The sequence below is a fragment of the Embleya sp. L77 genome (assembly GCF_055557415.1).
The window spans coordinates 4,851,913-4,909,583 of sequence record NZ_CM145709.1 but is presented as its reverse complement, the minus strand read 5'-3'; the positions used below and the strand labels follow the sequence as shown (position 1 = coordinate 4,909,583).

Annotated in this window: 41 protein-coding genes; 12 read left to right on the top strand and 29 right to left on the bottom strand. The window is 71.0% G+C overall.

Features of this window, described 5'->3' with window-relative positions; all coding sequences use genetic code 11:
• Positions 1 to 75: 75 nt before the first annotated feature.
• Positions 76 to 756: a TetR/AcrR family transcriptional regulator gene (locus ACZOOI_RS21025; RefSeq protein ID WP_396005529.1), complete on the bottom strand. Its 681-nt coding sequence runs from the start codon at positions 754 to 756 to the stop codon at positions 76 to 78.
• Position 757: 1 nt separating this feature from the next.
• Positions 758 to 2,383, bottom strand: a complete 1,626-nt coding sequence (locus ACZOOI_RS21020; RefSeq protein WP_465277287.1) for an MFS transporter — start codon at positions 2,381 to 2,383, stop codon at positions 758 to 760.
• Positions 2,384 to 2,590: 207 nt separating this feature from the next.
• On the opposite strand from ACZOOI_RS21020, the gene panB reads away from it, so the two are divergent.
• Both panB and ACZOOI_RS21010 read left to right on the top strand, forming a co-directional pair.
• Positions 2,591 to 3,472 carry a 3-methyl-2-oxobutanoate hydroxymethyltransferase gene (gene panB / locus ACZOOI_RS21015; protein ID WP_465277286.1) on the top strand — a complete coding sequence of 294 codons (882 nt, stop codon included), beginning with the start codon at positions 2,591 to 2,593 and terminating at the stop codon, positions 3,470 to 3,472.
• A gap of 76 nt (positions 3,473 to 3,548) precedes the next feature.
• Positions 3,549 to 4,355, top strand: coding sequence for a site-2 protease family protein (locus tag ACZOOI_RS21010; protein WP_465277285.1), 807 nt, complete (start codon positions 3,549 to 3,551; stop codon positions 4,353 to 4,355).
• Here ACZOOI_RS21010 and ACZOOI_RS21005 read toward each other — a convergent pair.
• Positions 4,328 to 5,533: an AI-2E family transporter gene (locus ACZOOI_RS21005; RefSeq protein ID WP_465277284.1), complete on the bottom strand. Its 1,206-nt coding sequence runs from the start codon at positions 5,531 to 5,533 to the stop codon at positions 4,328 to 4,330. The genes ACZOOI_RS21010 and ACZOOI_RS21005 overlap by 28 nt on opposite strands.
• Before the next feature lie 147 nt (positions 5,534 to 5,680).
• The gene (locus ACZOOI_RS21000; protein ID WP_360304842.1) at positions 5,681 to 5,878 is read right to left on the bottom strand and encodes a DUF3046 domain-containing protein; all 198 of its coding nucleotides are present in this window, start codon (positions 5,876 to 5,878) and stop codon (positions 5,681 to 5,683) included.
• A gap of 89 nt (positions 5,879 to 5,967) precedes the next feature.
• Here ACZOOI_RS21000 and ACZOOI_RS20995 point away from each other — a divergent pair, with 89 nt between their 5' ends.
• The 4 genes from ACZOOI_RS20995 (at position 5,968) to ACZOOI_RS20980 (ending at position 13,144) form a co-directional block, all read left to right on the top strand.
• Entirely contained in the window at positions 5,968 to 10,572 is a 4,605-nt protein-coding gene (locus tag ACZOOI_RS20995) for an ATP-dependent helicase (protein ID WP_465277283.1), read from the top strand.
• 341 nt (positions 10,573 to 10,913) lie between these two features.
• Positions 10,914 to 11,747 carry a DNA-formamidopyrimidine glycosylase family protein gene (locus tag ACZOOI_RS20990; RefSeq protein WP_465277282.1) on the top strand — a complete coding sequence of 278 codons (834 nt, stop codon included), beginning with the start codon at positions 10,914 to 10,916 and terminating at the stop codon, positions 11,745 to 11,747.
• Positions 11,744 to 12,253 (top strand): hypothetical protein, encoded by a 510-nt coding sequence (locus ACZOOI_RS20985; RefSeq protein WP_465277281.1) that lies wholly within the window; start codon positions 11,744 to 11,746, stop codon positions 12,251 to 12,253. The genes ACZOOI_RS20990 and ACZOOI_RS20985 overlap by 4 nt, the downstream gene beginning before the upstream one ends.
• 93 nt (positions 12,254 to 12,346) lie before the next feature.
• Positions 12,347 to 13,144 carry an SDR family NAD(P)-dependent oxidoreductase gene (locus ACZOOI_RS20980; RefSeq protein WP_465277280.1) on the top strand — a complete coding sequence of 266 codons (798 nt, stop codon included), beginning with the start codon at positions 12,347 to 12,349 and terminating at the stop codon, positions 13,142 to 13,144.
• A gap of 66 nt (positions 13,145 to 13,210) precedes the next feature.
• On the opposite strand, the gene ACZOOI_RS20975 is transcribed toward ACZOOI_RS20980, so the two are convergent.
• The 9 genes from ACZOOI_RS20975 to ACZOOI_RS20935 all read right to left on the bottom strand — a co-directional run bounded on the left by ACZOOI_RS20975 (position 13,211) and on the right by ACZOOI_RS20935 (position 28,306).
• The gene (locus ACZOOI_RS20975; RefSeq protein WP_391582741.1) at positions 13,211 to 13,684 is read right to left on the bottom strand and encodes a Dps family protein; all 474 of its coding nucleotides are present in this window, start codon (positions 13,682 to 13,684) and stop codon (positions 13,211 to 13,213) included.
• Between the two features lie 133 nt (positions 13,685 to 13,817).
• A complete protein-coding gene (locus tag ACZOOI_RS20970) occupies positions 13,818 to 14,210 on the bottom strand; it encodes a helix-turn-helix domain-containing protein (RefSeq protein WP_465277279.1) in 393 nt (130 codons plus the stop codon).
• A gap of 247 nt (positions 14,211 to 14,457) precedes the next feature.
• Positions 14,458 to 15,735 (bottom strand): CinA family nicotinamide mononucleotide deamidase-related protein, encoded by a 1,278-nt coding sequence (locus ACZOOI_RS20965; protein WP_465277278.1) that lies wholly within the window; start codon positions 15,733 to 15,735, stop codon positions 14,458 to 14,460.
• 37 nt (positions 15,736 to 15,772) lie between these two features.
• Positions 15,773 to 16,447, bottom strand: a complete 675-nt coding sequence (pgsA, locus tag ACZOOI_RS20960) for a CDP-diacylglycerol--glycerol-3-phosphate 3-phosphatidyltransferase (protein WP_391582744.1) — start codon at positions 16,445 to 16,447, stop codon at positions 15,773 to 15,775.
• On the bottom strand, positions 16,444 to 17,943 hold the full coding sequence (gene rimO, locus ACZOOI_RS20955; protein ID WP_465277277.1) for a 30S ribosomal protein S12 methylthiotransferase RimO: 1,500 nt from the start codon (positions 17,941 to 17,943) through the stop codon (positions 16,444 to 16,446). The genes pgsA and rimO overlap by 4 nt, the downstream gene beginning before the upstream one ends.
• Before the next feature lie 81 nt (positions 17,944 to 18,024).
• Positions 18,025 to 18,819: a helix-turn-helix domain-containing protein gene (locus tag ACZOOI_RS20950; protein ID WP_465277276.1), complete on the bottom strand. Its 795-nt coding sequence runs from the start codon at positions 18,817 to 18,819 to the stop codon at positions 18,025 to 18,027.
• Between the two features lie 57 nt (positions 18,820 to 18,876).
• Positions 18,877 to 21,381: a DNA translocase FtsK gene (locus ACZOOI_RS20945; protein ID WP_465277275.1), complete on the bottom strand. Its 2,505-nt coding sequence runs from the start codon at positions 21,379 to 21,381 to the stop codon at positions 18,877 to 18,879.
• A 167-nt stretch (positions 21,382 to 21,548) separates the two neighbouring features.
• A complete protein-coding gene (locus ACZOOI_RS20940; RefSeq protein WP_465277274.1) occupies positions 21,549 to 22,241 on the bottom strand; it encodes a response regulator in 693 nt (230 codons plus the stop codon).
• A 374-nt stretch (positions 22,242 to 22,615) separates the two neighbouring features.
• Entirely contained in the window at positions 22,616 to 28,306 is a 5,691-nt protein-coding gene (locus ACZOOI_RS20935) for a HAMP domain-containing protein (RefSeq protein WP_465277273.1), read from the bottom strand.
• Between the two features lie 318 nt (positions 28,307 to 28,624).
• Here ACZOOI_RS20935 and ACZOOI_RS20930 point away from each other — a divergent pair, with 318 nt between their 5' ends.
• Positions 28,625 to 31,147, top strand: a complete 2,523-nt coding sequence (locus ACZOOI_RS20930; RefSeq protein ID WP_465277272.1) for a SpoIIE family protein phosphatase — start codon at positions 28,625 to 28,627, stop codon at positions 31,145 to 31,147.
• 373 nt (positions 31,148 to 31,520) lie between these two features.
• On the opposite strand, the gene ACZOOI_RS20925 is transcribed toward ACZOOI_RS20930, so the two are convergent.
• From ACZOOI_RS20925 to ACZOOI_RS20895, 7 genes are all read right to left on the bottom strand, one after another.
• The gene (locus tag ACZOOI_RS20925; protein ID WP_465277271.1) at positions 31,521 to 32,042 is read right to left on the bottom strand and encodes a GNAT family N-acetyltransferase; all 522 of its coding nucleotides are present in this window, start codon (positions 32,040 to 32,042) and stop codon (positions 31,521 to 31,523) included.
• Positions 32,043 to 32,061: 19 nt separating this feature from the next.
• Complete coding sequence (locus ACZOOI_RS20920) at positions 32,062 to 32,982, bottom strand: type IV toxin-antitoxin system AbiEi family antitoxin domain-containing protein (protein ID WP_465277270.1); 921 nt, start codon at positions 32,980 to 32,982, stop codon at positions 32,062 to 32,064.
• A 179-nt stretch (positions 32,983 to 33,161) separates the two neighbouring features.
• Positions 33,162 to 33,434 (bottom strand): peptidoglycan-binding domain-containing protein, encoded by a 273-nt coding sequence (locus tag ACZOOI_RS20915; protein ID WP_465277269.1) that lies wholly within the window; start codon positions 33,432 to 33,434, stop codon positions 33,162 to 33,164.
• Positions 33,435 to 34,182: 748 nt separating this feature from the next.
• Positions 34,183 to 35,871 (bottom strand): ribonuclease J, encoded by a 1,689-nt coding sequence (locus tag ACZOOI_RS20910; protein WP_391582754.1) that lies wholly within the window; start codon positions 35,869 to 35,871, stop codon positions 34,183 to 34,185.
• 125 nt (positions 35,872 to 35,996) lie between these two features.
• A complete protein-coding gene (gene dapA, locus ACZOOI_RS20905) occupies positions 35,997 to 36,896 on the bottom strand; it encodes a 4-hydroxy-tetrahydrodipicolinate synthase (RefSeq protein ID WP_465277268.1) in 900 nt (299 codons plus the stop codon).
• Positions 36,897 to 37,227: 331 nt separating this feature from the next.
• Positions 37,228 to 37,971 carry an FAD-dependent thymidylate synthase gene (gene thyX / locus ACZOOI_RS20900; protein WP_465277267.1) on the bottom strand — a complete coding sequence of 248 codons (744 nt, stop codon included), beginning with the start codon at positions 37,969 to 37,971 and terminating at the stop codon, positions 37,228 to 37,230.
• 49 nt (positions 37,972 to 38,020) lie between these two features.
• A complete protein-coding gene (locus ACZOOI_RS20895) occupies positions 38,021 to 38,752 on the bottom strand; it encodes a hypothetical protein (RefSeq protein ID WP_465277266.1) in 732 nt (243 codons plus the stop codon).
• A gap of 174 nt (positions 38,753 to 38,926) precedes the next feature.
• Between ACZOOI_RS20895 and ACZOOI_RS20890 the strand changes: the two genes are divergently transcribed.
• Both ACZOOI_RS20890 and ACZOOI_RS20885 read left to right on the top strand, forming a co-directional pair.
• Complete coding sequence (locus ACZOOI_RS20890; RefSeq protein ID WP_465277265.1) at positions 38,927 to 39,472, top strand: GNAT family N-acetyltransferase; 546 nt, start codon at positions 38,927 to 38,929, stop codon at positions 39,470 to 39,472.
• A gap of 112 nt (positions 39,473 to 39,584) precedes the next feature.
• Positions 39,585 to 40,259 carry a TetR/AcrR family transcriptional regulator gene (locus tag ACZOOI_RS20885; protein ID WP_391582759.1) on the top strand — a complete coding sequence of 225 codons (675 nt, stop codon included), beginning with the start codon at positions 39,585 to 39,587 and terminating at the stop codon, positions 40,257 to 40,259.
• On the opposite strand, the gene ACZOOI_RS20880 is transcribed toward ACZOOI_RS20885, so the two are convergent.
• From ACZOOI_RS20880 to eccD, 6 genes are all read right to left on the bottom strand, one after another.
• Positions 40,256 to 40,741: a hypothetical protein gene (locus tag ACZOOI_RS20880; RefSeq protein ID WP_465277264.1), complete on the bottom strand. Its 486-nt coding sequence runs from the start codon at positions 40,739 to 40,741 to the stop codon at positions 40,256 to 40,258. The two genes, ACZOOI_RS20885 and ACZOOI_RS20880, sit on opposite strands and share 4 nt — an antisense overlap.
• A 5-nt stretch (positions 40,742 to 40,746) precedes the next feature.
• Entirely contained in the window at positions 40,747 to 41,499 is a 753-nt protein-coding gene (dapB, locus tag ACZOOI_RS20875) for a 4-hydroxy-tetrahydrodipicolinate reductase (protein ID WP_465277263.1), read from the bottom strand.
• A gap of 51 nt (positions 41,500 to 41,550) precedes the next feature.
• On the bottom strand, positions 41,551 to 42,912 hold the full coding sequence (locus tag ACZOOI_RS20870; protein ID WP_465277262.1) for a M16 family metallopeptidase: 1,362 nt from the start codon (positions 42,910 to 42,912) through the stop codon (positions 41,551 to 41,553).
• On the bottom strand, positions 42,909 to 45,131 hold the full coding sequence (locus ACZOOI_RS20865) for a polyribonucleotide nucleotidyltransferase (protein ID WP_391582763.1): 2,223 nt from the start codon (positions 45,129 to 45,131) through the stop codon (positions 42,909 to 42,911). Before ACZOOI_RS20865 ends, ACZOOI_RS20870 begins: the two co-directional genes overlap by 4 nt.
• A gap of 321 nt (positions 45,132 to 45,452) precedes the next feature.
• Positions 45,453 to 45,740, bottom strand: a complete 288-nt coding sequence (gene rpsO / locus ACZOOI_RS20860) for a 30S ribosomal protein S15 (RefSeq protein WP_020553079.1) — start codon at positions 45,738 to 45,740, stop codon at positions 45,453 to 45,455.
• A gap of 144 nt (positions 45,741 to 45,884) precedes the next feature.
• Positions 45,885 to 47,285: a type VII secretion integral membrane protein EccD gene (gene eccD / locus ACZOOI_RS20855; RefSeq protein ID WP_465277261.1), complete on the bottom strand. Its 1,401-nt coding sequence runs from the start codon at positions 47,283 to 47,285 to the stop codon at positions 45,885 to 45,887.
• 277 nt (positions 47,286 to 47,562) lie between these two features.
• On the opposite strand from eccD, the gene eccCa reads away from it, so the two are divergent.
• The 3 genes from eccCa (at position 47,563) to ACZOOI_RS20840 (ending at position 55,127) form a co-directional block, all read left to right on the top strand.
• Positions 47,563 to 51,513, top strand: a complete 3,951-nt coding sequence (gene eccCa, locus ACZOOI_RS20850) for a type VII secretion protein EccCa (RefSeq protein ID WP_465277260.1) — start codon at positions 47,563 to 47,565, stop codon at positions 51,511 to 51,513.
• A 224-nt stretch (positions 51,514 to 51,737) separates the two neighbouring features.
• Positions 51,738 to 52,184, top strand: coding sequence for a hypothetical protein (locus ACZOOI_RS20845; protein WP_391582766.1), 447 nt, complete (start codon positions 51,738 to 51,740; stop codon positions 52,182 to 52,184).
• 1,644 nt (positions 52,185 to 53,828) lie between these two features.
• A complete protein-coding gene (locus tag ACZOOI_RS20840) occupies positions 53,829 to 55,127 on the top strand; it encodes a S8 family serine peptidase (protein WP_465277259.1) in 1,299 nt (432 codons plus the stop codon).
• A gap of 129 nt (positions 55,128 to 55,256) precedes the next feature.
• Here ACZOOI_RS20840 and mycP read toward each other — a convergent pair whose 3' ends face one another.
• The 3 genes from mycP to ACZOOI_RS20825 form a co-directional block, all read right to left on the bottom strand.
• The gene (mycP, locus tag ACZOOI_RS20835; protein ID WP_465277258.1) at positions 55,257 to 56,489 is read right to left on the bottom strand and encodes a type VII secretion-associated serine protease mycosin; all 1,233 of its coding nucleotides are present in this window, start codon (positions 56,487 to 56,489) and stop codon (positions 55,257 to 55,259) included.
• Positions 56,490 to 56,779: 290 nt separating this feature from the next.
• Complete coding sequence (locus ACZOOI_RS20830) at positions 56,780 to 57,067, bottom strand: WXG100 family type VII secretion target (RefSeq protein WP_355536648.1); 288 nt, start codon at positions 57,065 to 57,067, stop codon at positions 56,780 to 56,782.
• A 100-nt stretch (positions 57,068 to 57,167) separates the two neighbouring features.
• Positions 57,168 to 57,473, bottom strand: coding sequence for a WXG100 family type VII secretion target (locus ACZOOI_RS20825; RefSeq protein ID WP_020553087.1), 306 nt, complete (start codon positions 57,471 to 57,473; stop codon positions 57,168 to 57,170).
• Between the last annotated feature and the right edge of the window lie 198 nt (positions 57,474 to 57,671).

Sequence of the window (57,671 nt, the reverse complement as noted above, 5' to 3'; positions counted from 1 at the left end):
CCGCGCCAACGTACGAACAAAACGTCGCCTACGTCGAAACGGACGCCGGAAAGCGTCCGATAGGTTCCCTATGGCTCAGGAGCGAGCACGAATCCCGCCGAGCAGCGCATCCGCGATCTGCCCCGGCAGCTCCGGCTCCAGACTTGCGTTCTCCCGTACGAGCTTGCGTACCAGTATGGGGCCGGTGACCAGGTCCATCAGGACCTCCATCGGCAGGTCGGCACGCAGTTCGCCGGAATCCACCCCACGCTGCAACAGACCGCGCAGAATCGCCCGGCGCTTCTCCACGACCACCTCGTGATAGCGCCGGTGCAGTTCGGGATGGCTGCGCATCTCGCCCGTGAGCATCCCCATCAGCCCGTCGCCGCGCTTGTCGACGGCCTGCAGGCGCATGTGCTCCAGGACCAGGACCAGATCCTCGCGCAGCGACCGGCCCTTGAGCACCGCCGGCATCGCCTCGGCCGCCTCCACGGCCGCGACGATCAGCGCCTCCTTGCCGGGCCAGCGGCGGTAGATGGTGGCCTTGCCCACCCCCGCCTCCTGGGCCACCGCCTCGACGGAGATGGCGGCGATGCTGCGGTGTTCGTCGAGCAGGCGCAGCGTCGCGTCCAGGATCGCCCGTTCGGCCTCCTCGCTGCGCGGCCGACCCCGGCGCGGCTTGTCCACCGCGCCGGGGTCGGCCACCGGGTCGACCGGGGGTTCGGCCGTGGGGTCGACCGGGGGTACGGCCGCTGATGCGGATGTCGCAGGCTGCATGTCAGACCTTCGCGGAGCGCTGTTCCTCGGCGGACGGCTCGACCGCGCCCGCCTGGGGGGCAGTCTGCCCGGCCTCGGGGCGCGGCATCCACAGGAACACCACGACCGCACCGATCAGCCCCACCACGGCGGATCCGATCGAGGCCGCGTGCATGGCGTCGATGAAACCGTCCTTGGCCGGGTCCACGAGCGCCGCGCCCTTGTCGCCGAGTCGGCCCGCCACCGCGAGCGTCGCCTCGACCGAGTCGCCGGCCGGGCCCTTGGGCACGTTCGGCGGGAGCTTGTCCAGGTCGCCGGAGATCCGGTCCCGGTAGACCGAGGACAACACCGAGCCCAGGATCGCCACGCCGAGCGCGCCGCCGACCTGGCGCACGGTGTTGCTGACCGCGGAGCCGGCGCCGGCCTTCTCGCGCGGCAGCGAGGACATGATCGAGTTGGTGGCCGGTGGCATCACGTGCGCCATGCCGGCGCCCTGGAAGAAGAACACCACGCACAGGATCCAGATCGGCGAGGTGCGGTCCATCCCCAGGAAGGCCAGGAAGCTCAGGCCGACCACGAGCATGCCGCCGGTGGTGACCGCACGCACGCCGAACCGCTTGACCATCCCCGAGCTGCGCGCCGAGAACATCAGCTGCGCGACCGCCAGCGGGAGCAGCAGCAGACCGGTCTGCAACGGGGTGTAGCCGCGCACGCTCTGCAGGTAGAAGGCCATGAAGAAGGTCACGCCCATGAGCGCGAAGAACACCAGGCCGATCGCGCCGGCCGCGGCGGAGAAGGCCGGGTCGCGGAAGAACTTGACGTCCAGGGCGGGGTGGTCGCTGCGCTTTTCGAACCACACGAAGAAGCCGAGGATCAGCAGGCCGAGCACGATGGTGCCGAGCACCTCCACGCTGCCCCAGCCCGCGTCGCCGCCGCGGATGATGCCGTAGACCAGCGAGACCAGACCCGCGATGGACAGCGCGACCCCGATCGGGTCCAGTCGGCCGGGCTTGGGATCGCGCGAGTCCGGCACCAGGAGCAGCATCGCGACGATGCCGACCAGCACGATCGGGACGTTGATCAGGAAGACCGAGCCCCACCAGAAGTGGTCGAGCAGCGCGCCGCCGGTGATCGGTCCGATCGCGATCGCCAGGCCCACCGCGCCGGACCAGATGCCGATCGCCTTGGGCCGCTCCTGCGGCTCGAACACGTTGCTGATGATGGACAGGGTGGCCGGCATCACGAAGGCGCCGCCGAAGCCCATCACCGCGCGGGCGGCGATCAGTTGCTCGGGGCTTTGCGAGTAGGCGGAGAGCAGCGACGCGAGGCCGAAGATCGCCATGCCGAACAGCAGGGTGCGCTTGCGACCGAAGCGGTCGCCCAGGATGCCGGCGGTGAACAGCAGGCCGGCGAACACGAGGGTGTAGGAGTTGATCGCCCACTGGAGTTCGCTCTGGGTGGCGCCCAGACCCTTCTCCGGATCGGCGATCGTCTTGATGGCGACGTTGAGGATCGAGTTGTCGAGGACGACGACCAGCAGGCTGATCACCAGCACGCCGAGGATGGCCCAGCGGCGGCGATGTATGTGCTCGTCGACCGTGCGCACGGTGGGAACGTTCGCTGAAGTCACGGGTGAAGCTCGATTCATCGGACAGGTGAGACTTGTTCTGGTTGCCTCACAGGCTAGGGGCAATTTACGAAACGAGACCGTCTCGTATTGCAAAGCCTCGGCAAATGCCGGCCCCGGCGATCCCTCGGAATCCGGCGTCCGACTCCCCTGTTGTCCTGTAACGGCGCGTGTCACCATGGCGTTGTCCGGGGACGCCGTCCGAGCGCCTCGAGTCGGGAGAACACCATGTCCAGCAACAATTCCCCGCAGTCGGCAGCAACTTCGGCCGACGGTCCGGGATTGACCCTGTACGGCGGCGAGGGCACCGGGCGCCGGGTCACCGTGCGCGACCTCGCCCGCGCGAAGCGGGCCGGCGAGCGCTGGCCGATGCTCACCGCGTACGACGCGATGATCGCCTCGGTATTCGACGACGCGGGCATCCCGGTGCTCCTGGTCGGCGACTCCGCGGGCAACAACCATCTCGGCTACGAGAACACCGTGCCGGTCACCCTGGACCAGTTGGTGATGCTCACCGGCGCGGTCGTGCGCGGCACCAAGCGCGCGCTGATCGTGGCCGACCTGCCGTTCGGTTCGTATCAGGAATCACCCGAGCAGGCCCTGCGCAACGGCGTGCGGCTGCTCAAGGAGGCCGGCGCGGGCGCGGTCAAGCTCGAAGGCGGACAACGCTCGGCGCGTCAGGTCGAGGCGCTGGTCGCCGCGGGCGTGCCGGTGATGGCCCACCTCGGGCTCACCCCGCAGTCGGTGCACGCCTTCGGTGGCTACCGGGTCCAGGGCCGGGACGCGGAGAGCGCCGAGCAATTGATCGCGGACGCCAAGACGATGCAGGCCGCGGGCGCGTTCGCGGTGGTCCTGGAGTGTGTGCCGGAGGAATTGGCCGCGCGCGTGACCGACCTGCTGGAGATACCCACCGTCGGCATCGGCGCGGGCGTGCAGTGCGACGCCCAGGTGCTGGTGTGGACCGACATGGCCGGCATGACCACCGGCCACACGGCCAAGTTCGTCAAGCAGTACGTCGACCTGCGCGGCGCCCTCGGCGATGCGGCCAAGGCGTTCGCGGGCGAAGTGGTCGGCGGCGTCTACCCGGGGCCGGAGCACACGTTCCACTGAGTGCCCGGACCCGGTGCCCGGACGGGGCCGTACGATCGAACGGCCGTACGGCCCCATCCCGCACCTGGAGCAGTTCGTGACGCACCCCTACGGAGATTACGGTCGCCGCCCCGCGGCCGGCTCGCTGCGCCACGTGCGGCCGAGTCCGATCTTCCTCGCGATCGTCGCGGTCTGCGCCGCCTCGACCTGGTACACGTGGCACGACGACGGCACCTCGGAGGCGGCCACCCGGACCGGGGTCTTCCTGCTGGTGATGTCGGGCTGGCTGGTGTCGTTGTGCCTGCACGAGTTCGCGCACGCGTTCGCCGCGCTGCGCTCGGGTGACGACAGCGTGGTGGGCAAGGGCTACCTGACCCTGGATCCGCTCAAGTACAGCGACCCGCTGCTGTCCTTCATCCTGCCCACGATCTTCGTCCTGCTCGGCGGCATCCCGCTCAGCGGCGGCGCGGTCTACCTGGACCGCTCGGCGATCCGCGGCCGGGCCCGCAACAGCCTGGTGTCCGCGGTGGGGCCGCTGACCAACGCGGTGCTGGCGATCGCCCTCGCCCTGCTGCTGTCCTCCGGCGCGGTGGACGGCGCGAGCCCCACCTTCACCGCCGCGTTCTCGTTCCTGATCCAACTCCAGGTGATCGCCGCGGTGCTCAACCTGCTGCCGGTGCCCGGCCTGGACGGCTACGGGGTGATCGAGCCGTGGTTGCCGTACGACTTCCGCCGGGCGATCGCGCCGTACGCGCCCTACGCGATCCTGTTCCTGTTCGCGCTGCTGTGGTCGCCGTCGGTCAACGGCTGGTTCTACGACGTGATCGACCACATCACCGACGCGCTGGACGTGTCGCCGTTCCTGGCGGGCGACGGCTACCGGTTGTTCCGCTTCTGGTCCTGAGGGTCGGCGCGGCGCCGCCCGCCTCGGGCGCGCCGCCACATCCGAGTGAGCGGGCCCGGGCGGCGCGGGGGTCGGGTCTCGTCCGGCGTCAGGCGGTGCTCGGGAATCTCGTAGCGCTGCAGATAGCCGCCCACGAAGGCCTGGCCGGTGGCCGCGATCGGGATCGCGATCAGCGCGCCCACCGCGCCGAGCAGCGCGGCGCCGGCGATCACCGCGCCGAACGCGAGCGCCGGGTGGATCTCCACCGTGCGCGCGGTGACCCGCGGAAGCAGCAGGTAGTTCTCGAACTGTTGGTAGGCGGTGGCGAACAGCACCACCCACACCGCGGTCAACGGGCTCACCGTCATCGCGATCAGCGCGGGCAGCACGATCGCGATGTAGGTGCCCACGGTCGGCACGAACTGCGAGATCAGCCCGACCCACAGCGCGAGCGGGACCGCGTACGGCAGGTCGAGCACCAGGAAGGCGACATAGTGCGCGAACGCCGAGATCAGCGCGAGCGCGGCACGCGAGTACAGGTACCCGCCGGTCTTGTCGATCGCGATCTCCCACCCGCGCAGCACTTCGGCCTGCCGCTCGGGCGGCAGCAGCGAGCACACCGCGCGGCGCATCCGCGGGCCCTCGGCGGTGAAGTAGAAGGTGAACAGCGCGATGGTGAACAACTCGAACAGGCCGGCCACGATCTTGGCGGACAGGCCGAGCGCGTTGTTCGCCACCCGCTCGGCGTAGTTCTGGACGGTGCCGGAGTCCTTGAAGATGTCGCCCTGGATCTTCTCCACCGTCAGGTCGGTGTCGAACGTGCGGTTCACCCACCCGACCAGGTCGTCCAGGTAGTCGGGCAGGTGGTGCGCGAACGCGACCACCTGGTCCACCAGCAGCGAGCCCACCACCGCCAGGAAACCGGCGCAGGCCAGGAAAACCACCACGAACGCGATGCCGGTGGCCACCCCGCGCCGCATGCCGCGCCGGGCCAACCGGTCCACGGCCGGCTCGAAGGCCAGGGCGAGGAAGAACGCGAGCAGCAGGTCGATCAGCAGCGAGCGCAGGTGCGCCAGCGTCCAGCCGAGCAGCCGGAAGCCCGCGATCATCGCCAGGATCATGAACACGGCCCGCGGCAACCACTCCGGCATCCGATCGCGCGAGGCGTCCCGCGCGGCGGGCGTGTCGGGTGTGGTCACATGGGCTCCCTGTGCTCTCCCGCACCACTGGTGTCGTGATGCATGTCGATGACAGAAAGAGACTAGAGCGTCACCCTGTGTTCGCTCGGCATACCGCCGGGCATGCCCGGGTCTTGCCCGGTGTTGCCTGGGACGGATCCGACCGGATCAGGCCCGTTTGGTCGTCGGCAGGTCCATCGAGACGCACACCCCGCGCCAGACGTCCTTGGCCTCGATGCCCGCCGCCAACGCTTCGTGCACGGTCCGCCCGCCCAGCTCGGACATCACGTGGTCGCGGGCGAAGGACTCGGCGTACGAGTCGCCGAAGTGGGCGCGCATGCGTCGCCAGAAGTCGGTGAGTCCCATGCGACCAGTATCCCGGTAGCGCCGACTCCCGCGGTCGCCCGCTCGTCGCGCGACGCGGATGTCGGAGCCACGCGGCACCATGGGGAGTTATGCCACACGACGACCCCGCTTCGGTCCTGGCCGGTTTCTCTCCCGCCACCCGGGAGTGGTTCACCGGCGCCTTCCACGCGCCGACCCGGGCCCAGGAGGGCGCCTGGCGCGCCATCGCCGAGGGCAAGGACGCGCTGGTGGTCGCGCCGACGGGGTCCGGCAAGACGCTCGCGGCGTTCCTGTCCGCGCTGGACCGGCTCGCCGCCGAACCGGTGCCGGCCGACCCGCGCCGGCGTTGTCGGGTGTTGTACATCTCGCCGCTCAAGGCACTCGCGGTCGACGTCGAGCGCAACCTGCGCAGCCCGCTCACCGGCATCCGGCAGGCGTCCGTGCGCCTGGGCCTGCCCGAGCCCGAGGTCACCGTGGGCGTGCGCTCCGGCGACACCCCGGCGGCCGATCGACGCCGCTTCGCCACGAAGCCGCCGGACATCCTGATCACCACGCCCGAGTCGCTGTTCCTGATCCTCACCTCGCAGGCCCGCGAGGCGCTGCGCGGGGTGGACACGGTGATCGTGGACGAGGTGCACGCGGTCGCCGGCACCAAGCGCGGCGCACACCTGGCGCTGAGCCTGGAGCGGCTGGACGAACTCCTGGAGCGCCCCGCGCGCCGGATCGGCCTGTCCGCGACCGTGCGCCCGGTCGAGGAGGTGGCCCGCTGGATGCGCTCGACCGGCGACGTGCACGTGGTCCAGCCGCCGGCCACCAAGACCTTCGAGCTCTCGGTCGTGGTCCCGGTCGAGGACATGGGCGAACTCGGCTCCGGCAGCGGCGACTTCGACGAGGCCGGCAACGAGCGCAAGACGTCGGTGTGGCCGCACGTCGAGGAACGCATCGTCGATCTGATCCAGGCGCACCGCTCGACCATCGTGTTCGCCAACTCGCGCCGCCTGGCCGAGCGACTGTGCGGCCGGCTGAACGAGATCGCCTACGAGCGGGCCACCGGCGAGGAACTGCCCAAGGACTCCTCGCCGGCCGAGCTGATGGCGCAGGCGGGCAGCAATCGGGGCGCGCCCGCGCTGCTCGCGCGCGCCCACCACGGCTCGGTGTCCAAGGAGCAGCGCTCCCAGGTGGAGGAGGACCTCAAGGCGGGTCGGCTGCCCGCCGTGGTGGCCACCTCCAGCCTGGAGCTGGGCATCGACATGGGCGCGGTGGACCTGGTCGTCCAGGTCGAGTCGCCGCCCTCGGTGGCCTCCGGCCTGCAACGGGTGGGCCGGGCCGGGCACCAGGTCGGCGCGATCTCGCGGGGCGTGATCTTCCCCAAGTTCCGCGGCGACCTGGTGCAGACCGCGGTGGTCACCGAGCGCATGCGCGAGGGCGCGATCGAGTCGGTGCGCGGGCCGCGCAACCCGCTGGACGTGCTCGCGCAGCAGATCGTCTCGATGGTGTCGGTCGAGGACCGCGACGTGGACGCGCTGCTCGCGCTGATCCGCCGGGCCGCGCCGTTCAGCGCGCTGCCCGTGTCGGCCTACGAGGCGACCCTGGACATGCTCGCCGGCCGCTACCCCTCGGACGCGTTCGCCGAACTGCGCCCGCGGATCGTGTGGGACCGGGTCGGCGGCGTGCTCTCCGCCCGCCCGGGCGCCCAGCGGCTCGCGGTCACCTCCGGCGGCACCATCCCCGACCGCGGCCTGTTCGGCGTGTTCCTGGTCGCCGGCGACGCGAAGTCGCGGGTCGGCGAGTTGGACGAGGAGATGGTCTACGAGTCCCGGGTGGGCGACGTGTTCACGCTGGGCACCTCGTCGTGGCGGATCGAGGACATCACCCACGACAAGGTGCTGGTCTCGCCCGCCCCCGGGGTGCCGGGCAAGCTGCCGTTCTGGCACGGCGACGCGCTGGGGCGGCCGGTGGAACTGGGCCGCGCACTCGGCGCCTTCGTGCGCGAGGTGGGCGCGCTGCCGGCGGAGCGGGCGCGCGAGCGGGTGGCCGCCGCGGGCCTGGATCCGTGGGCGGTGGACAACCTGCTCGGCTACCTGGGCGAGCAGCGCGAGGCATGCGGCCACATCCCGGACGACCGCACGATCGTGGTCGAGCGCTTCCGCGACGAGCTGGGCGACTGGCGGGTCGTGGTGCACTCGCCGTTCGGCGCCCAGGTGCACGCACCGTGGGCGCTGGCCATCTCGGCCCGGCTGCGCGAGCGCACCGGTCTGGACGTGCAGACCATGCACGGCGACGACGGCATCGTGCTGCGGCTGCCGGATTCGGGCGACCCGTTCGGCGAAGTGCCCGACGACCTCGCGGCCGGTGCGCTGCCGTCGGACTTCGCGGTGTTCGAGGAGGCCGAGGTGGAGCCGCTGGTGACCGCCGAGGTGGGCGGCTCGGCGCTGTTCGCGTCCCGCTTCCGCGAGTGTGCGGCCCGGGCGCTGCTGCTGCCGCGCCGGATGCCGGGCCGCCGCACGCCGCTGTGGCAGCAACGTCAGCGCTCGGCCCAACTGCTCGCGGTGGCCAGTGAGTACGGCTCGTTCCCGATCGTCCTGGAGACGATGCGCGAGTGCCTCCAGGACGTGTTCGACGTGCCCGGTCTGACCGGCCTGATGCGCGACATCGCCACCCGCGCGGTGCGCATCGTCGAGGTCACCACGACCGAGCCGTCGCCGTTCGCCCGCTCGCTGCTGTTCGGCTACGTCGCGCAGTTCATGTACGAGGGCGACTCGCCGCTCGCCGAACGGCGTGCGGCGGCGCTGGCGCTGGATTCGCGGCTGTTGGCCGAGTTGCTCGGCCAGGCCGAGCTGCGCGAGCTGCTCGACCCGGAGGTGCTGGCGCGCACCGAGGCCGAGTTGCAGCGGCTCGCCGAGGACCGCCGGGTGCGCGACGCGGAGGGGGTCGCCGACCTGCTGCGGCTGCTCGGGCCGCTGACCACGGCCGAGGTCGCGGCGCGCGCCACGGAGGCGTTCGAGGCCGGGTGGCTGACCGGCCTGGAGGACTCCCGCCGGGTGATCCGGGTGCGGATCGCGGGCGAGGAGCGCTGGGCGGGCATCGAGGACGCCGGCCGGCTGCGCGACGCGCTGGGCACTCCCCTGCCGGTCGGCGTGCCCGAGGCGTTCACCGAGCCGGTCAAGGATCCGCTGGGCGACCTGCTGGCCCGGCACGCGCGCACGCATGGGCCGTTCCGGGCGGGCGAGGCCGCCGCCCGCTTCGGCCTGGGAGTCGCGGTGACCACGGGCACGCTGGAGCGGCTGGCCGCGGGCGGGCAGGTGGTCTCCGGCGAGTTCCGCCCGGGCGGCTCCGGCCTGGAGTGGTGCGGCGCGGAGGTGCTGCGGATGTTGCGCCGGCGCTCGCTGGCGGCGCTGCGGCACGAGGTGGAGCCGGTGCCGCCGGTCGCGCTGGCCCGGTTCCTGACCGTGTGGCAGGGCGTGGGTGCGAGCGGGGTGCGCGGCCCGGACGGTCTGATCCGGGTGATCGAGCAGCTCCAGGGCGCGAGCGTGCCGGCCTCCGCACTGGAGAAGCTGGTGCTGCCCTCGCGGGTGGTCGACTACCACCCCGCGATGCTGGACGAGCTGTGCGCGGCCGGCGAGGTGGTGTGGGCCGGGCACGGCGCGCTGCCGGGCAAGGATGGTTGGCTCTCGCTCTACCTCGCGGACGCCGCGCCCTATCTGCTCCCGCCTCCGGTTCCGCTGGAGACCACGTCGCTGCACAGCGCGCTCCTGGCCGCGCTGACGGGCGGCTACGCGCTGTTCTTCCGGCAACTGACCGAGCGGCTGGACCTGCCGACGCCGGCGTCCGAGGCGGCGATCGCCGAGGCGCTGTGGGACCTGGTGTGGTCCGGGCAGGTCACCGGCGACACGCTGACCCCGCTGCGCGCGCTGCTCGGCTCGGGACGCACGTCCGGCTCGACCGCGCACCGGGCCCGGCGGGCGACCCCGCGCGGGCGGTACGCGGGGCTGAGCCGGGGACGGCCGGTGGCGCCCGGTCGCGGCGGGCCGCCGACCGTGGCCGGCCGCTGGTCGCTGGCGCCCGCACCCGAGCCCGATCCGACCCGGCGCGCGCACGCACTGGCCGAGACGCTCCTGGACCGGCACGGCGTGGTCACCCGCGGCGCGGTGGTCGCCGAGGGCAGCCCCGGCGGCTTCGCCGCGGCCTACAAGGTGCTGAGCGTGTTCGAGGACGGCGGCCGGGTCCGCCGGGGCTACTTCGTCGAGGGCCTGGGCGCCGCCCAGTTCGCCGCCGACGGCGCGGTGGACCGGCTGCGTGCGTTGCAGGGGGCGAGCGAGCGCCGTGAGCCGCACGAGCGGCCCGGCGCGGTGGTGCTGGCCGCCGCCGACCCGGCCAACCCGTACGGCGCCGCGCTGGCCTGGCCGGACCGGCCCGGGGAGGCCGCGGGCGGGCACCGGCCGGGCCGCAAGGCCGGTGCGCTGGTGATCCTGCTCGACGGCGAGCCGATCCTGTACATCGAGCGCGGCGGCCGCACGCTGTTGTCCTGGACCGACGACCCGGACCGGGTCGGCCCGGCGGGCGAGGCGCTGGCCGCCGCGGTGCGCGCGGGCGCGCTGGGCAAGTTGACGGTGGAGAAGGCCGACGGCGCCGAGGTGTTGACCTCTTCGCTGGGCAAGGCCCTGGAGGCCGCCGGATTCCACGCCACCCCCAGGGGGCTGCGCCTGCGAGGGTGACACCGTTTCGTTACACGAGCGCCCGGTCCACGAAACACCCCGGTCATGTACGTCGCGCAGGATCGTGGTCACGGAAGGCGACGCCGGGAGTGATCCCGGCGGAGTCGACCGGCACCATCCGCCCGTGGCGACCCTGCACGCGTCACGGTCGGACGTACACGGATCCGGCGTCGCGAACGTGTTCCTGGCCGCGCGCTCGCGACGTCGGTCCCTGTATCGCTGTACCCGGGCACCGTGACCCCCGGGGTTCGGCCGCACCGACGGGTCCGGGGGGACTCGGAGGGCCGGCCCCGGGCTCGGTCCCGCCCCCGGAACAGCCGGGCACCCGGGACAATGGTGGGATGCCCGAAGGCGACAGCGTGTATCAGGCGGCGCGGCGGCTGCGTGCCGCCCTGGTGGATCGTGCGCTGACCGTGACCGACTTCCGGGTGCCCAGGCTGGCGACCGTGGATCTGACCGGGCGCCCGGTGCTGGCGGTGGTCCCGCGCGGCAAGCACCTGTTGACCCGGATCGAGGGCGACGTCACGCTGCACACCCATCTGCGGATGGACGGCACGTGGGAGATCCACCCCACCGGCACCCGCCCGCTCCCCCGCCCCTGGCACGCGATCCGGCTGGTGCTGGCGAACGCGACGCAGACCGCCGTCGGGATGCGGATGCCCGTGGTCGAACTGCTGCGCACCGCCGACGAGTCGACCGTGGTCGGGCACCTGGGGCCGGATCTGCTGGGCCCGGACTGGGATCCGGCCGAGGCCGCCCGCCGCCTGGCCCGCCGCCCGGACCGACCGATCGGCGACGCGCTCCTGGACCAGCGCAACCTGGCCGGGATCGGCAACGTGTACCGGGCGGAGTTGTGCTTCCTGCGCGGGGTCGCCCCCTGGACCCCGGTGGCCGCGGCCGGCGATCCGCATGCGTGGGCGACACTGGCGCACCGCCTGCTGTACGCCAACCGCGACCGGGTCGGGCACGTCACCACGGGCGACACCCGGCCGGGTCGGCGGCACTGGGTCTACGGTCGCGCCGGTCGTCCGTGCGCACGCTGCGGCAGCCCGATCCGGCGGGCCGATCTGGGCGACCCGCCGCGGGTGACGTTCTGGTGCCCGCGCTGTCAACCGTCACCCGATGGGAGTACACCGGGTGACCGACGCCCGGGCGGTTCGTCGTACAGGGCATGACCTGGTCCCGGATCGTGCCCGTCCTGGTGTTGCCCGTCCTGCTGTCGGCCGCGGCCGGCTGCACCAGGGTGGCGGCGCCGGATCCGACGCCGCGACCCGCGCCGCCGCCCGCAGCGGCGGCGGCTCCCGCCACACCGGCCGTGCCCGCGCCCGCCGCCGCGCCCGCCGCCACGTTCGCGGCGGAGCCCGCACCGGCGATCACCGCGATGGCGGGCGGCTCGGCCGACTCCGAAACGGACTCCGAAACCGGGGCCGAGACCGCGGACGAGGCCGAGGCGCCCACGCCCGACCCGGCCGCGGAGTCGGATCCGCCGCGGACCACCCGCCCGCGCCCGCGCGCCGAGGCCGGCCCGGCCCGCCCGCCCCGACCCGCCCGCACCACCGGTTCGGCCCGGCGGCCGAAGCAGGTCGAGATCGACCCGTGCGACGCACTCGCCGCGGGCGGGATCTTCCCCGTCGGCGGCGCCACACACCGCTGGTGCCACCGCCAGGAGGGCCTGCGGTGACACCGATCTCCTTGCCCGGCACCTTTATTGACTGTTCGTCAGATGGCTCGTACGGTCGGCCCGCTGTGCACGCCTAGCGCCGGGAGGCCAACCGTGTTTCGTGAAGCCCTGGATCTGACCGGCCGGGTCGCCGTCGTCACCGGCGCGGCCTCGGGCATCGGCCGCTCCAGCGCCGAGGTGCTGGCCGACCTGGGTGCGACCGTGGTCTGCGCGGACATCCACGAAGCGGGAGCCCAGGAGACCGCGAAGACGATCGTGGCCGCCGGCGGCACCGCGACCGCCGCCGCCGTGGACACCTCCAAGGCGGCCCAGGTGGACGCCCTGATCAACGACGCGGTCGCCGCGCACGGTCGGCTGGACGTACTCGCCAACATCGCCGGGGTGATGCATTCGAGCACGGTGATCGAGACCGAGGAGGCCGACCTCGACCGGGTCCTCGCGATCAACTTCAAGGGCGTCTTCTTCGGCTGTCGGGCCGCCGCGCGCGTGATGTCCGCGCAGGGCTTCGGCAGCATCGTCAACATGGCCTCCGGCGCCGTGGACACCGCGACCTCGGGCCTGCTGTGCTACGGCGCGGCCAAGGCCGCCGTCGTCCAGCTGACCAAGACCCTGGCCACCGAGGTCGGCCCCAGCGGCGTGCGGGTCAACGCGATCGCGCCGGGCTGGATCGTCACCGGGATGACCGGCCGGCACTGGACCGACGCGGACGGCAACGAGGACTTGGAGCGCAAGGCCGCCGTGGCCGCGCCGATGGCCAAAATGACCCCGCTGCGCACCGTCGGCGAGCCCACCGACATCTCCTACGCGGTCGCCTACCTCGCCTCGGACGCCGCCAAGTTCGTCACCGGCCAGATCCTGCGCCCCAACGGCGGCATCGCGATGCCCTGGTAGCCCACCCACGCCGCAGCCCCGCCTCCCGCGAGGGGAGACGGGGCTGCGACAGCTGGTGCGAGCCGCTCAGGCCTGGTTCTCGGCCTGGAACATCCAGCTCATCTTCTCGAGGTCCGCGGCGATCGTGATGAACAGGTCCTGGCTGACCGGGTCCGGCTCCTCGGTGGCCGCGATCCGCTCGCGCATGCGCTCGATCACCGCGCCGTAGACGCCGACGAAGTAGCCGACCACATCGGCGTCCTTGATCCAGCCGGAATCCGGCTGGGGTACGCCGCTGCCCGCGGTGATGCTCGCAGCCCGGCCGTCGGGGTTGTATCCGATCGCCGAGGCGCGCTCGGCGACGGTGTCCGCGAAGGTGCGTGCCGAGGCGACCACCTCGTCCAACTGGAGGTGGATCGAGCGGAAGCGCGGGCCGACCACGTTCCAGTGCGTCTGCTTGGCGACCAGCGAGAGGTCTATCAGGTCGACGAGGGCACCCTGGAGCGCCTCGCCGGTGATCTTGCGTGCCTCGTCGGACAGGGGGCTCTTGACGACGACCATGGTGCTACGACTCCTCGGGGTTGGTGTCGATTCGGCCACCGGGTCGGGGAACCCGGTGTACACGACACCGGATGCCCCGATTCCGTCGATCGATACTCCCGAGTGGGAAAAACCACACCCTCGGTCGTCGTCCTCAGGCCGCCACCACCACGCTCACCGCGTTGTCGGCGGAGATCGGGGCCGGGCCCGACGACCGGTCGTTGCTCTGACGTTCCGCGGCGGCGCGCTCGTTCGGCGTGAAGCCGGCGCCGACCGGTTCCAGCACCGGTCGCATCGCCTCGGCCGAGGCCAGCTCGGCGAGAGCCAGCTCGTCGCTGACCTCCCGCATGAGCACGGACATGCGCACGTCCAGCGCGTCGCAGATCGCGGCGAGCAGTTCGGACGAGGCTTCCTTCTGGCCGCGCTCGACCTCGGACAGGTAGCCAAGGGATACCCGGGCTGAGGACGAAACCTCGCGCAGGGTGCGACCCTGACGCTGGCGCTGGCGCCGCAGCACGTCACCCAGCAGGCGACGGAGCAGGATCATCGGTCGCTCCCTCCTAGGGCGGCTCGGGGGGTCACCACAGCCCCACCGTACCTGCCCGACCGCGCGGGTGTGCCCGCCTTGCGGTCCTGTTCACTCAGGGCGTGGAACCTTGACGGCGGGGGTGTCCAGGGTCCATGGGGTTTGCGGGACGCTCCCGCCTCGATTCGCAGCACGTCGTTGCCCAGCCTTCCGCGTGTCCCGCGCATTCCCGACCGCGGTGGTCTCCCCGGCCGGCGGGCGCTCCCGGTCACCCCGTACACGCCGGGTCCTGCTCGGTCGGCAGCCCCGCCAAGACGCACCGGAGCAGGTCCAGTACGCGGACCGTGGTCATCTCCCGAATCCTGCTCCGACTGCCCGAGAACAGCAGCGACAGCACGGTTGTTCCCTCGGGGCCGGCCACCGCGATGTATACCGTGCCCACGGGCTTGCCGTCCTGGGGGTCCGGACCGGCGACCCCCGTCGTGGCCACCCCGTACGTACCCGACATGATGCGCCGCACACCCTCGGCCATCCGGGCCGCCACGTCCGGGTGAACCGCGCCCTCCGCGGCGAGCAGGTCGGCGTCCACGCCGAGCACCGAGTTCTTGAGATCGGTGGCGTACGCGGTGATCGAGCCGCGCACACTCGCGGACGCACCGGGCACCGCGGTCAGTTCGGCGGCGACCAGGCCGCCGGTGAGCGATTCGGCGACCGCGACGGTGGCGTCGCGCTCGCGCAGCAGGGCCAGGACGACGCCGGCCGGCGTGTCGCCCGCCTCGCCGTAGACGCAGCCGCCGAGCAGTTCCCGGGCCCGCAACGCGGCGGCGTCGACCGCCTCGGCGCCGCCGGGGGCGGTCGCGGTGAGCTTGACCCGGGTCTGGCCCGCGGTCGCGAGGTAGGCCACCTCGACCGCGCCCGCGACCGCGAGCTCCTTCTCCAGCGGTTCCAGCATCCCGGCGATCACGCCCTCGCCGATCGACGCGGTGAGCAGTTGACGCTGGGCCCGGATCGGCGGATCGCCCGCGCGGCGCAGCAGGTCGGGCAGTACCTGCTCCTCGGTCATCGCGATCATCTCGTGCGGCGGGCCGGGCACCGCGTAGACCTGCACGTCGCCGATCGGCAGCGCCACGCCCGGGGCACTGCCGTTCGGGTTGGGCAACGAGCGGCCGCCCTCGGGCACGTCCGCCTGCTGGAGGCCGAGCGCGGTCAGCGTGCGGTTCAGGCCCTGATAGCGCTGCCGCAGCCAGGTTTCGATCGCCGGGTCCCGGCGCAGCGCCACTCCGGCCACGGCCGCTATCGCCTCACGGGTGCGGTCGTCGGAGGTGGGACCGAGGCCGCCGGAGACGATCACCGCGTCGGCGCGCCGCACGGCCTGGCCGAGCACGTCGATCATCTCGTCGAGGCCGTCGCCCACGGTGGAGACGCCGGTGACCCGCAGTCCGGCCGCGGTGAGCCGGCGGCCGAGGGTGACCGCATTGGTGTTCACCACGTCGCCGACGAGCAACTCGTCCCCCACCGCGACCAGTTCGACCTTCAATTCGCGCATGGCCCTTCTCCCCCCGTGGTCGGGATCCGTCCCGACGTCAGACCTGTCCGGCGGGCACCGGCGTGCCGCGTCGCAGTCGTACGGCCTTGACGATGTAGTCCAGGCCGGTCACCACGGTGATGATCACCGCGGCCGCCATGACCCAGGCCCGCGTGCTGGCCAGCGGGCCGGTCATGACCAGTGTGTACATGCCGATCGCGACGCCCTGGAGCATGGTCTTCGCCTTGCCGCCCCGGCTGGCCGGGATCACGCCGTGGCGGATCACCCAGAAGCGCAGCAGGGTGATGCCGATCTCGCGGGCGAGCACCACGAGGGTGACCCACCACGGCAGGTCGCCGAGCGCGGACAGGCTGATCAGCGCGGCACCCATCAGCGCCTTGTCGGCGATCGGATCGACGAGCTTGCCGAAGTCGGTGACCAGGTTGTGCATCCGGGCCAGCTTGCCGTCGAAGAGGTCGCTGATGCTGGCGACGGTGAACGCGGCCCAGGCCCAGGCCCGCCAGGCGGGGTCGTGGCCGCCGTCCTGGAGCAGCAGGACGACGAAGACCGGCACCAGGGCCACCCGCATCATGGTCAGCGCGTTGGCCGCGTTCCAGGCGCTCACCGAGTCGGTGGGGTCGCCGAGGCGGTCCGGCTTCGGCGGGTGGTTGGCGGCGGCGGCGCGAACGGCCTCGGCCGGACGCCGGCGCTGCGGTGCCGGTTCGGCCGTCACCGATCGCCCCCGGGCACGATCACGTCGATCGCCTCTCCGTGCAGGTCCGCGCCCTCGCTGTCGGTGACCCGGACCCGGACCAGATCGCCCACCCGCAGGCCCTCGCCGAGCACCGTGGTCGAGCCGTCGGTCTCGGGGGCCTGGTGGTGTGCGTGGCCCTCGGCGGTGCCGTCCTCGGCCACTTCCTCGATCAGCACGACCACCTCGGTGCCGATCCGGTCCTCGGCGCGTTGCGCGACCAGTTCCTCGGCCAGTCGGGAGATCCGCTCCACGCGCGCGGCCACCACGTCCGGCTCCAGCTTGTCGGCGTAGCCGGCCGCCTCGGTGCCGTCCTCGTCCGAGTAGCCGAACACACCGATGGCGTCCAGTCGGGCGGCGATCAGGAAGCGCTCCAGCTCGTCGACGTCCTCCTCGGTCTCGCCGGGGAAGCCGACGATGAAGTTCGAGCGGGCGCCGGCCTCGGGCGCCTTGGCCCGGGCCTGGTCCAGGAGCGCGGTGAACGCCTCGCGCGAGCCGAACCGGCGCATCCGGCGCAGCACCGGCTCGGAGGCGTGCTGGAAGGACAGGTCGAAGTAGGGCGCGACGCCGGGCGTGCCGGTGAGCACGTCGACCAGGGTCGGCCGCATCTCGGCGGGCTGGAGGTAGTTGACCCGGACCCGCTCGATGCCCTCGACGGCGGCCAGTTCCGGCAGCAGCGTCTCCAAGAGGCGTAGATCGCCCAGGTCCTTGCCGTACGACGTGGAGTTCTCGCTGACCAGGACGATCTCGCGGACGCCCTGCTCGGCCAGCCAGCGGGCCTCGGCGATCACGTCCGAGGGGCGGCGGGAGAGGAAGGAGCCGCGGAAGGAGGGGATGGCGCAGAACGAGCAGCGGCGGTCGCAGCCGGAGGCGAGCTTGAGCGAGGCGACCGGGCCCGAACCGAGCCGGCGGCGCAGCGCACGCGGCCCGGAGGCGGGGGCGATGCCCTCCGGGAGGTCCTCGGGCGCGCCGTGGCCGGGCACCGCGACGTCGGCGGCCTGGCGCTCGACCGGGGTGATCGGCAACAGCGCACGGCGGTCGCGCGGGACGTGCGGGGTGTGCGCGTCGCCCGCGAGGATCGAGCGCAGGCGGGCGGAGATGTCGCCGTAGTCGTCGAAGCCGAGCACGGCGTCCGCCTCGGGCAGGGCGCCCGCGAGCTGGTCACCGTAGCGCTCGGCCAGGCAGCCGACCGCCACGACCGCCTGGGTGCGGCCGTCGCCCTTGAGGTCGGCGGCCTCCAGGACGGTGTCGATCGAATCCTTCTTGGCGGACTCGACGAAACCGCAGGTGTTGACCATGACGACGGAGGCGTCCGAGGCGTCCTCGACGAGGGACCAGCCGTCGGCCTCCAGCCGGCCGGCGAGTTCCTCGGAGTCCACCTCGTTGCGGGCGCAGCCGAGGGTGACCAGGGCGACGGTGCGCAGGGCGGAGGGGCTCTCGGCCGGGGCGGCGGGGCTGGTGGTATCGCGGGCGGACATGCCGGAAAGCCTACGTCAGACGCGGGCGTGGGCCGGACGCAGGGAAGCGTCCGATGGTTCCGGGGAGGTCACGATGGTCGGTCAGCGGGTGGAAGGCGTGGCCGAGGCGGTCGCCCGCATCTGCGGGACGGGGTCGCCGGGCACGAAAGTGTGCTTGACGACGGCGCCCTCCTCGCCCGCCGGGCCCATGTCCTTGCCGTTGACGGTCATCCGGGTGGCGCCGGAGTTGCCGATCTGAACCATGAGCTGCTCGGGGTCGGTGAGCGTCTTGGCTTCGCCCTTGTCCAGGATCGTCTCGAAGATCTGCTTGTTCTTGGCGTCGAACGCGCGGACCCAGCTGCGACCGTCCACCGCGGTGATCGTGACCACCACCTCGGCCGGGAACTCGGGCGGCTTGGCCACCGGCGCGACCGTCGGCGGCGGCGGTGGTGGCGGCGCCGGTGCCGCGGGGGCGGCCGAGGTCGGCGTGACCCGCGACGCGGTCTCCTTCTGGTCGTCCTCGGCGCGTCCGCCGGCGAGTTGGATGAAGGCGAAGATCAGCACGATGACCACGGCGACGCCCATGGCCAGGGTCCAGTTCGGCCTGCGGTACTCGATCGACTTGCGCGGGGAGTCGAAGATCTCGGTCGGGCGGGGGGTGCTGGTCCCGCCGACCGTGTGGTCGTACTCGGCGACCAGCGGCTCCGGATCCAGGCCCGTCGCGCGGGCCAGGGTGCGGATGTGACCGCGGGCGTAGAAGTCGCCGCCGCAGGGTTCGAAGTCGTCGTGTTCGACCCCCTCGATGATGACCTGTCGGATGCGGGTGACCTCACTGAGCCGTTCCACAGTGAGACCGGACCGCACTCGCGCCTCGGCGAGGCTCTGACCGATCGACACGATTCGCCCCTTATGAGTCATTCATCACGCCTGACACCAATCATCACTTAAGTCAGATCATTCACCGCGCAGCGTGGCCATAATCTGCTCGATTTCATCCGGTTTGATCAAAACTTCGCGCGCCTTGGAACCCTCACTCGGTCCCACGATGTCCCGGCTCTCCATCAGGTCCATCAAGCGGCCCGCCTTGGCGAAGCCGACCCGCAGCTTGCGCTGGAGCATCGAGGTCGAGCCGAACTGGGTGGACACCACCAGTTCGACCGCCTGGCAGAGCAGGTCGAGGTCGTCGCCGACGTCCTCGTCCACCTGCTTCTTGCGATCCGGCGCGGCGGTGACCTCCTCGCGGTACTCCGGCTGGAGTTGCTCCTTGCAGTGCCGGGCGACCGCCTCGATCTCGTCCTCGGTGACGTAGGCGCCCTGCATCCGGATCGGCTTGCTCGCACCCATCGGCAGGAACAGCGCGTCGCCCTTGCCGATCAGCTTCTCCGCGCCGGGCTGGTCCAGGATCACCCGGCTGTCCGCGAGCGAGGAGGTGGCGAAGGCGAGCCGGGAGGGCACGTTGGCCTTGATCAGCCCGGTCACCACGTCGACGCTGGGCCGCTGGGTGGCCAGCACCAGGTGGATGCCCGCCGCGCGGGCGAGCTGGGTGATCCGCACGATCGAGTCCTCGACGTCGCGCGGGGCGACCATCATCAGGTCGGCCAACTCGTCCACGATCACCAGCAGATACGGGTACGGCTGCGCCTCGCGCTCGCTGCCCGGCGGCATCTTGAGCTTGCCCGCACGCACCGCGACGTTGAAGTCGTCCACGTGCCGGAAGCCGAAGTTGGCCAGGTCGTCGTAGCGCATGTCCATCTCGCGCACGACCCACTGGAGCGCCTCGGCCGCCTTCTTCGGGTTGGTGATGATCGGCGTGATCAGGTGCGGGATGCCCTCGTAGGTGGTCAGTTCGACCCGCTTGGGGTCGACCAGCACCATCCGCACCTCCTCGGGCGTGGCCCGCATCATGATCGAGGTGATCAGCCCGTTGATGCAGCTCGACTTGCCCGCACCGGTGGCGCCCGCGACCAGCAGGTGCGGCATCTTGGCCAGGTTGGCCACCACGTCGTTGCCCTCGACGTCCTTGCCGAGCGCGGCGATCATCGGGTGCGCGTCGCCGGCCGCGGTCTCCGAGGCCAGGATGTCGCCGAGGCTGACCATCTCGCGGTCGGTGTTGGGGATCTCGATGCCGACCGCGGACTTGCCCGGGATCGGGCTGATGATCCGCACGTCCGCACTGGCCACCGCGTACGCGATGTTCTTGGCCAGTGCGGTGATCCGCTCGACCTTGACCGCCGGACCCAACTCGATCACGTAGCGGGTCACCGTCGGGCCCCGGGAGAAACCGGTGACCTGCGCGTCCACGTTGAACTGTTCGAACACCTTGGACAGTGCGGCGACCACGTCGTCGTTGGCCTTGCTGCGGGCCTTGGCCGGCGGACCCTTCTTGAGCAGCGAGGGGCCGGGCAGGTGGTAGGTGATGTCGCCGGACAGCTTCAACTGCTCGCTGCGCGGCGGCGCGGGGGTGTGCGCGGGCGCATCGGCGGCCCGGGCCCGCAGGTCGGTCACCACCCGGGCGGCGGCCGCCTTGCGCGAGCGCGCCGGCGGTACCACCAGGCCCGCGTCGTTCGCGTCCAACGCCGCGGCGGCAGCCGCGGCCACGTCGACGGCGTCCGGATGGCCGCTCGCGGCGGGGCTCGGCCGGCGGCGCGGCCGGGTCCGGCGGACCGGTGCGGGCGGCTCCTCGTCCTCGTCGAAACCGGCGAAGCCGCTCGGGTGGTCGTCCTCGTCCACGAACTCGGGCTCCGGCCCCTCGATGAAGCCGAGGAAGACCGCGAGCCGCTCGGGCGCCGTGTTGATCGGTGTCGCGGTTACCACGAGCAGACCGAACACCAGCACCAGCACCAGCAGCGGCACCGCGACCCATCGGGTGACCAGGTGCACGGGCGGCGTCGCGAAGGCCCAGCCGACCAGGCCGCCGGCGTCGCGCATCGCGTCCGCGCCGTCGCCCGGTTGCGGGGTCCCGCAGCCGACGTGGATCAGGCCGAGCACGCCGCACACCAGCGCCGTGCAGCCGATCATGATCCGCCCGGTGGCGTCCTTCTGGTCGGGATGGCGCATCACCCGCACGCCCAGCGCGCCGACCAGGAACGGCACCAGCAGGTCGAGCCGGCCGACCAGGCCCGCGACCACCGCGTTGACCGCTTCGCCGACCGCGCCGTCGATGGTGCCCCAGGCGCCTGCGGCGATCACTATGGCCAGGCCGAGCAGGGCCAGACCCAGGCCGTCGCGGCGGTGTGCGGGGTCGAGGCCGCGCGCACCGGAGCCGATGCCGCGTGCGGCCGAGCCGAACGCGTGGGCGAGCCCCAGCCACAACCGCTTGAGCCCCCGCCCGAGCAGCGCGGGCAGTCCGCCGAGCAGTTTCGGCGGGGGCGGCGGAGGTGGAGCGGGCTTCTTTGCAACAGCCTTCTTCTTTGCGGCCGTGCGCGGTTGCGCTCCGCCGCCGGACGCACGTGTGGCCATGTTCCGAGGTTACCGGTGGACCCTTCCCACCTCGTGTGTCCCGGCTCCGGGGGCGCGCGTGTCGGACCCGCGCTGGTCCGTCGGGGTGATCCCGGCGGCTCCGGGCGCTGCTCGGCGCACGTCGGCCGGGTCCCGGTCCGGGCCGGCCGACGTGCGAAGCCGAAGGGTCAGTCGTCTGCCTCGCCGGTGTCCGGCGCGGGCACCAGCGGCGGGCCGCCGTGGCCGGCCGCGGCCGGGGCGAGGGCGTCGAGCGCGGCGCGCATCCGGGCCAATCGGCGGCGCAGTTGGCCCGCCGAGGCGGCCAGGATCGGATCGTCGGTCGACTCGACCTGTTTGGCCATGCCGTCGGCCTGCTCCTCGACCGAGGCCAGCCGCGAGGACAGCTCCGCGATCACGTCCGTCCCGGCCCGATCCGCGCCGGCGACCCCTTCGAGTCGCCCGCGCAGCAGCGTGGCCTGTTCGCGCAGTTGGCAGTTCTTCTTGTACAGGTCCACGAACACGGAGACCTTGGCCCGCAGCACCCACGGGTCGAACGGCTTGGAGATGTAGTCGACGGCACCGGCCGCGTAGCCGCGGAAGGTGTGGTGCGGACCGTGGTTGATCGCGGTCAGGAAGATGATCGGGATGTCCCGGGTCTTCTCCCGGCGCTTGATGTGCGCGGCTGTCTCGAAACCGTCCATGCCGGGCATCTGGACGTCGAGCAGAATCACCGCGAACTCGTCCGTGAGCAGCGCCTTGAGGGCTTCCTCGCCCGAGTGCGCCCGAACCAGGGTCTGGTCCAGCGCGGACAGGATCGCCTCCAGGGCGAGCAGATTCTCCTGACGGTCATCGACCAGGAGGATCTTGGCCTTCTCCGTCATGGCCCACCCTCTTCGATCCGACACGGTGGGTGACCCCGCGTATCGGTCGGCTCCACTCGTCCTTGTGCATGATTTCGGTTTACGCGGCCCTGAATGACACAGCCTCGATCGACACGGTTTCGCTCGACACAGCCTCGGCCGAGATCGCCCCGGCGCACGCCACGCCGGTCGAGCACACGTTCCGGGTGGTGCTCGTCCCGGTCATGGTAGTGGCCAGGCGATCGACTCGGCAGGTATTCCGAAACAGACGACCGCATGGTGTCACCACGCCTCGACCCACGGTCGCGACAACACCGCATCGACCCCTCCGCCCCTTCAACGTCGCTCGGTCCGTTCGGGTTCCATCATGGGCTGCCCGCAGCCCCGGAAGCGAACTAGTGGTCGAGCCAGGTCCGGATGAGTCCCAACAAGTGCCGCGTATCGACCGGCTTGGCGACGTAGTCGGAAGCCCCGGAGTCGATGCTCTTCTCCTGATCCCCCTTCATCGCCTTCGCGGTCAGCGCGATGATCGGAAGACCCGCGTACTGCGGCATCCGGCGAATCGCCGAGGTCGTGGCATAGCCGTCCATCTCGGGCATCATCACGTCCATCAGCACGATCGCGATGTCGTCGTGCGCCTGGAGCACCTCGATGCCCTCGCGGCCGTTCTCCGCGTACAGCACGCTCAGCCCGTACTGCTCCAGCACGCTGGTCAGGGCGAACACGTTGCGCACGTCGTCGTCGACGATCAGCACCCGCTCGCCCTCGAACGTGCCCTCGAACGGCTCGACCACCGGCTTGGCCGGGGCCGCGTGCTCGCCGCGGCCCGGACCGGTGGCGGCCACGACCGCGCGAGTCAGCGCGTCCGGGGTGGAGACCCGCTGGAGCAGCACGATCCGGCGCCGGTAGCCGCGCAGCCGGCCCGACTCGGAGCGGGTCGGCCGGTGCGGGACGTGCACCACCACCGGCAGGTTCTGCAACTCCGTCCGGGAGGCGACCGCGTCCAGCACCTGCCAGGCGCCCTCGTCGGCCAGCCGCAGGTCCACCACCAGGCACGCGGGCGGCGCCTCGACGAGCAGCCGGACCGCCTCGCCCTCGTCCGTGGCGGTGCTCAACTCGATCGCCCCGTCCATCGCGGCCAGCGCCGTGGCCAGCGGGGCGCCGTCGGACTGCGGCGTCTCCACCACCAGCACCCGGCGCGGCACCCGCTCGCCCGTGTCGTCGGCCGCCGGTTCGCCGTCCGTGAGGAGGTCGGGAGCGTCGCTGAGCAGCGGGGTGGACGGCGCCGCGGGGGGCAGTGCGGTTCGGTACGGCGTCGGGGCCAGTTCGTTCTGCCGGTCCGGGCCGACCTCGTCGCCGGGGACCAGGACGCTGTCCAGCGGGAGGTAGAGGGTGAACGTGCTGCCCCGGCCCGGCATGCTCTCGGCGTGGATCTCGCCGCCGAGCAGCCAGGCGATCTCCCGGCTGATCGACAGCCCCAGTCCGGTTCCGCCGTAGCGGCGGCTGGTGGTGCCGTCGGCCTGCTGGAAGGCCTCGAAGATCACCTTGAGCTTGTCCACCGCGATGCCGATGCCGGTGTCGATCACCGAAAACGCCACGGCGTGCTCGGCGTTGTCCAACTCGGTGTTGGTCAGCGGGATGTCGTCGGTGAGTGTGATCAACACCTCGACCGAGCCGGAGTCGGTGAACTTGACCGCGTTCGAGAGCAGGTTGCGCAACACCTGCTGCAGGCGCTGCTCGTCGGTGAACAGGATGCCGGGCACCGCGGGCGAGACGTGCACCGTGAAGTCGAGGTTCTTCTCCGAGGTCAGCGGCCGGATGGTCGCCTCGACGTAGTCCATCAACTGGGCCAGCGCGATCCGCGCGGGCCGCACGTCCATCTTTCCGGCCTGCACCTTGGACAGGTCCAGGATGTCGTTGATCAGTTGCAGCAGATCGGATCCGGCGCCGTGGATGGTCTCGGCGAACTCGACCTGCTTGCGGGTCAGGTTGCCCTCGACGTTGTCCGCGAGCAGCTTGGCCAGGATCAGCAGGCTGTTCAGCGGCGTGCGCAACTCGTGCGACATGTTGGCGAGGAACTCGGACTTGTACTTGGAGGACAGCGCAAGCTGCTCGGCGCGCTCCTCGAGCGCCTGGCGGGCCTGTTCGATCTCCCGGTTCTTGATCTCGATGTCCCGGTTCTGCCGGGCGAGCAGCGCCGCCTTGTCCTCCAACTCGGCGTTGGAGTGCCGCAGTTCGCCCTGCTGGCGCTGTAGCTCCTCGGAGCGTTCCTGGAGTTCCTCGGTCAGCCGCTGCGATTCGGCCAGCAACATCTCGGTGCGCGAGTTCGCCATGATCGTGTTGACCGTGACGCCGATCTGCTCGTTGAGCTGCTCCAGGAAGTTGCGGTGCACCTTGGTGAACGGGCGGAACGAGGCGAGTTCGAGCACGCCGAGCAACTGGTCCTCGAACAGCACGGGCAGCACGATCACATTCGCCGGGGCCGCCTCGCCCAGGCCGGAGGCGATCTTGATGTAGCCGGGCGGCGCGTCCAGGATCAGGATCGAGCGCTTCTCCAACGCGGCCTGGCCGACCAGCGACTGGCCGAGCCGGAAGCGGGTGGGCACACCGCCGCCGTCCTGGTAGCCGTAGGAGGCGATCAGCCGCAGCTCGACCACGTCCTCCTGGGTCAGCTCGGCCAGGAAGAACGCGCCGTGCTGGGCGTCCACGACCGGGGTGAGCTCGCTCATGATCAGTGCGGCGACCGCCATCAGGTCGCGGCGGCCCTGCATGAGACCGGAAATCCGGGCCAGGTTGGTCTTGAGCCAGTCCTGTTCGCGGTTGGCCCTGGTGGTCTCGCGCAGGTTGTAGATCATCTGGTTGATGTTGTCCTTGAGCTCGTCGAGCTCTCCGGACGCGTCGACCGCGATCTGCAGGGACAGGTCGCCGCGGGTCACCGCGGTTGCCACCTCGGCGATGGCCCGCACCTGGCGGGTCAGGTTGCCGGCCAACTCGTTGACGTTCTCGGTGAGTTGCTTCCAGGTACCGGAGACGCCCTCGACCTCGGCCTGGCCGCCGAGCATGCCCTCGGTGCCCACCTCGCGGGCCACCCGGGTGACCTCGCCGGCGAACGCGGACAACTGGTCGACCATCGTGTTGATCGTGGTCTTGAGTTCGAGCATCTCGCCGCGCGCGTCCACGTCGATCTTCTGCGACAGGTCGCCGCCCGCGATCGCGGTGGTCACCTTGGCGATGTTGCGGACCTGGCCGGTGAGGTTGTCCGCCATCGAGTTGACGTTGTCGGTCAGGTCCTTCCAGGTGCCCGAGACGCCGGGGACGTGCGCCTGGCCGCCCAGGATGCCCTCGGTGCCCACCTCGCGCGCGACGCGGGTGACCTCGTCGGCGAACGCCCGGAGCGTGTCCACCATCGTGTTGATCGTGCCCGCGAGACCGGCCATCTCGCCCTTGGCCTCGACCGTGCTCTTCTGCGACAGGTCGCCGTCGGCCACCGCCGTGGCCACCTGGGCGATGTTGCGGACCTGGGACGTCAGGTTGTTGGCCATGACGTTGACGTTGTCGGTCAGGTCCTTCCAGATGCCGGACACCCCGCGCACCCGCGCCTGGCCGCCGAGTCGGCCCTCGGTGCCCACCTCGCGGGCCACCCGGGTCACCTCGTCGGCGAACGCGGAGAGCTGGTCGACCATCGTGTTGACGGTCTCCTTCAGCTCCAGGATCTCGCCGCGCGCGTCCACGGTGATCTTCTTGGACAGGTCGCCGGTGGCCACGGCCGTGGTCACGTCGGCGATGCTGCGCACCTGGCCGGTCAGGTTGCCGGCCATCACGTTGACCGACTCGGTCAGGTCCTTCCAGGTGCCCGAGACGCCCTTGACGTCGGCCTGGCCGCCGAGTCGGCCCTCGGTGCCCACCTCGCGCGCGACGCGGGTCACCTCGTCGGCGAAGCCGGAGAGCTGGTCGACCATCGTGTTCACGGTGTTCTTGAGTTCGAGGATCTCGCCGCGTGCGTCGACGGTGATCTTCTGCGACAGGTCGCCGCGGGCCACCGCCGTGGTGACCTGACCCAGACTGCGCACCTGTTCGGTGAGGTTTCCGGCCATCGAGTTCACCGAGTAGGTGAGGTCGCGCCAGACGCCGGCCACGCCCAACACCTGCGCCTGGCCGCCGAGTCGGCCCTCGGTGCCCACCTCGCGGGCCACCCGGGTCACCTCGTCGGCGAACGCGGAGAGCTGGTCGACCATCGTGTTGACGGTGTTCTTGACCTCGAGGATCTCGCCTCGGGCGTCGACGTCGATCTTCTTGGACAGGTCGCCGCGCGCGACCGCCGTGGTCACCTCGGCGATGTTGCGGACCTGGGCGGTCAGGTTGCCCGCCATGAAATTCACCGAGTCGGTCAGGTCGAGCCAGACGCCGGCGACGCCCGGGACGACCCGGGCCTGACCGCCCAGGCGCCCCTCACCGCCGACCTCGCGGGCGACGCGGGTGACCTCCGAGGCGAACGCGGACAGCTGGTCCACCATCGTGTTGACGGTGTTCTTGAGCTCCAGCATCTCGCCGGAGACGTCGACCGTGATCTTCTGCGACAGGTCGCCCCGGGCGACCGCGGTGGAGACCTGGGCGATGTTGCGCACCTGGCCGGTCAGGTTGCCGGCCATCACGTTGACCGAGTCGGTCAGGTCCTTCCAGGTGCCGGCCACCCCGGACACCTGCGCCTGACCGCCGAGGATGCCCTCGCTGCCCACCTCGCGGGCCACCCGGGTCACCTCCGAGGCGAACGCGCTCAGCTGGCCGACCATGGTGTTGACGGTGTTCTTGAGCTCCAGCATCTCGCCGGAGACGTCCACGGTGATCTTCTGCGACAGGTCGCCCTGGGCCACCGCCGTGGTCACCCCGGCGATGTCGCGGACCTGCGCGGTGAGGTTGAAGAAGGCGGTGTTGACCGAGTCGGTCAGGTCCTTCCAGATGCCCGCGCCGCCGGGTACCTGGGCCTGGCCGCCGAGCCGGCCCTCGAAGCCGACCTCGCGGGCGACCCGGGTCACCTCGGAGGCGAACGTGCGCAGCGTGCCGGTCATCGCGTTGATCGTCTCGGCGAGCTGGGCCATCTCGCCGCGCGCGGACACGGTGATGGTCTGCGACAGGTCGCCGTAGGCGACCGCCTTGGTCACCTGCGCGATGTCGCGGACCTGGGCGGTCAGGTTGCCCGCCATGATGTTGACCGAGTCGGTGAGGTCCTTCCAGGTGCCCGAGACGCCCTCCACCCGGGCCTGCCCGCCGAGGCGGCCCTCGGTGCCGACCTCCCGGGCCACCCGGGTGACCTCCTGGGCGAAGCCGGAGAGCTGGTCGACCATCGTGTTGACGGTCTCCTTCAGCTCCAGCATCTCGCCGGCCACCTCGACGGTGACCGTGCGGGACAGGTCGCCCTTGGCCACCGCGGTGGTCACCAGCGCGATGTCACGCACCTGGAGGGTCAACCGACTGGCCATCGTGTTGACCGAGTCGGTGAGGTCCTTCCAACTGCCGGACACCCCGCGCACCCGGGCCTGGCCGCCCAGCTTGCCCTCGGTGCCCACCTCGCGGGCCACTCGGGTGACCTCGTCGGCGAACGCGCTGAGCTGGTCCACCAGGCCGTTGGCGGTACGGCCCATCCGCAGGAACTCGCCGCGAAGCGGCTGCTCGGCGATCCGCAGGTCCATCCGCTGGGACAGATCGCCCTCGGCGACCGCGGCCAACACCCGGCCGACCTCGACGGTCGGCCGGACCAGGTCCTCCACGAGTGCGTTGGCCGCGTCGATGCTGGTCGCCCAGGCGCCCTCGCCCGGTCCCGGATCGAGCCGCTCGGTGAGCTTGCCCTCCCGACCGACCACCCGGCGGACCCGGGCCAACTCACCGGCGAGGTGCTGGTTGCGCTCGACCATGTCGTTGAACGCGACGGCGATCTCGGACATGATCCCGTCGCCGGAGACCGTCAGGCGCTTGCGGAAGTTGCCGTCACGCACACCGGTCAGCGCGGCCAGCAGCCGACGCAGATCCTGCTCGTCGTGCCGGCTCCGGGCGGCCGTCGTCCGTGCCTGCCCTGGGGAAGCCTTCGCCATCTCGCATTTCCTCCGCCGGACCGATTCGCCGCGACCGCTCGTGCGCCCGGTCGCTTGCCATCGACAGTCTTTCACTCACAGGGTTGAGAGCAGAGGCGGTCCGGGAGGATGGTGCTTGTCATCCGGAAAGTGTGGGCTCGAAAGGCCCGCTCGGCCGGAACTTCTGTCGGAATCGTGACGGATCCGTCACTGTTTGGAAGGGGTCCGCCCGATCGTCCGAAACCGATAGGGTGCGAATCTGCCGGACTGTGGAGCCGGATTCGTCACCGCAGCCGCCGTTCGTCGCAGATGCGGGAGTGTATGGATCAGGGAACGAGCATGCTCATCACTGCCCGGATGAGCGCTGCCTTCGCACCCGAGGGCAGGTCCGTGGCGGCCGCGCGCTCGTTCGTCCGCAAGACGCTCGGCGACTGGGACGCCGGGGACGTCGTGGACGACGCCGTGTTGCTGACCAGCGAGCTGGTCACCAATGCGATCGTGCACGCCGGCACCTCGGCCGAGGTCTCCTGTGTGCGCTACGACGGCGGCGTGCAGATCGAGGTCACCGACCACTACCCCAGCCGCGAGCTGCCCGAGCCCGTGACCGGGTTCGACGACGGCGACGAGAGCGGGCGCGGCCTGTTCCTGTCCGCGTCGCTGGCCTCCGCGTGGGGCGTGGAGTACGCCAAGAACGTCAAGCGGGTGTGGTTCCGGCTGGAACTGCCCGACCCGGTCTCGGCGACCTTCTCGGCGGGACCACTGCTGCCGGCCAACGCGCTGCCCGACGCCTCGGTGCCGGTCAGCGTCGCCGTGCTGCATGCGGACGCCTCGCGCAAGGTGACGCACTGGAGCCCCGAGGCGGCCCGGCTGTTCGGCCTGAGCGACCACGAGGCGGTCGGCATGTCGCTGAACGACCTGGTCGCGTGGCCGCAGACGCCCGGCACCGAGCTGACCCTGGACGAGATGCTGGAGCTGTCCCGCTGGCAGGGCGGTTACGACATCCGCGCCGCCGACGGCATCGCCTCCCGGGTCTTCGCCTCGCACGTACGGCTGCGCGACGCGGGCGGCGATCCGGCCCTGGTCGCGCTGCTGGTGCCCGCCCAGGCCCGCGCCGTGCTGGAGAACCGGGACGCGGCCCGCGCCAGGACCGGCGCCGCGGTGCCCGTGAACAACGAGTGGGACGGCATCGACGGGCTGAGCCGGCTGGGCCTGGAGGACCTGTTGCAGCGCGCGGTCGAGCGTGCCCGCGACCTGCTCGACGCGGACGCCGCGTTCGTCCTGCTGGCCACCGACGACGAGAGCGAGATGGAGGTGCGCGCCACCACCGGTCTGGCCGGCGCCGCGCACCGGTTGTCCCGGGTGCCGGTGGAGACCTCGGTGGGTCGCTACGGCTCGGCCCGGATGCCGGCGGTGCACGAGGACCTGGAGGCCGGCCCCGACGCGGTGCCGATCCTGCAGGGCACCCGGATGCGCTCGGCGGTGACCGTCCCGCTCAAGGTCGAGGGGCGGCTGACCGGCACGCTCGGCGTCGCCTCCGAATCCGCCGCGCGCTTCGACAACGACGACGCGGCCCGACTCCAGCGCGCCGCCGACCGGGTCTCGTTGACCGTGGAGAGCGCGCGCCTGTCCGAGCTGGAACGGGTCCGCCGGGGCTCGCTGTCCTTCCTCGCCGAGGCATCCGACCTGCTCGCCGGGACCCTCGACCCGGAAATGACGCTGGCGATGATCGCCCAGATCGTGGTGCCCCGGCTCGGCACGTGGTGCGCGGTGCACACCGGCGAGTCGCACGCGCCGGTGCTGAGTGTGGTCTGGCACGCCGACGAGATGCGGATCGACGACCTGCGCGAGCTGCTGGACCGGGCCGAGCCGCCGCGCGCCCAGCCCACCCCCGGCGCGCGTCGGTGGCTGGGCCTGCGGCACCTGGACCCGGAGGTCGTTCGCGGGCACACCGACCTGGTCACCGGCGAGGCGGTCACCCTGCCGCTGGTCGCCCGCGGCCGGGGTATCGGCATGCTGACCTTCGGCATCCTGGCCGGCGACCGCTTCCGCCGGGACACCCTGGAACTGGCCGAGGACCTGTCCCGCCGCGCCGCGCTGGCGATGGACAACGCCCGGCTGTACTCCGAGCGCAACTCGACCAGCCAGGCCCTCCAGCGCAGCCTGCTGCCGCCCGAGCTGCCCAAGGTTCCGGGCGTCGACGTCGAGGTGGTCTACCAGGCCTCCGGCGAGGGCAACGAGGTCGGCGGCGACTTCTACGACCTGTTCACCATCGGCGACGACAAGTGGGGCTTCGCGATCGGTGACGTGTGCGGCACCGGTCCCGAGGCCGCCGCGGTCACCGGACTGGCCCGGCAGGCCCTGCGGCTGCTGACCCGCGAGGGGTTGTCGGTACCGGCCGTCCTGCAACGGCTGAACACCGCGATCCTGGAGGAGGGGCCGCGCAGCCGGTTCCTCACCCTGCTGCACGGCCACATCACCCACCGCGAGGGCGGCGGCATACGGCTCAGCCTGGTCTCCGCCGGACACCCACTGCCGCTGCGGCTGCGCCCGGACGGCACGGTCACCTCGGTGGCCACGCCGCAGCCGCTGCTGGGCGTGCTGGACGAGGTCGACCTGGTCCTGGAGACGGTGGACCTGGACCCGGGCGACGTCCTGGTCTGCGTCACCGACGGGGTCACCGAACGCCGCGAGGGCACCCGCATGCTCGGCGACGACGGACTGGCCGACGTGCTCTCCGGCTGCACGGGCCTAACCGCGGGCGCGGTCGCGACCCGCATCCACCGCGCGGTCGAACAGTTCGCCGAGGAGCAGGCCCGCGACGACATGGCCATCCTGGTCATGCGCGTCTCCGGCGAGGACTGACCAAAGCCGACCCGCCAACCGGGCGACCCGGGATCGAGCGCCCCGGCAACCGCCCGGCCCCGTCCCGGGCCGCCCGCCCCCGCGGCCTTCCGGCCCGGGACCACCCGCGCCCGAGCACCCGCCGGACCCGCCGGACCGCCGACCGGGGTGGTCCTCAACGGCCGGCGACTCTCTTCATCCGACGCCGCCCCGACGCCCCCACGCCCGAATCGGGACCGACGCAAACCCGGCAGCTCTTGGGCCGCTCGGCCCCAGGAGCTGCCGGACCCGCCACCCCACCGTCCCGGGCCGTCGACGGCCGGCAGCTCGCTTCATCCCGCCCCCGGCGCCCCCGAGTTCGCCCGGGTCGGTGGTGCGCCGTTGGTGCTCGGGCTCAGGTGGCCGGTGTCTCGGGCAGCGCTGTCGACCAGCGCTGTTCGTCGTCCTGCCGGATCGGCGTCGAGTGCAGGCCCGCGGCCTTCGCGACGGCTGCGGAGGCGAGGTTGTCCGGGTGGATGTTCGCGCGGATCTCCTCGACGCCGTGTGCGCGCAACCACGCCACCCACTCGATCGCCGCCTCCTTGGCGATGCCCCGGCCCTGCCACGCGCCGCCCACGACCCACGCCACCTCGGCGACCGGGCCGGGACCGACCGTGGCCTGCACCGTGCCCACCAACCGCTCCTGCGCACGCAGTCGGATCACCCGGTTCAACCAGGTCACCTCCGGATCCGGTGACCCCTTCGCCCAGCGCGTGTAGCGAGCCCGCAGCGCCGCCAAGTCCTCCGGCTCGCCACCGATGAAGGTGTACAGCGCCGGATCACCCAGCACCTCGACCATCTCCTCGGCGTGCCCGACCTCGACCGGGATCAGGTCGAGGCGCTCGCTGCGCACCCACGCCTTCTCGTTCACGTCCATCGCGGCAGCATGCCGGCCCTCACGCGGCGATGTCGCCGACGTATCGACGCTCGCGCAGCCGCAGCTCGGAGCCGATCCGGGCGACCGTGGCCGGTGCATCCTCGCGCGCCTGGACCGTCGGGCAGTCCAGCACCCACCAGCCCTGCCCGCCGATGCTCCGCGCCCGCGCCCGAACCCACTGCCGGTCCGCCGTCAGCTCCACCCCGACCCGCAGTCCCGGCCAGGCCAACGCGAAGCGGTGCAGGACCCGGCCGAACGCCGAGCGGATCTCCCACCCGACCTCGGCCGCCGGCAGCCCGGCGCCGAGCAGCGCCAACCGCAGTCGGGTCTCGTCCTCGCTCGCGCTGCGCCCGTCGGCGAGCCGCACCGCCTCGGCGAGCCGGTGCCGCCCGGGATGCCGGGCATAGCGCTCCACCAACCCGGCCCACTCGCCGGCCGACACCAGGCCGGCCCGCAGGAAGCCGTCCAGCACCACCACGCCGGTGTCCAGATCCGAGGTCCGAACCAGATCGGCCGCCGTCCGGATCGGCGAGGTGACCGGGATCCCACCCGGCCACACCACCTCCCCCGGCGCCAGCGCCATGACCCGGGCCCGGCAGCCGTGCCGGCGGGGCAACACCGCCCCCACCGGCACGGCCACCTCGACCGGTGCCGTGCGCCGAGCCCCGTCCCGGGGATCCGCCGGCACGCGCACGCCGTGCAACCGCGCCGCGGTGCGCCCACAGACCACGGCCCCGCGGGGCAGCACCATGACCGCGGCCCGGGCCCGCACCGCCGGCGTGTCCACGACGTGCGCACCGACGTAGACCCCGTGTATGACCCGACGCACGTCGCCGTCCCGCACCAGGCGTCGGACGACCGACCGGCCGACCCCGTGACGGGCGGCGACGGCGAGGGTGAAGGGCCGGGACAACAGGGCGGAAAGGTCGGTCGGCGTCATGCGGGTCAGTGTGCGCGCGTCCCCTCCGCGCGTGCCGCCCGTCGTCCACAGCCCCCGGGATGGGTGTGACCATCACACCCGGCCTGTGTACAACGCGTGGCCCGAACCGCCCCCACGATCCGGTCCCCGGCCGACCCGCCGACGCCCTTCCTCCCACCGCCCGGCCTCACCCGCTGTGCTCAGCCGGGGTCGACCGCCTGTTCCGCCTTCTTCCCACATCCCTTCTTCGCGCGATAGAGCACCTTCCAGGTGGCCGCGTCCGTGACCCCCGACGGTTCGAGGCCGTTGCACTTCTGCACCCACCGGACCCCGTCCGCGGTGGCCGCGTCGAACACGCCGTTCTCCGGCAACTCCCCGGGGGCACCGGACCTCGTCTCGACCAGGCACTGCACCTGGGCGACCGCGTCGTCCCGATCCCCCTCACGCAGCTCCGGCCGGTTGTCCTTGGCCACGTGATCGCAGCGTGAGGCGGCCGCCGCCGGCGACCCGGGGGCCGTCATCCCCGTGCCCAGCCCCAGCGCCGCACACGAGGTCAGCGCGATCGCCGCAACCCGCCCCCGACGCCACTGCCCGGGCCGGGCCGCGGGCGGCCGAGGCGTCGGAATCGGCGGGGTCGGCGGCGGCGCACCCCGTCGCGGCCCCCCGCAGCTCCGATCCCGCCGTACCCCGTCCGGTCCCGTGTTCAGTCCCGCATCCATCTCTGCTCCCGACTGCCGATCCTGTCGACCGTGTCGACCTGTCCAGCGCCCGAAGGGCCGAGTGCCCTCCGAACACGACCGACGTTAGGAGCCGGCGACCCTGCCACCGAGAGGTACGAAAACCCGATTTCCGCACCGCGAAATCGCCCGAAACAGCCCGGATTCCCACCCGCCGCCCTCTGCTCCACCCGGACCGCGCCCCACCCGAACCGCACCCGCCCCGTCCCCGCCGCCCACCGCGCGCCGACCCCGGCATCCCCCACCGAATTCCGCGCGCCCAACCCCCACTCCGAGCCCGATCCACCTCGCACAATCGGTCGAGAACACACCGCCGCTCCCGACCACAAACCACACCGAGGCAACCCAACGCCGAGGCAACCCGACACCGACGCAAGCCGCCCTCGAAGCAAAACCACGCCGAGACAAACCCACACCGGAACAAAAAGCGCCGGGCCCGCTACGAAGCATTCGTAGCGGGCCCGGCGCAAGTCGTCGCGAGGTGTCAGACCTCCACAACCACCGGCAGAATCATCGGCCGGCGTCGATAGGTGTCGGACACCCACTTGCCCACGATCCGGCGCACCTGCTGCTGCAACTGATACGGCTCCGCCACACCGTCGGCGGCCGCCTTCTGCAGCATCTCCTCGATCTTGGGGACCACCGCGTCGAACCGGGCGTCGTCGATGCCCGATCCACGGGCCGTGATGGTCGGCCCGCCGACCACCTTGCCGGAGGACGAGTCCACGGCGAGGAACACGGACACGAAGCCCTCCTCGCCCAGAATCCGGCGGTCCTTGAGCGAGGACTCGGTCACGTCGCCCACGGACAAACCGTCCACGTAGACGTATCCGGCCTGCACCTTTCCGGTGATCTTGGCCACCCCGTTGACCAGGTCGACGGTGAGGCCGTCCTCCGCGAGCACCACCCGGTCCTTGCGCACCCCGGTCTTGATGCCCAGGTCGGCGGCGGCGCGCAGATGGCGCCATTCGCCGTGCACCGGCATCAGGTTGCGCGGCCGGGTGAGGTTGAAGAAGTACAACAGCTCACCGGCCGAGGCGTGGCCGGAGACGTGCACCTTGGCGTTGCCCTTGTGCACGACCTTGGCGCCCCAGCGGGTCAGCCCGTTGATCACCCGGTAGACCGAGGTCTCGTTGCCCGGGATCAGCGAGGACGCGAGCACCACGGTGTCGCCCTCGACGATCCGGATCTGCTGGTGCGAGCGGTTGGCCATCCGCGACAGCGCCGCCATCGGCTCGCCCTGCGAGCCGGTGCACACGAGCACGACCTCGTCCGGCGGCAGGTCGTCGAGCGTCTTGACGTCCACGACCAGCCCGGCCGGAATCTTCAGATAGCCCAGGTCCCCGGCGATCTTCATGTTGCGCACCATCGAGCGGCCGACGAAGGCGACCTTGCGCTCGTAGGCGTACGCGGTGTCCAGCACCTGCTGGATGCGGTGCACGTGGCTGGCGAAGCTGGCCACGATGATCCGCTGGTCGGCGTCCGCGAAGACCCGGTCCAGTACCCCGGCGATGTCCCGCTCGGCCGGGATGAAGCCGGGCACCTCGGCGTTCGTGGAGTCCACGAGCAGCAGGTCGATACCCTCGGTGCCCAGTCGCGCGAACGCCGGCAGGTCGGTCAGCCGGTTGTCCAGCGGCAACTGGTCCATCTTGAAGTCGCCGGTGTGCACGACGGTGCCGGCCTCGGTGCGGATGGCCAGCGCGAGCGCGTCCGGGATCGAGTGGTTCACCGAGATGAACTCGCACTCGAACGGACCGAGCCGCTCGATGTCGCCTTCCTTGACCTCCAGCGTGTACGGCCGGATGCGGTGCTCGGTGAGCTTGGCCTCGATGAACGCGAGGGTCAGCTTCGACCCGATCAGCGGAATGTCGGCCTTCTCGCGGAGCAGATACGGGACCGCACCGATGTGGTCCTCGTGCCCGTGCGTCAGGATGATCGCCTCGATGTCGTCGAGGCGATCCCGAATCGAGCTGAAGTCCGGCAGGATGAGGTCGACTCCGGGCTGCTCCTCCTCGGGGAACAGCACCCCGCAGTCGACGATCAGCAGCCGGCCGTCGAACTCGAAGACGGTCATGTTTCGGCCGATCTCGCCGAGACCACCGAGCGGGGTGATCCGAAGGCCGCCCTTGGGCAGCACCGGCGGCGGGCCGAATTCGGGATGGGGATGGCTCAAGTTCTCTCCTCGCCACGTGCCGCCGCCCGGCCGTCCTGGACGGTCGCACGGGGACGCGCAAAAGCTCGTGTTCGGCCCGGGCGGATGTGGTACCCGCCCGGGGCACTACTTACAGATATTCCTGTTTACAGCTCTACCCCACCCGCCGAGAGATCCTGCCTCAGCTGCGCGATCTGGGCCTTCGTGGCCTCGATCAGCGGCAGCCGCAGCGGCCCGGCGGGCAGGCCCTGCAATCCCAGAGCGGCCTTGGTGAGGATCACGCCCTGGGTACGAAAAATGCCGGTGTACACCGGAAGAAGACGCTGGTGGATCTCGCGTGCCTTGGCGACGTCGCCGCCCACGTAGGCGTCGATCATCGCGCGGAGCTCCGCCGACACGAGGTGCCCGACCACGCTCACCACACCGACCGCGCCGATGGACAGGAGCGGCAGGTTCAGCATGTCCTCACCGCTGTAGTACACCATGTCGGTGCGCGCCATGACCCAGCTCGCGGACCCGAGGTCGCCCTTGGCGTCCTTGTTCGCGACGATCCTGGGGTGCTCGGCGAGCCGGACCAGGGTCTCGGTCTCGACCGGCACGGCGCTGCGACCGGGGATGTCGTACAGCATCACCGGCAGCTCGGTGGCGTCGGCGACGGTGGTGAAGTGTCGGTACAGGCCCTCCTGCGGGGGCTTGCTGTAGTACGGGGTGACCACCAGCAGGCCGTGGGCGCCGGCGGCCTGTGCCTGCCGGGCCAACTCGACCGAGTGTCGGGTGTCGTTGGTGCCGACTCCCGCGACCACGAACGCGCGATCGCCCACGGCCTCCAGCACCGCCCGGACCAGTCGCTCTTTCTCCGCGTCGCTCGTGGTGGGCGACTCGCCGGTGGTGCCGTTGACGACGAGTCCGTCGTTGCCGGCGTCGACAAGATGGGAGGCCAGGCGCTGGGCGCCGGGAAGGTCGAGCGCACCGTCGGCCGTGAAGGGGGTCACCATCGCGGTGAGGACCCGGCCGAAGGGGGTCTGGGGGGTAGACGTCGGAGCCATGGCCCAAACCGTACCGGGCGCACACCTGACCTGCGGGTAGCACCCGCCCTATGAGACTTCGACCGCGAAGCCGGCCGCGACTTCGCGGGAATTCCTCCGGGCCTCCGACGGCCCGCACCCGGCGGCCCGGCGGCCCGGCCCCCGGTCGGCCATCGGCCGCGCGTCGGCATGCCGCCGCCAAAAGAAAGGACCAGACGCTGCCCGCTCGGGGGTTCGAGCAGCGTCTGATCTCTTTCAGTATCGACCATCGAGGGCGAAACCTTAGGGATTCGGACGAAAAATTTCCAATGTCACCCTATGTGCCGATTTGACCACTCGGACGGCTCAACACCTACGGCGCGACTCGCCCGTTCGCGTTGAACGCCGCGTACGTGAGCGGCATGAGCTCTGCCCATGCGGCCTCCATCCGCTCCGCGACCATCTCGATCTCGCGCTGCGGGAAGGACGGGAAGGTGGCGTCCTCGCGCTTGGTGCGCAGCCCCAGGAAGTGCATCAGCGAACGCGCGTTGCAGGTCGCGTACATCGACGAGTAGAGGCCCACCGGCAGCGTGGTGCGCGCCACCTCGCGCGCGACGCCCGCCTCCAGCATGCGCTGGTAGCCCGCGTACGCGGCCTCGTAGGACTCGCGCGTCGCGCTGTCCACCGTCTTGTACTGCTCGGGGGTGCCGTCGACGAAGACGTACGCGCCGGGCTTGCCCTGCTGGACCAGCTTGCGGTCCTCGGCGGGCACGTAGAACACCGGCTGCAGCTCGCGGTAGCGGCCGCTTTCCTCGTTGTACGACCAGCCGACGCGGTGCCGGTGGAACTCGCGGAAGACGAAGATCGGCGCGCTCACGAAGAACGTCATCGAGTTGTGCTCGAAGGGGCTGCCGTGCTTGTCCCGCATCAGGAAGTTGATCAGACCCTTGGACCGCGAGGCGTCCTTTTCCAGCTCGTCGAGGGACTTCTCCCCCGCCGTGGAGACCCGAGCCGCCCACAACACGTCCTGGTCGGCGGCGCTGTGCTTGATCAGCTCGACCGTGACGTCGCTGCGGAAGCGGATGGCGGACGGATTCTCCTGGGGTGTTTCGGTCACGCGGAGTTGCTCCTCGTCGATGAGGTCGGGGTGAGACGGGCGCTCAAGCCTAACCACGCCCGCCGACATCGCTCGACGCCGTGGCCGAACCGCTCGCCGTCGGCGTGGAGCGCGGCACCACCACCGTGCCGGGCTGGGTCGCCGGGCCCTCGGCAGGCCGCGTGGCGGTGCCCGCGGGCAGCGCCACGGACGTCTCGAAGGAGGCCTTGTCCAGGCGGGACATGTACGGCTGCACCTGGATCACCAGCTTGCCGATCAACTCGCGGGGCACCGCGAAGTTGTAGGTGAACACCGTGTCGGCGTTGCGGACCGCCTGGTCCGGGCCGCTGCGCACGGGTCCGGTCCGCGCGGGCCCGCACGGCAGACTGTCCGGCCCGGCGTACAGCGTCACGCCGAACAGGTCGGCCGCCAGATTGGAGCCGGTGCGGTTGGTGTACCGGATCGGGACCGCGACGTCGACCGTCTCACGCCTCTCGTTCGGCACGCTCGCCGTACGGGTCACCGCGAGCGGCAGCGTGGCCACCGTCAGCCCGTTGGAGTACGTGTGCGAGCCCTGCTTCGCCGGGACCTGGCCGGGTGGGACCGCCGCACCGGAGGGCGGCGCGCCCGGCGCCGTACCGCCCGTCGGGTTCTTGTCCGGCAGATCCGGCGGATTGCCGGTGGCGCCCGCGGGAGCCGCCTTCGGCTTCTCGTCCTCGATCGTCGGACCGACCATGCAGCCGCTCGCGAGCAGCACGACCACCGCACACGCCGGGGCGATTCGTCGGATCCGGACCCCCATGACCATCCTCCGCTGCCGCGCCCACCAATCCCTGGCGGACAGCGTCGCACGCCGCGCGCGAGGTCGGCAGCGCCTGTCCCGCGTGTCGCCCACGCGTGTGCGCGTTCGGCGAGCGGCGGACACGGGCCGCCCGGGCACGCGAGAATCGGCCGAACTCGACGATGGGGGCGCCACATGACCGATCCGTACGTACGCCCGGCCCACGCCGGCGACGGTGCCGCGTTGGGCGCCGCACATGCCCGGGCCTGGCACGACGCCTACACCGGGGTGTTGCCGGCCACCGCCCTGGAGGCGGCGACGCCGCAGGCTCTGGCCGCCGAGTGGGAGGACGCGGCGATCTCGCCACCGTCTCCCCGCCACCGCCTGCTGGTGGCCTGTGCGGGCCCGACCGTGGCCGGCTTCGCGGCCCTGGTGCCCGGCGCGGACGAGGATCTCGACCCGGCCGTCGCCGGCGAGTTGGCGATCCTGGTGGTCGACCCGCCACATCAGCGCCAGGGCCACGCGTCCCGGCTGTTGACGGCGGTTGTCGCGGACGCCGCGACGGACGGCGTACAAATGCTGGTGACCTGGGTTCTGGAGAGCGACAAGCCGCTGTACGACTTCCTGGTCGGCACCGGGTGGGCGCCCGACGGCGCGACGCGCGAACTGTGGGTGGACGAGGCGGGCAGGTCGGTGATCCGACAGGTGCGATTGCACACGTCGGTGGCCGCCGAGGAGTGAGCCGGGATCGGCGGGCCACTCCCGGTGTGTCGTGAGCCGGCGGACGAACACGGTGAACACCACACCGATGTGCCATTGAACAAGGTAAGTCAGCCGTCTTAACGTGGGCGCCGTGAGCCGAACTCCGACCCGCGAGCGCCTTCTGCTCACCGCCGAGCGGCTCTTCGCCGTGCACGGAATCGACGCGGTCTCGCTGCGACAGATCAGTGTCGCGGCGAGTCAGCGCAACAATTCGGCCGCGCAATACCATTTCGGCAACAAAGAGGAGTTGATCCGGGCGATCTTCGGATTCCGGCTCGTGACGATCAACTCCCGCCGCGAGATCCTGGTCCGCGAGTCGGTGAGCACCGGAGCGGACCGGGAGCCCCGGGCACTGGCCGAGGCCATGGTGCGACCGCTGGCCGAACAGATCGACGTCGGCGGCAGTTTCTATCTGCGCTTCCTGGCCCGAGTGCACCAACACATGGGCGCGAGCACGTACGCGCTGCCGGCCATGGGCCTGGAGGGCAGCTCGCCGGAGTTCGGCCGGTTGATCGACCGCGCGCTGGGCCATCTGCCGACCCCGGTGCGGCGCAACCGACTGCGGCTGGGCGGGAGCCTGGCGGTGCACGCCACGGCCGACCGCGAACAGCGGGTGTATGAGGGGCAGGCGCACGACGTGCTGCCGCCGGCTGCCTTCGTGGCGGACCTGGTGGACGCCGTCGTCGGCATCCTGGCCGCGCCGGTGTCGGCCCAGGTGCTGGCCGCGTTGGAGCCGCCGACGGGCAGGCCGGCCCGGGCCGGTTAGGCCGTGTCCGGCCCGGGGCGGGTCCCGGCCGGGGTCGCGGACGTCCCGCGCGTGTGCAGGCGGATCGCGGTGAGCATGGCCCGGCGCCCGCGCGCGTTGTCCCGCGCGTCGCCGTACGCGACGGCCAGCCGGTACCAGACCCGCCAGTCCTCGGGGGCCGCCTCGACCTCCGCCTTGCGGCGTTCGAACACGGCGTCCGCGCTGTCCCGGTCGACCCGGCCGCCCGGCGTGCGGTCCAACTCGTCCGCCGGCAGGCCGCCCTCGGCCTCCAGCTCGCGGGCCAGGCGCTGCATCGCGAAGCCGAAGCGCACCTCGCGCCAGATGTACCAGGCGCCGACGACCGGCACGAGCAGGATGCCCAGACCCAGCACGATGGTGACCGGCTCCCCGTCGCGAATCGCGATCAGGCCGCGACTCCCGACGAGGAACACGTAGAACACGAGAACCGCGATCAGCACGAGCGCGGTGACACGTTGTCTCACGATGGTCAGTCCAGATCGAGGAAGTGTTCCAGGCCCACGGTCAGGCCGGGCGCGGAGACCACACGACGCACCCCGAGCAGCACGCCCGGCATGAACGACGTGCGCTGGAAGGAGTCGTGCCGGATGGTCAACATCTCGCCCTCGTCGCCGAGCAGGACCTCCTGGTGGGCGACCAGACCGCGCAGCCGCACCGCGTGCACCGGGACGCCTTCGACCCTGCCGCCGCGGGCGCCGTCCGGGTCGTCCACCGTCGCGTCCGGCATGTCCGCCAGGCCCGCCCGCTCGCGTGCCTCGGCGACCAGCTCGGCGGTCCGGCGGGCGGTGCCGCTGGGCGCGTCCAGCTTGTTCGGGTGGTGCAGTTCGACGATCTCGACCGACTCGTAGAACCGGGCCGCCTTGGCCGCGAACTGCATCATCAGCACCGCGCCGATGCCGAAGTTGGGCGCGATCAGGATGCCGGTTTCGGGGCTCTTCGCCAGCCACTCGCGCAGTTGCGCCAGGCGCTCGGGAGTGAACCCGCTGGTGCCCACCACCGCGTGGATGCCGGCGCCGGCGCAATATTCGAGGTTGCCCATGACCACACCCGGGTGGGTGAAGTCGACGGCGACCTGCGCGCCCGCCTTCGCGAGCTCCGCGAGGTCGTCGCCTTCGTCGATCCGCGCCACCAGTTCGAGGTCGGCCGCGCCCTCGACCGCCCGGCACGCCTCGGAACCCATGCGGCCGGCCGCACCGATCACACCCACCCGGATTGCAGTCATGATGTCGTGCACTCTCCAGTCAGAACGGTTTCGACTTCGATCGCACCGCGATCAGGCCGACGCGGCGACGAAGTCCGCGTCGTCGGCGAACGGCCCGACCACGGCCAGGGTGGGCCGCGCGGCGAACAGGTGCTTCGCCACGTCGTGGATCTCGGCGGCGGTGACCGCGGCGATCCGGGCGAGTACCTCGTCGACGGACAGGTGTTCGCCGTAGACGAGTTCGCTCTTGCCGATCCGGCTCATCCGGGACCCGGTGTCCTCCAGGCCCAGCACGGTCGAGCCGCGCAGTTGCCCGATGGCCCGATCTATCTCGTCCTGCGGCAGGCCCTCGCGGACCACCCGGTCCAACTCGGTCCGGCAGATCTCGATCACCTGGCGGGCCTTCTTGGGCTGGCAACCGGCGTAGATGCCGAACACGCCCAGGTCGGCGTAGCCCGAGTGGAAGGAGTAGACCGAGTAGGCCAGGCCGCGCTTCTCCCGGATCTCCTGGAACAGCCGCGAACTCATCCCGCCGCCGAGCGCGGTGTTGAGCACGCTGAGCGCGAATCGCCGGTCGTCGTCCCGAGCCAATCCCGGCATGCCCAGCACCAGATGGGCCTGCTCGGTCGGTCGGTTCAACAGCTGTACGCTGCCGGTCGCACGCACCCCGCGGCCGCCGGCACGCGGCGCGGCGGGCACCGCCGCCTCGTCGACGCGCACGTGCGCGAACGCCTTCTTGACCAGGCGGACCACCTTGGCGTGGTCGATGTTGCCCGCCGCGGTCACCACCATGTTCGGTGCCTTGTAGCGACGCTTGTAGTAGCCGCTGATCTGGGTCCGGGTGAGCGCGTTGATCGACTCGACCGTGCCCAGCACCGGGCGACCCAGCGGTGCGTCGCCGAGCATCGCGTCGTAGAAGAGTTCGTGCACGAGGTCGCCGGGCTCGTCCTCGTTCATCGCGATCTCCTCGAGGATCACGCCGCGTTCGGCGTCCACGTCCTCGGCGTCGATCAGCGAGCCGGTGACCATGTCGCAGATCACGTCGATCGCGAGCGGGAGATCGGTGTCGAGCACGCGTGCGTAGTAGCACGTGTACTCCTTGGTGGTGAACGCGTTCATCTCACCACCGACCGCGTCCAGTTCGGCCGAGATCTCCAGCGCATCGCGCTTCTCGGTGCCTTTGAACAGCAGGTGTTCGAGGTAGTGCGAGGTGCCGGCCAGGGCGGGGGTCTCGTCCCGCGAGCCGACCCCGACCCAGATGCCGAACGTGGCGGAGCGCACGGACGGCATGTTCTCGGTGATCACCCGGAGGCCGCCGGGCAGGACGGTGCGGCGGACGGCACCGATGCCGTCCGCGTCACGCAGCAGGGTCTTCGTGGAACCAGGCCGCTGCGCGGACGCAGCGACCTGGTTCTTCGACGAGGAGGACGTCACTTGGCGGCAGCATCCTCGGAGGCCTCGGCATTGTCTTCGCCCTCGATGACCGGGACGAGCGACAGCTTGCCGCGCTGGTCGATCTCGGCGATCTCGACCTGCACCTTGTCGCCGACCTTGATCACGTCGTCGACGTTCTCGACCCGCTTGCCGCCGGCGATCTTGCGCAGCTGCGAGATGTGCAGCAGGCCGTCCTTGCCGGGCATCAGCGACACGAACGCGCCGAACGTGGTGGTCTTGACAACCGTACCCAGGTACCGCTCGCCGACCTCGGGCATCGTCGGGTTGGCGATCGCGTTGATCGTCGCCCGCGCGGCCTCGGCCGAGGTGCCGTCCGAGGCACCGATGTAGATCGTGCCATCGTCCTCGATGGTGATCTCGGCACCGGTGTCGTCCTGGATCTGGTTGATCATCTTGCCCTTCGGGCCGATGACCTCGCCGATCTTGTCCACCGGGATCTTGACGGTGATGATGCGCGGCGCGAACTGCGACATCTCGTCCGGCGTGTCGATGGCTTCCATCATCACGTCGAGGATGTGCAGGCGGGCGTCCTTGGCCTGCTTGAGCGCACCGGCGAGCACCGACGCCGGGATGCCGTCGAGCTTGGTGTCGAGCTGGAGCGCGGTGACGAACTCCTTGGTGCCGGCGACCTTGAAGTCCATGTCGCCGTACGCGTCCTCGGCACCGAGGATGTCGGTCAGGCACACGTACTCGGTCTTGCCGTCGACCTCGTCCGAGATCAGGCCCATCGCGATGCCCGCGACCGGCGCCCGGAGCGGCACACCGGCGTTGAGCAGCGACATCGTGGACGCGCAGACCGAGCCCATCGAGGTCGAGCCGTTGGAGCCGAGCGCCTCGGACACCTGACGGATCGCGTACGGGAAGTCCTCGCGGGCCGGCAGGACCGGGAGGATCGCGCGCTCGGCGAGCGCGCCGTGGCCGATCTCGCGGCGCTTGGGCGAGCCCACCCGGCCGGTCTCGCCGACCGAGTACGGCGGGAAGTTGTAGTTGTGCATGTAGCGCTTGCGCGTCTCGGGCGAGAGCGTGTCGAGCATCTGCTCCATGCGCAGCATGTTCAGCGTGGTGACGCCCAGGATCTGGGTCTCGCCGCGCTCGAACAGGGCCGAGCCGTGCACGCGCGGGATGACCTCGACCTCGGCCGACAGGGTGCGGATGTCGGTCAGGCCGCGACCGTCGATGCGCACCTTGTCGCGCAGCACGCGCTGACGCACGAGCTTCTTGGTGAGCGCGCGGAACGCGCCGCCGATCTCCTTCTCGCGACCCTCGAACGCCGGGAGCAGCTTCTCCGCGGCGAGGTCCTTGACGCGGTCGAGCTCGCTCTCGCGGGCCTGCTTGCCCGCGATGGTCAGCGCGGCCGACAGCTCGTCGGTCACCGCGGCGGCCAGCGCCTCGAAGACATCGTCCTGGTAGTCCAGGTAGACCGGGAACTCGCCGGTCTCCTTGGCGGCCTTCTCGGCGACCTGGACCTGCGCGGCGCACAGCGCCTTGATGAACTTCTTGGACGCCTCGAGGCCGTCCGCGACGACCTCCTCGGTCGGCGCGTCCGCGCCGCCCTTGACCAGCTCGATCGTGCCGGTCGTGGCCTCGGCCTCGACCATCATGATCGCCACGTCGCCGTCCTCGAGCACGCGGCCCGCGACGACCATGTCGAACACGGCGCGCTCGAGCTCGGTGTGCGTGGGGAAGCCGACCCAGGTGCCGTCGATGAGCGCCACCCGGACGCCACCGATCGGGCCGGAGAACGGCAGACCCGCGAGCTGGGTGGACATCGAGGCCGCGTTGATCGCGACGACGTCGTACAGGTGGTCCGGGTTGAGCGCCATGATCGTCTCGACGATCTGGATCTCGTTGCGCAGGCCCTTCTTGAAGGACGGGCGCAGCGGACGGTCGATCAGGCGGCAGGTGAGGACGGCGTCCTCGGACGGGCGGCCCTCACGACGGAAGAACGAGCCGGGGATCTTGCCCGCGGCGTACATGCGCTCCTCGACGTCCACCGTCAGCGGGAAGAAGTCGAGCTGGTCCTTCGGGCGCTTCGAGGCGGTCGTGGCCGAGAGCACCATGGTGTCGTCGTCCAGGTAGACCACGGCGGAGCCGGCGGCCTGCCGGGCCAGCCGGCCGGTCTCGAAGCGGATGGTGCGGTTGCCGAACGTGCCGTTCTCGATGACTGCTTCGGCGAAGCTGATGTCGGGACCCTCCACGGGTGCCCTCCTCGTTCGTTTCGAGGGAGGTCCGCGGCGCATGACGCCTGAGGGCCGACCGAGCCGGTCTTCGATCGAAGCACCCGGGTGCGTTACCCGGGGGCCACTACCGAGGACCGGCGCTGTAGGTCGGCGCCTTGGTCGCGACGCGGCGCTCCCAGTCTTTGTTCGTCTCGCCCGTGCCGAATGCGCACGGACGATTTCGTATTGTCTTGTTCTATCTCAGCGCGGCATACCCGCGCGCGGAACACAGCCTACAAAGACCGCGTCCGGATACGGCGAAGGAGCGGCTCGCGAAAGCCGCTCCCCCGTCGTGCGTTACTAGCGGATGCCGACGCCGCTGCGGCGGATGCTCAGGCGGTCCGTCAGCGTGCGGTAACGCTCGATGTCCTTCTTGGCCAGGTAGCCGAGCAGGCGACGACGCTGGCCGACCAGGAGCAGCAGGCCCCGGCGGCTGTGGTGGTCGTGCTTGTGCTCCTTGAGGTGGGCGGTGAGCTCGTTGATGCGGTAGCTCAGGATCGCGACCTGCACCTCGGGGGAGCCGGTGTCGCCTTCCTTGGTGGCGTAGTCGGCCATGATCTGCTTCTTCGTTGCGGTGTCGAGCGACACGTGTTCTCCCTCTGCAAGGTGGTGAGCGCCCCCGGTCTGACTCACGGAGGCGACTGGGCTCACATGGTGCGGGCGCGCGGCCCGTGGGCAGCGCGCATCCCGGGCACGCGGCTCCGGGATACGGACAACCCTAGCAGGAGCGCATCAGGCTGTGATGTTCCGCAGCTTGTCGTACAGATCCAGCACCGCCACGCACAGCGGAACGACGGACACCATCAGCATGCCTTCGAGCACGTCCATCGCCCGCCCCCAGAACGGGGACAGTCCGCGCGTGGGCACGGTGGTCGCGACGATCGCGAGCAGCGCGCCGACCGCGCAGATCAGGGCGAAGATCCAGCCCTGGCGCTCCTTGTCCAGGAATCCGGTGTCCAGGGTCAGGCCGACGAAGAGCATCGCGAGGCCGAGCAGGCCGGCCGTGTACAGCACGGTGACCTGCGTGGTGTGCCGGAACAGGCGGGCGCGGCCGAGGGTGACCAGCGCCAGTACGGCGGTCAGGACCCGGGTCCACATGGTGTCGACGTTGCCCAGCACGACGCACGAGGCGACGATCACGGCGGCACATGCGCCGGTGAGGCCGCTGAGCAGCTCGTGCCCGTTGCGGGCGCGCGCGGCGACGTCGGCGTGGTCGAGGGTGTCGCTCTGCCGGGCGGTGGGTGCGTCCGAGGGCAGGAAGCCGATCGGCAGGCGGGCGAGGCGGGCCGCCCAGGAGGGCAGGAAGGCGATCATCGCGAGCGCGACGGTGCCGGCGACGGCCGCCGCCTCGCGCGGGGCGCTCTCGAAGGTGATCATGCCGAAGGTGGCCAGTGTGCCCAGCGCGCCGGCGCCCGCGCCCGCGATGTAGACGGCGCCGCGTTCCGGCAGCAGCGCGGCGATCAGCGTGGAGACCACCAGGACCGCGACGCAGGCGGACAGGAACTGGACCCGGCCGGGGCCCTCGCGCGCCGGCGGCTCGATCGCGCCCAGGCCGGCCAGGAACGCGTTCGGCAGTGCGCCGAGGCCGAGCACGGCGCCGCCGACGTGGTCCCCGTACACCCGCGAGCGCACGCCGGCGACCACGGTGAGCACCAGGGCCAGCGAGCCGCCGACGATGGCGGGCAGGCCGTGCGGCAGGGGGGTCATCCGCCAGAGCACGATGGCGCCGAGGGTGAAGAAGGCGGCCGCACCGGACAGGCCGGCGACCCGCAACATCTCCGGCGTCCACAGCCGGTTGTCGCCGGCGACCGAGGTGGCCACCGAGTCGGCCACGTCGTCGTAGACCGGCGGCGGCGGCGCGTCCGCCAGTGCGGTGAAGCGCAGCAGTTCGCCGTCGCGCACGTTCTGCCCGGCCAGGGTGAGCGCGCTGTCCAGGGGCTCGCCGTCGAGGCGGGTGAGCTGGAAGCCGGTCACCGAGCCGTTGCGCTGGGTCTGCCCGGACAGCCGGAGTATCTCCGGGTACAGCTCCGCGAGCGGGACCTCTTCCGGCAGCGCGAGATCGACGCGGCAATCCGGCGCGATGACGGTGATCCGGGCGAACCCGGTGGTGACCGTCGTGGTCGTGGAGTTCACCTGTGCAGATCCCCCTGCTTGTCGCTGCCCCGTGTCCGGCGGCCCCGAGGGGCCGGGATGACGACGCACTCTATACGCCGCGTCACGGCTCGCCACTGGCGCCGAGGGGGTCGGCCAGTAGTATGCGGCGCACACACGAACTGCTCAACCGGCTCACGTGTGCATGGAGACGACCCTGACGGGGTGGGTTGACTCACATCACCTGCTCCTTTTCCGTGCTCTGCGGCGGGCTCGATCCGTGTCCAAGGATCCTCGCGACGGATGAGGCTGATTCACCTTGACCGTGGTCATCGTCAAGCGCCCGCCCAGGGTGCTGCCCTCTCCTGTGCCGGCGGAGGAGATCCAGCTCCAGGCACCGCCCGAACTGGAGCGCCCCACAGACCAGAACTGGATCATGAGCGTGCTCCCGATGATGGGCATGCTCGGCTCGGCCGGCTTCTTCTTCATGCCCGGTGCGCCGAAGATGATGATGGTCATGGGCGGCATGATGATGATCTCGTCGCTGGTCATGGTGGTCGCGAACATCATCAAGTCGCGCGGTGGCAACCGGGTCCAGATGCTCGACGCCCGACGCGACTACCTCAAGTACCTCGCCCAGCAGCGCAAGGAGGTCCGCCGGACCGCCCGCAGGCAGCGCGACGCGCAGTTGTGGACGCACCCGGACCCCGCGCAGCTGTGGTCGGTGGCGGCGGGCGAGCGGCGGATCTGGGAACGCCGGGCCGGTGACCCCGACTTCGGACAGGTCCGGGTCGGCGTGGGCCAGCAGCAGTTGTCCACCCCGCTGGTGGCGCCGAGCACCGCGCCGCTGGACGAGTTGGAGCCGCTGTGTGCGGACGCGATGCGGCGCTTCCTGCGCACCCAGGCGACGCTGGACGACCTGCCGATGGCGGTGTCGCTGCGCTCCTTCTATCACCTGACCGTCTCCGGCGACCCGGAGCGGGTGTACGGGCTGACCCGGGCGATGCTGGGCCAACTCGCGGTGCTGCACTCGCCGGACGACGTGCGCATCGTGGTGGCCACGGACGCGAACTCGCTGCCGCGTTGGGACTGGCTGAAGTGGCTGCCGCACGTGCAGCACCCGTCCCTGTCGGACGGCGCGGGTTCGGTCCGGATGATCGCGGGCGACCTCGGCGAGATCGAGGAGTGGCTGGCCGATGACCTGGCCGGGCGCTCGCGCTTCGCGGCCGGTGCGCAGCCCGTACTGGACCAGCCGCACCTGGTGGTGGTCCTGGACGGCGGCGGGGTGCCCGCGAACTCGCTGCTCGCGGGGGCGGACGGGCTGCAGGGGGTGACCATCGTCGAGGTGGTGCCCGGTCCGCTGGACGAACTGCGCGGCGGCCTGGCGATCATCGCCGAGGAGGACCGGCTGACGCTGGAGTCGACGGCGGGCGCGTACGAGGGGTTGCCCGACTTCCTGTCGGCGGGCGACGCGGAGGCGCTGGCCCGGAGGTTGGCCCCGCTGCGGTTGTCGGCGAACGACGACGACGAGCCGCTGCTGGCCAACCTGGACTTCACCGACCTGATGGGTATCGGTGACGCCGCGCAGGTGGACGTGTCGCAGACCTGGCGGCCCCGGCCGCCGAACGACCGGCTGCGGGTGCCGATCGGGATCGGCCAGAACGGCGAGCCGATCATGCTGGACATCAAGGAAGCGGCGATGGAGGGCATGGGCCCGCACGGCCTGTGTGTCGGCGCCACCGGTTCCGGCAAGTCCGAGCTGCTGCGCACGCTGGTGCTGGGCCTGGCCACCACGCACAGTTCGGAGATCCTCAACTTCGTGCTCGCCGACTTCAAGGGCGGCGCGACCTTCTCCGGGATGTCGGACATGCCGCACGTCGCGGCGGTGATCACCAACCTGTCCGACGACCTGACCCTGGTCGACCGCATGCGCGACTCGATCACGGGCGAGCTGAACCGGCGGCAGGAGCTGCTGCGTTCGGCGGGCAACTACGCCAACATGCACGACTACGAGCGGGCCCGGGTCGCGGGCGCCGCGCTCGAACCGCTGCCCTCGCTGGTCATCATCATCGACGAGTTCAGCGAACTGCTCACCGCCAAGCCGGACTTCATCGACATGTTCATCCAGATCGGCCGCATCGGCCGATCGCTGGGCGTACACCTGCTGCTCGCTTCGCAGCGCCTGGAGGAGGGCCGACTGCGCGGTCTGGACACGTACTTGTCCTACCGGATCGGTCTGCGTACGTTCTCCGCCGCCGAGTCGCGCGCGGCGATCGGCGTGCCGGACGCGTACCACCTGCCGTCGGTCCCCGGCGCGGGATACCTCAAGTTCGACACCGAGTCGATGGTGCAGTTCAAGGCCGCGTACGTGTCCGGCACCTATCGGGCCTCCGACCGGGTCCGCCGCAACCAGTCGGGCGCGCCCATGCCGGTGCTGTTCGACAGCCGGTGGACGGCCGCGAACATGTGGAACCGGCAGCCGGACCTGCCGCCGGAGCCCGAGCCCGAGCCGGACATCGACAGCGCGCTCGCGGACACCGTGCTGGACGTGATCGTGCGCCGGATGGTCAACCAGGGTCCGCCCGCACACCAGGTGTGGCTGCCGCCGCTGGCCGAGTCGAACTCGGTCGACCAGATGTTGCCACCGCTGCGGGTCACCACGGATCGCGGGCTGTGCTCGCCCGACTGGGGCGCGAACGGGCGACTGGTGGTGCCGCTGGGCCTGGTGGACAAGCCGTTCGAGCAGCGCCGCGACGTGATGTACGCGGACCTGTCCGGCGCGGCCGGCCACGCGCTCGTCGTGGGTGGCCCGCGCAGTGGCAAGAGCACGCTGCTGCGCACCATGATCACCTCCTTCGCGCTGACCCACACTCCGGTCGAAGTCCAGTTCTACGTCCTGGACTTCGGCGGCGGTGGGATGGTCGCGCTGAGCGATCTGCCGCACGTGGGCGGGGTGGCGGGCCGGCTCGACGCCGAGCGGGTGCGCCGGATCGTCAGCGAGGTCAAGGGCGTCCTGGACCGACGCGAGGAGATGTTCCGGGTCAACAACATCGACTCGATCGACACGTTCCGTCGGCGCCGCGCCGCCGGGACGTTGCCGGACGAGGCGTGGGGCGACGTTTTCCTGTTCGTCGACGGGTGGTTGACCCTCAAGAACGACTTCGACGCGCTGGAGGCCGAGGTTACCGACATCGCCACACGCGGTCTGGGTTTCGGCGTGCACGTGGTGCTCACCGCGTCCCGACACCCGGAGATCCGGCCCGCGCTCAAGGACCAGATCCAGACCCGGTTGGAGCTGCGGCTCGGCGAGACGATGGAGTCCGAGGTGGACCGGCGGCTCGCGGCGAACGTGCCCACGGGTGCGCCGGGTCGCGGCCTGTCCCCGGACAAGCTGCACTTCCTGGCCGCGCTGCCGCGGATCGACGGATCCTCCTCGGCGGAGGACCTGGGCGAGGGCATGGCGGCCATGGTCGGCGCGATCAAGGCCGCGTGGGCGGGGCCGCCCGCTCCCCCGGTGCGGGTGCTGCCGATGCTGCTGCCCTACGAGCAGTTGCCGACGCCCGAGCAGGTGCCCGGTCGGGCGATCCCGATCGGCGTGGACGAGGCGACGCTCAGTCCGGTGTACCTGGACTTCAACGTCGACACGAACTTCGTGCTGTTCGGCGAGAGCGAGTCCGGCAAGACCAACTTCCTGCGCATGCTGGCGCGCGGCATCTCCGAGCGGTACACGCCGGCCGAGGCCCGGATCATCGTGTCCGACTACCGGCGCACGCTCTTGGACGTGGTCCCGGAGTCGCACCTGCTGGAGTACGCGGCGGCGGCGCCGGCCCTGACCTCGTTCATGAGCGAGATCCGCGGCGGCATCGAACGCCGCCTGCCCGGGCCGGAGGTGACCCAGGACCAGCTGCGCAACCGGAGCTGGTGGAGCGGCCCCGAGCTGTTCCTGCTGATCGACGACTACGACCTGGTGGCATCGTCGAGCGGCAACCCGGTCGGCACCATCGCCGAGTTCCTGCCGCTGGCCCGCGACGTCGGCCTGCACCTGATCATCGCCCGCAGCAGCGGCGGCGCGGGCCGCGCACTGTACGAGCCGGTCCTGCAAAAGCTCCTCGACCTGGGCACGTCCGGCCTGATCCTGTCCGGCAACCGCGACGAGGGCGCCCTGATGGCCAACGTCAAGCCCGCCCAACTCCCCCCGGGCCGCGGCCAGTTCATCACCCGCCGACGCGGCGTCGAACTGATCCAGACAGCCTGGCTCGCCGAGAACTGAGGCCGCTCACAGCCGAAGCGGGGCTCGACCGACTCCGGTCGAGCCCCGCTTTGCGTCGATTCCGCCGACCCGACCATCCGAATAGTTATAACGGAACGTCAGCCTCCTCTTGCGATCCGCTGATGATTCATGGATCAATGGGCGGCACTGTGGCACGCAGGCGTGTTTCACGTGCGCCGGGGAGGGTCGCGAATCGCGGCGACAAGCTCGGGGGAAGTGTGGTCATGGCAGGACAGGATTCCGCGCCGGGGGGCGGCGGATCGGGTTTCCGGTTGAGCGTGGAGGCTTTGGAGGCGTTCCAGGGCGCGTTGCAGGGAGTACTGGCCGATCTCGTGGACAGTGCCGACTCGCCGGCGAACGCGACGAAGTACACGATCGGCGAGGGCGACCTGGGAGTGTCGTTCGCCGAGGCGCCGTTGATCGGAGGGGTGCTCAAGGAGACGGCCGACCGACTGCAGACCTTGATCAACACGTTGCACGGCCAGATCGCGAAGATGAAGCAGAACATCAAGACGACCGGCAACAACGTGGTGGCGACGGACGACGAACAGCGCCGCGCCACACTGCAGATCCAGCAGGTGCTCAACGGCGGCTCGCAGCCTCCGGTCGTCGATTCACCTCCTCGGGTACCGCAGGCACCGCCCGCGAACCGGAAGGTCGATCTCGGATGACGCTGGGGCGGAGCACGAGGGCCAGGGGGAGATTCTGATGGCGGAGACCGACTTCGAGGGCTTCACCCTCGAACAGTTGCAGGCCATGGTCGCCACGGCGAACCCTTCGGCGCTCGCCGGATACGGACAAAAGCTCACCGGCGCGGCACAGAAGATCACGACCGCCGCGGAAAACCTCGCGAGAATCGCCCGAAGCATGAGCGACGGTTGGCAGGGCGAGAGCGCGGACGCCTTCCAACAGCTCGCCGGGCAACTGGTCATGGCCACCAACGGCCTCGGCGACTACGCCAGTGCCGCCGGCAGCCACATCAACCACGTCGGCGAGCAGATCTTCGTAGCCAAGCTGGGCATGCCCCGGGTCGACCCCACCGTCCTGGCCAAGGCGAAGGGGCCGGCCCCGGTGGTGCCTCCGGGCACACCACCACCCGCTGACGGCGTTGACCCGGTCAAGGCCCACGCGGACGCCCAGGGCCAGGTGGAGGCAGCACGCCGCGAGGCGATCACGCGAATGCGCACCCTGGCGTCGACCTACCGCGTGGTGGCAACGGACCTCCAGGCAATCCCGGTGCCGGTGTTTCCGGGTGTAGGCAACAACGACGCTGTTACATCACTGGATGCACCCGGAGAAAGTTCCCCAGGGAGAAGCGGTCCGGGAGCCGGCGGTGGGGGTGCCGGCGGGAGCGGTCGATACTCAACCAACACCCATTCCGAGACAGGCAATCCGCGTCCAGGCATCTACACCGCGCCGCAAGGGTTCACACCAAGCGCCGTTTCCGGTGACTCCGGGGGCACCACCGATCCAGTTCCCTACGTTCCTCAGGGCACCAACCTGCAAGGCACAGGGCCACTAACCGCCCCGGGAACGACACTCGATACTCCCTGGGCGCCGCAAGTTTCAGGAGGAGGGCCAAGCCCGATATCTACACCGGGTGGAAGCCCGCCCGGGGGTCTCCCAAACGGAATTCCCCCGTATCCCGCTACGGGGACCATTGCAGCAGGCGGGCGAACAGGCGAGGTATCCGGCCCGTCCTCGCGCCCTGGTCCTGGAGGCGGTTCCGGAAATGTGAACCCCCGTATTGGAGGCGGCAGTGTCCCAGGTAGTACACCGGGTACAGCGCCGCCGGGGGCATCGCCTCGTGGCAGCGGAGCCACTCCCGGCGGGCGAGGAGGATTCAGCGCTCGTCCCGAAGGTCCATACGCCCCCGGACCGGGAACCGCACCTGGAACAAGTCCAGTCGGGCGCGCTCCGGGCATGCCAGGCGCGGCCGGGGTCAGTGCTCCCGTGGGTAGCCCGCCGGGGCGCGGCGGGTCGAATCGTAGGTTGGCCACGTCTCAGGGTGGGTCCGTAGGACGGGTGTCAGGGACCGCATCAAGTCGGAACTCACCAAGGCTACAAGCGCTTCCTGCGGAGGCCGGCGCTCCGAGGCCGGAAGGCGCCGGAGACACACGTCGTGCATCAACACCCCCAGGACAGCGGACGCCGTTCACCGGCGGCAGCCGCTCAGAGCAGGTTCGACGGCGCAGCAGTCCTTCCAGGGAAGACGAAGACAACGTTTGGGATGGTCCGCGACGACCCGGCGTCGTTCCTCCTGTCATCGAATGACCAAGGTCCCATCACCGCCTCAGGAAGGACATCACCTCCGCATGAGCGGACGCCTCGCCCGAGCCTCCCGGCTGTCCGTCACGCTCGGTTTGCTGCTGGTCATTCTCATCGTCACGATCCGTCTTGCCGAACCCGCGCGAGCCCAGTCGGTGCGAGCACAACAGTGGTACCTGGACATTTGGAAAATCGATGAGGTCTGGAAAACCGCCCGCGGATCAGGAGTCACCATCGCGGTAGTCGATACTGGAGTCGACGCCACCCATCCTGATCTGACTGGACAAATTTTGCCTGGTTTGGGGAACTCGGGCGATCAGGACGGCCACGGCACAGGAATGGCCAGCCTCATTGCGGGACAAGGCCGTTCCGGTGGCGGGCAGGGGGTCTACGGGGTTGCGCCTGACTCCAAAATTCTCCCCTTCCGCGCACGGACACTCCCGACCGGCAAGAACGACCCGATCTCATTGGCTGAGGGCATCCGCTTGGCGGCCGACTCCTCGGCTCGGATCATCAACCTCTCACAGGGGACCTCCACCAATTTCTCGGTGCTGAGCGATGCTGTGGCGTATGCCCTGAGCAAAGGCAAACTGGTGATTGGCTCAGGCGGCAATACTCCCGAAGAGAGTCACGATGTTCCGGTCTATCCCGGCTCCTATGCAGGTGTATTGACCGTCAGCGCAGTGGATCGTGAAGGTGGACCGGCTGGCAACAGCGTGCGGGGCTCTTGGATCGGGCTGGCCGCCCCCGGTGTGGATATCCCACGCGCCTGCGTCACTGCGACCCGCTACTGCCTCGGCACCGGCTCCAGCGATGCCACGGCCCTCACCTCCGGCGTCGCCGCGCTCGTCTGGTCCGTGCATCCCGACTGGACCGCCAACCAGGTCATTCGGCGGCTGCTCGATACCGCCAATCGGCCCAATGAGCCCGTGCCTTCGGACACCTTCGGCTACGGCGCCGTCAGCCCCCGTAAGGCCCTAGCCGCCACCGACACGCCAGGTCCCGCCGACGTCAACCCGTTGATCGGCGTGCGCGGGGACAAGCCGGCCCCCGCGGCCACCGCGCCGAGTACGTCGCCCTCGGCCGCCGCGTCGGCGCCGGCCGCACCAGGCGGCACCACTCCCCCCGCGGCCACCACCGCCAAGTCCGACGACGGCGACAGCCTCCTCGTCCCGATCCTCGCCGGCACCATCGCCGCAGCCGCTCTCGTCGCGGTCACAGCCGTCATCGCCATGCGCCGCCGCCGAGCCCGCGAACTCGCCCGCCGACAAGCCGCCGTCGTGCCTCCGTGGCCCACCGCACCGCCGACCTACCACCCCGGCGCAGGCCCCTACGACCGACGCTGACGAACGGCAGCCTGATCCCGACTCGGACCATTTCCGATCGGCCGCCGGTTGACAGGGCTAGGTAACCGAGGGCGGGGCCCCGGCCCCGCGCGGTCGTCGGGATTCCGGTTGCGCACGCAGCACCTCGAATCAGCCGGTGCCGGGGGTTGCCTTTCCGCGTCGGCGGGCGTCGCGGATGACGATGGCGGTGCAGATGACGATGATGGTCAGGCCGACGGCCATGAACAGGACCACCGAGGCCTGGCGGCGGTCGCGGTCGGCGCGGGTGGGGCCGTGGGCCAGGGGGGCGACGTTGACCAGTTCGGTGCTGCGGTCGACCTTGGGGTCCGGGACCGGGGCGGACGCGGGGACCGTCGTGGAGCTGAGGGCGCGCAGCGGGTCGACCACGCCCCAGCCGACGCCGTCCATGTGGCCCGGGGCGGCGCGCTGCGCGGTCTGTTCGATCAGCGTGATCACCTGGGCCGCGGTGTAGGTGGGGTGCGCCGAGCGGATCAGCGCCGCGACGGCGGCCACGTAGGGGGTCGCGAAGGAGGTGCCGGCGCCGCTGCAGTGGCCGCCCTTGGGCACCGTCGACCACATGTCCACGCCCGGGGCCAACACGCCCACGTACGGCTTGTTCTGCGAGAACGGCGCCCGCTCGTTGTTGCGGTCGGAGGCGCCGACGCCCAGGACGCCGGGATACTTCGCCGGCCACGAGTCGAGGTTGTCCTTGTCGCCGGAGTTGCCCGCGGCGGCGACCACGACCACCTGCTTGGCGATCGCGCGCTGCACCGCCTCGCGCAGTTTGACGCCCGGTTCCTGGCCGCCCACGGTGTCCTGCGAAATGTTGATGACCGTCGCGCCGCCCGCGACCGCGAAGTCGATCGCCGCGGCCAGGCTGTCCTCGTTGCCCTTCGTCGCGTCGTCGCCGCCGTTCTGTCGGATCGGCAACAGCATCGCCTCGGGCGCCAGACCCACGAAGCCGGTGTCGAGCCGGGGGGTCAGCCCGCTGCCGGGCCGGGCCGCGATGATGCCCGCGGCCATCGTGCCGTGGCCGTGCGTGTCGTCGGTGCCGTTGGCCTTGTCGTTGAAGAAGTCCTTGCCGGGCACGATCGCCGGGCCCAACTGCGGGTTGTCGTCGTCGATCCCGGTGTCGATCACCGCGACCGTGACGCCCTTGCCGGTGGACTTCTGCCAGAGTTCGTCGAGCAGTACGCGCTGCAGCGACCAGGGTTTGCCGGGCATCGGCTTGGAGGGGTACACGCACTCGCCCGCGAGCAGCTCGGTGTCCACCGGCCCTCGGTCGACCGCCGCCGACCCCGCCGGCAGCAGCAGGCCGAGCGCGAGAAGAGGTGCCGCCCACCGTCGCCACACGGGTCGCATCGGTTCGTTCGCCTTCCGGATCACCACCGGACCGGCCCCGGACTCCCGGGCCGGCCGGACCTGTCGTGGAGGTGTCCCCGGCCCCGTGAGACCGATGACGGACGCGGGAGGAGGCGGGCACGAGCCCGCCTCCTCTCACCGCGTCACAACGATGGCACCGGCCACCGACCCGGCGGCTGCCCCCGGACCGATACCGCTACCGCGTCGGTACCGGTACCACGTCGGCGGCGCAGCAACTGCGAGCGCCACCACGCCGGTACGGACCGCCGGTGCCCCCGGAATCCCCGGTGTCAGTGCCACATCTTGGCGTTGGACGCCTCGGTCTGGCGGTACGCGTCGGCCGCCCGCATCAGGCCGTCGGCGATGCCGTTGAGCGCGTCCTGCAGACCCTGCGCGTTCTGGTCCCAGCTCGCCTGCTGGACGAGGTAGCCCTCGCGGGCGTCACCGGACCACGACTCGGTAACCGGCGCGATGTCCCGCTTGAGACCCGACTGCATGTCGGCGAGACGGGCGTTGAGGGCGCGAATATCGGCTGCGGCCTGTTCGAGCGCAGCGAAAGTGACAACTACCTGCGACATGCTTTCTCCCCAGTGTCGGATGACCGGCTTGCGACCGGGGCATCGCCCCGAGCAGTACGAGAGCCAGTGCGACCGTGTGCGACCGAGCGGCGAACCTCGGTCAGAACATCAACTTCGAGATGTTGCCGGACACGGTCGTCTCGGTCTGGTCGTACGAGTTGGCGTTGTGGCCCATGGCCCCGGAAATGGCGTCGAGCGCGCGCTTGACACCGAGCGCCTTCTGCACGGCCTGCTCCTGCAACGGGTCGAACTGGTTCCTGGCAGCGCCCTGCCACTGACCCTCGATCGCGTCGACCTTGCGGTTCATCTCCTGGATGGCCGCTTCGAGGTCGGTCGCCACGCCCTGAACCTTCTTCGACAACTCCGCCAACATCTGCGGAGTGATCTTGAACGCTTCACCTGCCATGTTTCACCATCCCCCATGAGACAGACGTGCGCGAGGGAAGGCTCGTGTCACCCGTGTCGGGTGCCCCCGCACCAACGTCACCGTTGCGATGTCGTGGGAACTCTAACCGCAATCCGGGACGCCACCCAAGCGACGCCCTACGCATGGTTACGGAACCTTGACTCCGTGGATACCTCCGCGGCCCTGGGCAATGCGCCG

Coding starts and splice junctions, on each gene's coding strand:
- ACZOOI_RS20925 (WP_465277271.1), bottom strand. CDS start 32,042: ATGGACGTGAACGAGAAGGCGTGGGTGCGCAGCGAGCGCCTCGACCTG.
- ACZOOI_RS20935 (WP_465277273.1), bottom strand. CDS start 28,306: ATGGCGAAGGCTTCCCCAGGGCAGGCACGGACGACGGCCGCCCGGAGC.
- ACZOOI_RS20975 (WP_391582741.1), bottom strand. CDS start 13,684: ATGGTCGTCGTCAAGAGCCCCCTGTCCGACGAGGCACGCAAGATCACC.
- ACZOOI_RS20995 (WP_465277283.1), top strand. CDS start 5,968: ATGCCACACGACGACCCCGCTTCGGTCCTGGCCGGTTTCTCTCCCGCC.
- dapA (WP_465277268.1), bottom strand. CDS start 36,896: ATGGCTCCGACGTCTACCCCCCAGACCCCCTTCGGCCGGGTCCTCACC.
- panB (WP_465277286.1), top strand. CDS start 2,591: ATGTCCAGCAACAATTCCCCGCAGTCGGCAGCAACTTCGGCCGACGGT.
- ACZOOI_RS20945 (WP_465277275.1), bottom strand. CDS start 21,381: ATGGCCACACGTGCGTCCGGCGGCGGAGCGCAACCGCGCACGGCCGCA.
- rimO (WP_465277277.1), bottom strand. CDS start 17,943: ATGTCCGCCCGCGATACCACCAGCCCCGCCGCCCCGGCCGAGAGCCCC.
- ACZOOI_RS20920 (WP_465277270.1), bottom strand. CDS start 32,982: ATGACGCCGACCGACCTTTCCGCCCTGTTGTCCCGGCCCTTCACCCTC.
- ACZOOI_RS20930 (WP_465277272.1), top strand. CDS start 28,625: ATGCTCATCACTGCCCGGATGAGCGCTGCCTTCGCACCCGAGGGCAGG.
- ACZOOI_RS21025 (WP_396005529.1), bottom strand. CDS start 756: ATGCAGCCTGCGACATCCGCATCAGCGGCCGTACCCCCGGTCGACCCC.
- mycP (WP_465277258.1), bottom strand. CDS start 56,489: ATGCGACCCGTGTGGCGACGGTGGGCGGCACCTCTTCTCGCGCTCGGC.
- dapB (WP_465277263.1), bottom strand. CDS start 41,499: ATGACTGCAATCCGGGTGGGTGTGATCGGTGCGGCCGGCCGCATGGGT.
- ACZOOI_RS20890 (WP_465277265.1), top strand. CDS start 38,927: ATGACCGATCCGTACGTACGCCCGGCCCACGCCGGCGACGGTGCCGCG.
- ACZOOI_RS20965 (WP_465277278.1), bottom strand. CDS start 15,735: ATGCGCGAATTGAAGGTCGAACTGGTCGCGGTGGGGGACGAGTTGCTC.
- ACZOOI_RS20840 (WP_465277259.1), top strand. CDS start 53,829: ATGAGCGGACGCCTCGCCCGAGCCTCCCGGCTGTCCGTCACGCTCGGT.
- ACZOOI_RS21020 (WP_465277287.1), bottom strand. CDS start 2,383: ATGAATCGAGCTTCACCCGTGACTTCAGCGAACGTTCCCACCGTGCGC.
- ACZOOI_RS20990 (WP_465277282.1), top strand. CDS start 10,914: ATGCCCGAAGGCGACAGCGTGTATCAGGCGGCGCGGCGGCTGCGTGCC.
- ACZOOI_RS20985 (WP_465277281.1), top strand. CDS start 11,744: ATGACCTGGTCCCGGATCGTGCCCGTCCTGGTGTTGCCCGTCCTGCTG.
- ACZOOI_RS20970 (WP_465277279.1), bottom strand. CDS start 14,210: ATGATCCTGCTCCGTCGCCTGCTGGGTGACGTGCTGCGGCGCCAGCGC.
- ACZOOI_RS20940 (WP_465277274.1), bottom strand. CDS start 22,241: ATGACGGAGAAGGCCAAGATCCTCCTGGTCGATGACCGTCAGGAGAAT.
- ACZOOI_RS20845 (WP_391582766.1), top strand. CDS start 51,738: ATGGCAGGACAGGATTCCGCGCCGGGGGGCGGCGGATCGGGTTTCCGG.
- ACZOOI_RS20825 (WP_020553087.1), bottom strand. CDS start 57,473: ATGGCAGGTGAAGCGTTCAAGATCACTCCGCAGATGTTGGCGGAGTTG.
- ACZOOI_RS20895 (WP_465277266.1), bottom strand. CDS start 38,752: ATGGGGGTCCGGATCCGACGAATCGCCCCGGCGTGTGCGGTGGTCGTG.
- ACZOOI_RS21000 (WP_360304842.1), bottom strand. CDS start 5,878: ATGGGACTCACCGACTTCTGGCGACGCATGCGCGCCCACTTCGGCGAC.
- ACZOOI_RS20830 (WP_355536648.1), bottom strand. CDS start 57,067: ATGTCGCAGGTAGTTGTCACTTTCGCTGCGCTCGAACAGGCCGCAGCC.